This window comes from Curvibacter sp. CHRR-16, from assembly GCF_018474005.1.
In the GTDB taxonomy this organism is placed as follows: domain Bacteria; phylum Pseudomonadota; class Gammaproteobacteria; order Burkholderiales; family Burkholderiaceae_C; genus Allorhodoferax.
On sequence record NZ_JAHCSH010000007.1, the window covers coordinates 57,672 to 111,940 of the forward strand.

General features: G+C 57.1%; 50 protein-coding genes (1 of these 50 only partly in view). 21 read left to right on the top strand and 29 right to left on the bottom strand.

Annotated elements, in window-relative coordinates:
* A protein-coding gene (locus KIK84_RS16850) for a methyl-accepting chemotaxis protein (protein WP_214123952.1) crosses the window boundary here: on the top strand, positions 1-1,157 show its 3' portion. Its footprint begins 532 nt before the window's first position; the window shows 1,157 of its 1,689 coding nt (coding positions 533-1,689); the start codon falls outside the window, past its left edge; its stop codon occupies positions 1,155-1,157.
* 140 nt (positions 1,158-1,297) lie between these two features.
* A complete protein-coding gene (locus tag KIK84_RS16855; protein WP_284150500.1) occupies positions 1,298-3,082 on the top strand; it encodes a methyl-accepting chemotaxis protein in 1,785 nt (594 codons plus the stop codon).
* Here the strand turns inward: KIK84_RS16855 and KIK84_RS15160 are convergent.
* Complete coding sequence (locus tag KIK84_RS15160) at positions 3,079-4,104, bottom strand: tRNA dihydrouridine synthase (protein WP_250208018.1); 1,026 nt, start codon at positions 4,102-4,104, stop codon at positions 3,079-3,081. The two genes, KIK84_RS16855 and KIK84_RS15160, sit on opposite strands and share 4 nt — an antisense overlap.
* Before the next feature lie 36 nt (positions 4,105-4,140).
* Between KIK84_RS15160 and KIK84_RS15165 the strand changes: the two genes are divergently transcribed.
* Positions 4,141-5,187, top strand: a complete 1,047-nt coding sequence (locus KIK84_RS15165) for a collagen-binding domain-containing protein (RefSeq protein ID WP_250208019.1) — start codon at positions 4,141-4,143, stop codon at positions 5,185-5,187.
* A gap of 87 nt (positions 5,188-5,274) precedes the next feature.
* On the opposite strand, the gene ahpF is transcribed toward KIK84_RS15165, so the two are convergent.
* The 6 genes from ahpF to KIK84_RS15195 form a co-directional block, all read right to left on the bottom strand.
* A complete protein-coding gene (ahpF, locus tag KIK84_RS15170) occupies positions 5,275-6,831 on the bottom strand; it encodes an alkyl hydroperoxide reductase subunit F (protein WP_214123953.1) in 1,557 nt (518 codons plus the stop codon).
* A gap of 185 nt (positions 6,832-7,016) precedes the next feature.
* Complete coding sequence (ahpC, locus tag KIK84_RS15175) at positions 7,017-7,592, bottom strand: alkyl hydroperoxide reductase subunit C (RefSeq protein ID WP_214123954.1); 576 nt, start codon at positions 7,590-7,592, stop codon at positions 7,017-7,019.
* Positions 7,593-7,768: 176 nt separating this feature from the next.
* On the bottom strand, positions 7,769-9,070 hold the full coding sequence (locus tag KIK84_RS15180) for a DUF3422 family protein (RefSeq protein ID WP_349815946.1): 1,302 nt from the start codon (positions 9,068-9,070) through the stop codon (positions 7,769-7,771).
* A 20-nt stretch (positions 9,071-9,090) separates the two neighbouring features.
* Positions 9,091-10,857 carry a type IV pilus assembly ATPase TfpB gene (tfpB, locus tag KIK84_RS15185; RefSeq protein ID WP_214123957.1) on the bottom strand — a complete coding sequence of 589 codons (1,767 nt, stop codon included), beginning with the start codon at positions 10,855-10,857 and terminating at the stop codon, positions 9,091-9,093.
* Positions 10,854-11,642 carry a class I SAM-dependent methyltransferase gene (locus KIK84_RS15190; protein ID WP_214123959.1) on the bottom strand — a complete coding sequence of 263 codons (789 nt, stop codon included), beginning with the start codon at positions 11,640-11,642 and terminating at the stop codon, positions 10,854-10,856. The genes tfpB and KIK84_RS15190 overlap by 4 nt, the downstream gene beginning before the upstream one ends.
* Before the next feature lie 7 nt (positions 11,643-11,649).
* Positions 11,650-12,573, bottom strand: a complete 924-nt coding sequence (locus KIK84_RS15195; protein ID WP_214123960.1) for a TatD family hydrolase — start codon at positions 12,571-12,573, stop codon at positions 11,650-11,652.
* On the opposite strand from KIK84_RS15195, the gene KIK84_RS15200 reads away from it, so the two are divergent.
* Positions 12,572-14,308, top strand: a complete 1,737-nt coding sequence (locus tag KIK84_RS15200) for a Na/Pi cotransporter family protein (RefSeq protein WP_250208020.1) — start codon at positions 12,572-12,574, stop codon at positions 14,306-14,308. The two genes, KIK84_RS15195 and KIK84_RS15200, sit on opposite strands and share 2 nt — an antisense overlap.
* Here the strand turns inward: KIK84_RS15200 and lolD are convergent.
* From lolD to KIK84_RS15215, 3 genes are read right to left on the bottom strand one after another with little or no spacing between them, the layout of a single operon-like run.
* A complete protein-coding gene (gene lolD, locus KIK84_RS15205) occupies positions 14,238-14,930 on the bottom strand; it encodes a lipoprotein-releasing ABC transporter ATP-binding protein LolD (RefSeq protein ID WP_214123961.1) in 693 nt (230 codons plus the stop codon). The genes KIK84_RS15200 and lolD overlap by 71 nt on opposite strands.
* A gap of 7 nt (positions 14,931-14,937) precedes the next feature.
* Positions 14,938-16,194: a lipoprotein-releasing ABC transporter permease subunit gene (locus KIK84_RS15210; RefSeq protein WP_214123962.1), complete on the bottom strand. Its 1,257-nt coding sequence runs from the start codon at positions 16,192-16,194 to the stop codon at positions 14,938-14,940.
* Between the two features lie 7 nt (positions 16,195-16,201).
* On the bottom strand, positions 16,202-16,381 hold the full coding sequence (locus KIK84_RS15215; protein WP_214123963.1) for a hypothetical protein: 180 nt from the start codon (positions 16,379-16,381) through the stop codon (positions 16,202-16,204).
* 210 nt (positions 16,382-16,591) lie between these two features.
* On the opposite strand from KIK84_RS15215, the gene KIK84_RS16695 reads away from it, so the two are divergent.
* The 3 genes from KIK84_RS16695 (at position 16,592) to KIK84_RS15225 (ending at position 18,802) form a co-directional block, all read left to right on the top strand.
* Complete coding sequence (locus KIK84_RS16695) at positions 16,592-17,443, top strand: cobalamin-dependent protein (protein ID WP_250208021.1); 852 nt, start codon at positions 16,592-16,594, stop codon at positions 17,441-17,443.
* Between the two features lie 142 nt (positions 17,444-17,585).
* Positions 17,586-18,191 (top strand): radical SAM protein, encoded by a 606-nt coding sequence (locus KIK84_RS16700; RefSeq protein ID WP_250208022.1) that lies wholly within the window; start codon positions 17,586-17,588, stop codon positions 18,189-18,191.
* On the top strand, positions 18,191-18,802 hold the full coding sequence (locus tag KIK84_RS15225) for a LysE family translocator (protein WP_214123964.1): 612 nt from the start codon (positions 18,191-18,193) through the stop codon (positions 18,800-18,802). The genes KIK84_RS16700 and KIK84_RS15225 overlap by 1 nt, the downstream gene beginning before the upstream one ends.
* A gap of 98 nt (positions 18,803-18,900) precedes the next feature.
* Here the strand turns inward: KIK84_RS15225 and KIK84_RS15230 are convergent, their stop codons facing one another.
* The 5 genes from KIK84_RS15230 to KIK84_RS15250 are packed head-to-tail and all read right to left on the bottom strand — an operon-like array spanning position 18,901 to position 23,925.
* A complete protein-coding gene (locus tag KIK84_RS15230; protein ID WP_214123965.1) occupies positions 18,901-19,269 on the bottom strand; it encodes a response regulator in 369 nt (122 codons plus the stop codon).
* 20 nt (positions 19,270-19,289) lie between these two features.
* A complete protein-coding gene (locus KIK84_RS15235; protein ID WP_250208023.1) occupies positions 19,290-20,264 on the bottom strand; it encodes a chemotaxis protein CheX in 975 nt (324 codons plus the stop codon).
* 20 nt (positions 20,265-20,284) lie between these two features.
* Positions 20,285-20,839 carry a hypothetical protein gene (locus KIK84_RS15240; RefSeq protein ID WP_214123966.1) on the bottom strand — a complete coding sequence of 185 codons (555 nt, stop codon included), beginning with the start codon at positions 20,837-20,839 and terminating at the stop codon, positions 20,285-20,287.
* Positions 20,836-21,570, bottom strand: a complete 735-nt coding sequence (locus KIK84_RS15245) for a methyl-accepting chemotaxis protein (protein WP_250208024.1) — start codon at positions 21,568-21,570, stop codon at positions 20,836-20,838. The genes KIK84_RS15240 and KIK84_RS15245 overlap by 4 nt, the downstream gene beginning before the upstream one ends.
* 15 nt (positions 21,571-21,585) lie before the next feature.
* On the bottom strand, positions 21,586-23,925 hold the full coding sequence (locus tag KIK84_RS15250; protein WP_214123967.1) for an ATP-binding protein: 2,340 nt from the start codon (positions 23,923-23,925) through the stop codon (positions 21,586-21,588).
* 174 nt (positions 23,926-24,099) lie between these two features.
* Between KIK84_RS15250 and fosX the strand changes: the two genes are divergently transcribed.
* The 5 genes from fosX to bktB all read left to right on the top strand — a co-directional run bounded on the left by fosX (position 24,100) and on the right by bktB (position 29,448).
* Complete coding sequence (gene fosX / locus KIK84_RS15255; RefSeq protein WP_250208025.1) at positions 24,100-24,501, top strand: FosX/FosE/FosI family fosfomycin resistance hydrolase; 402 nt, start codon at positions 24,100-24,102, stop codon at positions 24,499-24,501.
* A gap of 44 nt (positions 24,502-24,545) precedes the next feature.
* Positions 24,546-25,580 carry a hypothetical protein gene (locus KIK84_RS15260; RefSeq protein ID WP_214123968.1) on the top strand — a complete coding sequence of 345 codons (1,035 nt, stop codon included), beginning with the start codon at positions 24,546-24,548 and terminating at the stop codon, positions 25,578-25,580.
* A 21-nt stretch (positions 25,581-25,601) separates the two neighbouring features.
* Positions 25,602-27,332 (top strand): single-stranded-DNA-specific exonuclease RecJ, encoded by a 1,731-nt coding sequence (recJ, locus tag KIK84_RS15265; protein ID WP_214123969.1) that lies wholly within the window; start codon positions 25,602-25,604, stop codon positions 27,330-27,332.
* Entirely contained in the window at positions 27,325-28,158 is an 834-nt protein-coding gene (locus KIK84_RS15270; RefSeq protein WP_214123970.1) for an SDR family NAD(P)-dependent oxidoreductase, read from the top strand. Before recJ ends, KIK84_RS15270 begins: the two co-directional genes overlap by 8 nt.
* Before the next feature lie 105 nt (positions 28,159-28,263).
* A complete protein-coding gene (gene bktB, locus KIK84_RS15275) occupies positions 28,264-29,448 on the top strand; it encodes a beta-ketothiolase BktB (protein WP_214123971.1) in 1,185 nt (394 codons plus the stop codon).
* A gap of 29 nt (positions 29,449-29,477) precedes the next feature.
* Here bktB and KIK84_RS15280 read toward each other — a convergent pair whose 3' ends face one another.
* Positions 29,478-30,482, bottom strand: a complete 1,005-nt coding sequence (locus tag KIK84_RS15280) for a GGDEF domain-containing protein (protein ID WP_250208026.1) — start codon at positions 30,480-30,482, stop codon at positions 29,478-29,480.
* Positions 30,483-30,533: 51 nt separating this feature from the next.
* A complete protein-coding gene (locus KIK84_RS15285; RefSeq protein ID WP_214123973.1) occupies positions 30,534-31,268 on the bottom strand; it encodes a 2OG-Fe dioxygenase family protein in 735 nt (244 codons plus the stop codon).
* Between the two features lie 81 nt (positions 31,269-31,349).
* On the opposite strand from KIK84_RS15285, the gene KIK84_RS15290 reads away from it, so the two are divergent.
* The 6 genes from KIK84_RS15290 (at position 31,350) to KIK84_RS15315 (ending at position 37,377) form a co-directional block, all read left to right on the top strand.
* The gene (locus tag KIK84_RS15290; protein ID WP_214123974.1) at positions 31,350-31,844 is read left to right on the top strand and encodes a bacteriohemerythrin; all 495 of its coding nucleotides are present in this window, start codon (positions 31,350-31,352) and stop codon (positions 31,842-31,844) included.
* Between the two features lie 120 nt (positions 31,845-31,964).
* A complete protein-coding gene (locus tag KIK84_RS15295; RefSeq protein ID WP_502757566.1) occupies positions 31,965-32,975 on the top strand; it encodes an amino acid ABC transporter substrate-binding protein in 1,011 nt (336 codons plus the stop codon).
* Between the two features lie 217 nt (positions 32,976-33,192).
* Entirely contained in the window at positions 33,193-34,221 is a 1,029-nt protein-coding gene (locus KIK84_RS15300; RefSeq protein ID WP_214123976.1) for an amino acid ABC transporter substrate-binding protein, read from the top strand.
* A gap of 117 nt (positions 34,222-34,338) precedes the next feature.
* The gene (locus tag KIK84_RS15305; protein ID WP_214123977.1) at positions 34,339-35,514 is read left to right on the top strand and encodes an amino acid ABC transporter permease; all 1,176 of its coding nucleotides are present in this window, start codon (positions 34,339-34,341) and stop codon (positions 35,512-35,514) included.
* 4 nt (positions 35,515-35,518) lie between these two features.
* Positions 35,519-36,622 (top strand): amino acid ABC transporter permease, encoded by a 1,104-nt coding sequence (locus KIK84_RS15310; RefSeq protein ID WP_214123979.1) that lies wholly within the window; start codon positions 35,519-35,521, stop codon positions 36,620-36,622.
* 11 nt (positions 36,623-36,633) lie between these two features.
* Positions 36,634-37,377 (top strand): amino acid ABC transporter ATP-binding protein, encoded by a 744-nt coding sequence (locus KIK84_RS15315; protein ID WP_214123980.1) that lies wholly within the window; start codon positions 36,634-36,636, stop codon positions 37,375-37,377.
* Between the two features lie 87 nt (positions 37,378-37,464).
* Here KIK84_RS15315 and KIK84_RS15320 read toward each other — a convergent pair whose 3' ends face one another.
* Together KIK84_RS15320 and KIK84_RS15325 are read right to left on the bottom strand one after the other, a co-directional pair.
* Positions 37,465-38,013 carry a glutathione peroxidase gene (locus KIK84_RS15320; protein WP_214123981.1) on the bottom strand — a complete coding sequence of 183 codons (549 nt, stop codon included), beginning with the start codon at positions 38,011-38,013 and terminating at the stop codon, positions 37,465-37,467.
* Positions 38,014-38,033: 20 nt separating this feature from the next.
* Entirely contained in the window at positions 38,034-38,732 is a 699-nt protein-coding gene (locus KIK84_RS15325) for a M14 family zinc carboxypeptidase (protein ID WP_349815945.1), read from the bottom strand.
* Positions 38,733-38,925: 193 nt separating this feature from the next.
* On the opposite strand from KIK84_RS15325, the gene KIK84_RS15330 reads away from it, so the two are divergent.
* Positions 38,926-40,251 (top strand): TAXI family TRAP transporter solute-binding subunit, encoded by a 1,326-nt coding sequence (locus tag KIK84_RS15330; RefSeq protein WP_214123983.1) that lies wholly within the window; start codon positions 38,926-38,928, stop codon positions 40,249-40,251.
* Between the two features lies 1 nt (position 40,252).
* On the opposite strand, the gene KIK84_RS15335 is transcribed toward KIK84_RS15330, so the two are convergent.
* Genes KIK84_RS15335 through KIK84_RS15345 form a run of 3 tightly spaced genes read right to left on the bottom strand, consistent with a single transcriptional unit; the run spans position 40,253 to position 46,667 of the window.
* Positions 40,253-42,634 carry a DUF1631 family protein gene (locus KIK84_RS15335; RefSeq protein ID WP_214123984.1) on the bottom strand — a complete coding sequence of 794 codons (2,382 nt, stop codon included), beginning with the start codon at positions 42,632-42,634 and terminating at the stop codon, positions 40,253-40,255.
* A 32-nt stretch (positions 42,635-42,666) separates the two neighbouring features.
* Positions 42,667-44,328, bottom strand: a complete 1,662-nt coding sequence (gene ettA / locus KIK84_RS15340; RefSeq protein ID WP_214123986.1) for an energy-dependent translational throttle protein EttA — start codon at positions 44,326-44,328, stop codon at positions 42,667-42,669.
* A 53-nt stretch (positions 44,329-44,381) separates the two neighbouring features.
* Positions 44,382-46,667 carry a DUF1631 family protein gene (locus KIK84_RS15345; RefSeq protein ID WP_214123987.1) on the bottom strand — a complete coding sequence of 762 codons (2,286 nt, stop codon included), beginning with the start codon at positions 46,665-46,667 and terminating at the stop codon, positions 44,382-44,384.
* 304 nt (positions 46,668-46,971) lie between these two features.
* Here KIK84_RS15345 and KIK84_RS15350 point away from each other — a divergent pair, with 304 nt between their 5' ends.
* The gene (locus KIK84_RS15350; RefSeq protein WP_214123988.1) at positions 46,972-48,747 is read left to right on the top strand and encodes a DEAD/DEAH box helicase; all 1,776 of its coding nucleotides are present in this window, start codon (positions 46,972-46,974) and stop codon (positions 48,745-48,747) included.
* 15 nt (positions 48,748-48,762) lie between these two features.
* On the opposite strand, the gene KIK84_RS15355 is transcribed toward KIK84_RS15350, so the two are convergent.
* Entirely contained in the window at positions 48,763-49,143 is a 381-nt protein-coding gene (locus KIK84_RS15355) for a cupin domain-containing protein (protein WP_214123989.1), read from the bottom strand.
* Positions 49,144-49,214: 71 nt separating this feature from the next.
* On the opposite strand from KIK84_RS15355, the gene KIK84_RS15360 reads away from it, so the two are divergent.
* A complete protein-coding gene (locus tag KIK84_RS15360) occupies positions 49,215-50,786 on the top strand; it encodes a methyl-accepting chemotaxis protein (protein WP_214123990.1) in 1,572 nt (523 codons plus the stop codon).
* A 20-nt stretch (positions 50,787-50,806) separates the two neighbouring features.
* Here the strand turns inward: KIK84_RS15360 and KIK84_RS15365 are convergent, their stop codons facing one another.
* The 6 genes from KIK84_RS15365 to KIK84_RS15390 form a co-directional block, all read right to left on the bottom strand.
* Positions 50,807-51,436, bottom strand: a complete 630-nt coding sequence (locus tag KIK84_RS15365) for a DUF2238 domain-containing protein (RefSeq protein ID WP_214123991.1) — start codon at positions 51,434-51,436, stop codon at positions 50,807-50,809.
* 37 nt (positions 51,437-51,473) lie between these two features.
* Entirely contained in the window at positions 51,474-51,893 is a 420-nt protein-coding gene (locus tag KIK84_RS15370; protein ID WP_214123992.1) for a hypothetical protein, read from the bottom strand.
* A gap of 72 nt (positions 51,894-51,965) precedes the next feature.
* Positions 51,966-52,412, bottom strand: a complete 447-nt coding sequence (locus KIK84_RS15375) for a GlpM family protein (protein WP_250208027.1) — start codon at positions 52,410-52,412, stop codon at positions 51,966-51,968.
* A 171-nt stretch (positions 52,413-52,583) separates the two neighbouring features.
* Positions 52,584-53,102 carry a GNAT family N-acetyltransferase gene (locus KIK84_RS15380; RefSeq protein ID WP_214123994.1) on the bottom strand — a complete coding sequence of 173 codons (519 nt, stop codon included), beginning with the start codon at positions 53,100-53,102 and terminating at the stop codon, positions 52,584-52,586.
* Between the two features lie 99 nt (positions 53,103-53,201).
* On the bottom strand, positions 53,202-53,507 hold the full coding sequence (locus KIK84_RS15385) for a hypothetical protein (protein ID WP_214123995.1): 306 nt from the start codon (positions 53,505-53,507) through the stop codon (positions 53,202-53,204).
* Between the two features lie 143 nt (positions 53,508-53,650).
* Entirely contained in the window at positions 53,651-54,100 is a 450-nt protein-coding gene (locus KIK84_RS15390) for a hypothetical protein (RefSeq protein ID WP_214123996.1), read from the bottom strand.
* Positions 54,101-54,269: the final 169 nt, after the last annotated feature.

Here is a 54,269-nt window from a genome sequence, read left to right on the forward strand (position 1 = left end):
AGGAACTGCAGCAGCAACGCAGTTTGGCAATCAGCGTCGCCCTTGCATGCCTGCTGCTCAGTTCAGTACTGAGCCTAGTATTCGCTTGGCTATTTGCCAAAGGCTTACTGCGCCCGCTGTATGCATCACAAGCCTTTGTGGAAAAAATTGAGCAAGGCGACCTGACCGCCTCCATCCATATCCAATCGGGTGATGAAATTGGCAAATTAACCCAATCCATGCAGCGCATGCAAAAGGCGCTGATTGGTCTGATCAGCACTGTACGCACAGGCTCAGAAAACGTGGCGGGCGCGAGTGCCGAAATCGCACAAGGCAATCAAGACTTGAGCATCCGTACTGAAAAGCAAGCCACATCGCTGCAAAGCACCGCCAGTGCTATGGAGCAACTGTCCTCTACCGTGCAATTGAACGCCGACAATGCCCAGCAAGCCAACCAACTGGCAGTGAGTGCGTCCAACATCGCAACCGAGGGGGGTGATGTGGTGCATGAAGTGGTGCAAACCATGCGCGGCATCCACGAAGCCAGTCAAAAGATAGCGGACATCATTGGTGTTATCGATGGCATTGCGTTCCAAACCAATATCCTGGCCCTCAATGCAGCAGTAGAAGCCGCCCGCGCTGGCGAACAAGGCCGTGGCTTTGCGGTGGTTGCCAGTGAGGTTCGCAGCTTGGCGCAACGCAGTGCCGATGCGGCCAAAGAAATCAAACAACTCATCCAAACCAGCGTAGACCGCGTTGAGCAAGGCACCGCACTGGTCGACAAAGCGGGGCAAACCATGGATGAGGTGGTCAGCAGTATCCGCCGCGTAACCGATATCGTGGGAGAAATCAGTGCTGCCAGCAAAGAGCAAAGCACTGGGGTCAACATGGTGGGCGATGCGGTGGTGCAAATGGATCAAACCACCCAACAAAATGCCGCTTTGGTGGAGGAAATGGCTGCGGCTGCTTCCAGCCTGAAAAACCAAGCCTTGGAGTTGGTGCAAGCTGCGGGTAGCTTCAAATTGCCCAACCAATTGGCCCACAGCACAACCCAAACCCAATGGGATAAACCGAAAATCATTCCATCGGCTCAAACTAGCAAGCGATCTGCAATCACCCCATCTGCCCGACCAGTTGCCATGCAACACGCAACAGAAGGCTCATGGGAAACTTTCTAAGCCCCTCTATTAACCGGAAGTTACTGATCTTTATCGCTAAAGGAATTGAATTTGCCTCACAATAGTTTCCGCATATAGGTTGTCGTTTGGATTCAAGGATTCCTTGGACAAGCCGATAGATTCCAAGAAGGAGACTAGAGATGGGTAACTTGAAAATCAAGACGCGCCTTTTTGGCGGTTTTATTTTTGTGTTGTTGTTGGGCCTAATTCTCAGCACTTACAGCGTTGTACAAATGAAAGGTCTCTCCAAAGACCTCAACGCGCTGGCCAGTGATGGAATGATCAAAAACAAGCAGTTCAACGAGATCAAAAACCACATGCAAGATGTGGCGCGGTGGTCGCGTGAGTACATGATGTACGAAGAGCCCGCCGTGATTGAGGCGTTGAAAAAGCAAATTGCCACAGCGCGGGCTGAAAACAGCAAACTCATCAAAGAGTTGGAAAGTAGCGTCACCAATCCAGAGATTCAGGCACTGCTAGAAAAAATCAAAGACAGCAGTAAAAAGTACGACGATGGCTTGGATTCATTGCTTTTGGCTGCTGACAACTCCTTCCGAGCAGGTGCCATTGCCATCATGGCTACCACGCAAAAGCAGATGCAAGATGCGATGTTCAAAGCCATCGATGAAGCCATCTCGCTGCAAAACAACATTGCCAACGACTTGGCTACTGGCGGTGAAAACACGGCCAACATTTCCACAGGCATCATTGGTGTGGGCGTTGCTGTGATGCTGATTGCAGGCCTTTTGATGGCCTACACCACCACACAAGCCATCGTATCCGCCCTCAAACAAGCGGCAGAAGCAGCCAGCCACATTGCCAAAGGCGACTTGAGCCACCAAATTGTGAACAACCGCCGCGATGAACTGGGTGAATTGTTAGATGCCATGGCGGCTATGCAAGCGTCCTTGACGAGCTTGGTCACCGCTGTGCGTACTGGCGCGGACTCGGTAGCCACTGCCAGTAGTGAAATTGCCCAAGGCAACCACGATTTGTCTGCCCGCACCGAACAACAGGCCAGCGCATTGGAGAAAACTTCCTCCAACATGCAAAACCTCAACTCCACTGTGCAGCAAAACGCCGACAACGCACGCCAAGCTAACCAGTTGGCACAAAACGCCAGCTCTGTTGCGGTAAACGGTGGCGATGTGGTGTCCCAAGTAATTGAGACCATGAAGGGCATCAACGAGGCCAGCCGCAAGATTGCTGACATCATCAGTGTGATTGATGGCATTGCGTTCCAAACCAACATCTTGGCTCTGAACGCCGCGGTAGAGGCCGCCCGTGCTGGCGAACAAGGCCGCGGCTTTGCGGTCGTAGCCAGTGAAGTGCGCAGTTTGGCAGGGCGATCGGCCGAGGCAGCCAAAGAAATCAAAACACTGATTGGCAACAGCGTTGAGCGGGTAGAAAAAGGCTCGACCCAAGTCGATCAGGCGGGACAGATCATGCAAGATGTGGTTGCCAGCATCCGCCGCGTCACCGATATCATGGGCGAAATCAGTGCTGCCAGTATTGAACAAAGCACTGGCGTATCGCAAATTGGGCAAACCATCAGCAGCATGGATTTGACCACCCAACAAAATGCCGCCTTGGTGGAAGAAATGGCTGCGGCAGCATCCAGCCTCAAAAGCCAATCGGGTGAGTTGGTCAATGCGGTGAGTGTCTTCAAAATCAGTGGTCACCACACGCCCGTCCAGATCAGTAGCCCCAGCAAGCCAGCAACCAGCGCTGCTGGCCCCAGCAGTGCAGCCAAAGCCCCCCCAGCAGTGGCAAGCAAAACCAGCTCAAGTTCTATTAGCAGCAAGCTGCCTATTCGACCTGTGACAACCAGCCGCATTAGCAAGCCAGCTCCTGCTCCTGCCCCTGCGAGCTTGCCCAAACCATTGGCTACCACTGCCTCCGAAGATGACTGGGAAACGTTTTAAGGTTTGATATGGGTTTGCAGCCACGCGTCCATGTCACTGGGACGCGTGAGTGTGCGAACCGCATCAAAAGCCGTTTGGGCTTCGGGGTAGTGGCGGCGCAAATACAACAGCCATTGCTTCACACGCCCCGCTTGTTGACGCTGCTCCAATCGCGTCGTGGCCACTGTCCAAAAAGCATGCATCAATGGTGCCAAATCCTGCCACGACCAATCAGGCCCAGGCTGCCCCAAGTTGCCGCTAGCACTGCCTAGCTCGGCCAATATATTGCGCGCCAGTGCAGGTCTGGCCACCATGCCACGCCCCAACATCAAGGTATAGCAACCACTTTCTTGCACTGCTTGGCAGGCGTCATGGGGTGTCCACATCTCCCCATTGACCACAACAGGTATGCGTACCGCTTGACGCACATCTGCCACCCTATGCCAGTAAGCCGGCGGTTTGTACCCTTGGGCTTTGGTACGGGCATGCACCACCAATTCAGCAGCGCCTCCCGCTTCCAGAGCCTGTGCACAATCCAACGCCAACGCATCATCCATGTAACCCAAACGCATCTTGGCCGTTACAGGAATGCTCCTAGGCACCGCCTGCCGCACGGCATCTACGATGCGCTGCAACTGGTCTGGAAACTGCAGCAACATGGCCCCACCACCGTGGCGATTGACCACTTTGGCGGGGCAACCGAAATTCAAATCGATGCCCGGTGCCCCCATCTGGGCCAAGCGCGCCGCATTGTCGGCCATGCAAATGGGGTCAGAACCCAATAATTGGGGCCACACAGGAACCCCAGCGGGCGTGCACGCACCAAACTCCAGTTCAGGCACGGTACGCAGCAAGGATTTTTCAGGTTGCAGGCAATTGGTGATGCGAATGAATTCCGATACACACTTTTCCACCCCACCGACGCGGGTCAAGATGTCGCGCAACACAAAGTCCAGCAAACCCTCCATTGGGGCCAGATAAATGCGAACCGGTAACCCTAGTCCGATTGGACTATTGGGTTTGCTTTCGGATACAGCTACCATGGAGTCCATTCATAAAATTTCTGTAAGGGAAACGGCATGCGCCACAACATTTTGCGCACTATGACAGTGGCTGCTATGGCAGCGATTGTTCCATGGGGAGTCCATGCCGCTGGATTGTCCTTCAGCGAAGGGTTGAGCCAATTCAACGTGATTGTCCTCGGCGATGCACAGGTCAACTCCCACGTGGATGGTCGTACTTATGTAGGAGGTAACCTGACGGGTACCGGTGACTTTGTACAACACCCCAACGGCTTGGCATCCTCCAGCTACTCTGGCCTGACGGTCATGGGCAATGCCAAGTTCAACAGCGTCAATGGTTTGGGAACCTATGTTGGTGGTAATTTAACGGGTGGAAACGTCAACAGTGGTGCTGCTCGCATTAAAGGCAATGTGAGCAACTCCAACATCAATGGCAGCAGCAAAGCGGCTATTGGTGGAACCATCAAATCCAGCAACATCAACGCAGGCCAACTCTCCGGCAGCAACAAGACCTCTGCGCTCAATAGCGCTGCTGCCGTCGCCAGTTCAACCGACTTCAGCACAGTGTTCAATCAAGGTTCCAGCTTCTTGAGTGGACTCAAAGACACGGGTGGCAGCGTTGTGTTTAGCAACAACAACTCCAAAGTCACCTTCAACGCCAAAGCGGGGGCTGATGGCTTGGCAGTTTTCAACTTGAGCAGCATTGATGACAAAGTTTTCGCAGCTGGCGAGTTTTCCTTCAATCTGAATGGTGCTAAGGGCATCATCTTCAACAGCGACAACGCGAAAATCACCATTTCTGCGAACTTTTTGAATGGCTCGGCTAGTTTGGGCAACCAAATGCTGTGGAATTTCTACAAAGCCACTGATGTGACGCTGAACAACCAATTTGGTGGCAGCATCGTGGCTACCAATGCCAAGTTGACCAACAACAACAACATCGAAGGTACCGTGGTCGTCAAAACCTTGTACCAGAATGGAGAGATCCACTCCGATCCTTTCTGCGAACCCATTCCCTCGATTCCAGAACCTTCCACTTACGCCCTCATGGCTTTGGGCGTAGCGATGGTTTCTTTGGTCGCAGCCAAGCGCCGTTCTGCATAAAAACATCGTCAGCGCTACAAAAAAAAGCCACCGCAAGGTGGCTTTTTTACTGGAACAAGCGAATGCCCTAGCGCCATCGCGTCGCCATCAGTGGCGAATCAGGTGATCAAAGGCAGACAGCGCAGCCTTGGCTCCATCACCTGCAGCGATGATGATTTGCTTGTAAGGCACAGTGGTGCAGTCACCCGCCGCAAACACGCCTGGCAGATTGGTCTGGCCCTTGGCATCGACCACGATTTCGCCAAACTTGCTCAACTCCACCGTGCCTTTGAGGAACTCGGTGTTGGGCACCAAACCAATTTGCACAAACACGCCCGCCAGTGGCACGGTGTGCTCGGTGCCATCGGCACGGCTCTTGTACTTCAGACCATTGACCTTGCCATCGGCACCCGTGATTTCGGTCGTCTGCGCATTGGTATGGATGGTCACATTGGGCAAACTCTGGAGCTTGTTGACCAACACGGCATCGGCCTTGAGCTGGTCATTGAACTCGATCAATGTCACGTGCTTGACCACACCTGCCAAGTCAATAGCCGCTTCCACCCCCGAGTTACCGCCACCAATCACCGCCGTGTCCTTGCCCTTGAAGAGCGGGCCATCACAGTGCGGGCAATAGGCTACACCCTTGGTTTTGTACTCGGCTTCGCCGGGCACGTTCACATTGCGCCAGCGGGCACCGGTGGACAAAATGACGGTCTTGCTCTTGAGCACACCACCGCCAGTGAGCTGCACCTCGATCAAACCACCGGGCTGGTTGGCTGGAATCAGCTTGGCCACGGTTTGCAGCGTCATCACATCCACGCCATATTGACGGGTATGGGCTTCCAACGCGGTGGACAGTTTGGGGCCATCAGTCTCCAAGATGGAGATGTAATTCTCAATCGACAGGGTGTCGTTCACCTGTCCGCCAAAGCGCTCGGCCACCACGCCAACGCGGATGCCTTTGCGCGCTGCATACACCGCAGCGGCTGCCCCAGCAGGGCCACCACCGACCACCAGCACGTCATACGGTGCTTTGGCGCTGAGCTTTTCGGCTTCGCGTTGGGCGGCACCGGTGTCGAGCTTGGCGACGATTTCTTCCACGCTCATGCGGCCAGAGCCAAACACTTGGCCGTTGAGGTAGACCATGGGCACCGCCATGACTTCACGCTCGGTCACTTCCTGCTGGAAGGTGCCGCCTTCGATCACCGTGGTTTTGATCGCGGGGTTCAAAATCGCCATGAGAGAGAGCGCTTGCACCACGTCGGGGCAGTTGTGGCAGGTCAGGCTCATGTACATCTCAAAGTGGAAGTCCCCCTGCAGCGCCTTGATCTGCTCGATCGTCTCGGCTTCCACCTTGGGTGGGTGGCCGCCCGTCCACAGCAAGGCCAACACCAGCGAGGTGAACTCGTGACCCAAAGGCAAGCCAGCGAAACGCAGGCTGCTACTCGATCCAATGCGCTGCAGCGAGAACGAGGGCTTACGGGCGTCCATGCCATCGGTGCGCAAGGTGATCTTGTCGGCACGCAGGCTGGCAATGGTTTGTAAGAGAGACAGGGTGTCGCGGCTGGCCTCGCTATCGTCCAAAGACGCCACCAGCTCGAACGGTTGGGTGACACGTTCCAGGTAGGCAGCTAACTGGTCTTTGAGGGCTTGATCGAGCATGGCAGATATCCTTTCAACGGGCACTAATTACTATCATTTTTATAGCGCTTTAAGCTTATTAGACGGGCGCTACAGGTCAATTTGGGCACAAAAAAGCCGGACGGCAAAACGCAAGGCGTTTTGACGCTGTCCGGCTGGTGGATGCCCTCGTGAGGGCACCTTGGTAGCCGTGTTACAGGCGTGGTTTAGATCTTGCCGACCAGATCCAAAGAAGGAGTCAAAGTCTTGGCGCCTTCTTTCCACTTGGCGGGGCACACTTGGCCGGGATTGGCGGCGGTGAACTGAGCAGCCTTGAGCTTGCGCAGGGTTTCGGACACGTCACGGGCGATTTCATTGCTGTGGATTTCAGCGGTCTTGATCACGCCTTCGGGGTTGATGATGAAGGTACCGCGCAGTGCCAAGCCTTCTTCAGGGATGTGCACACCAAACGCGTTGGTCAGTTGGTGGGTTGGGTCACCAACCAGTGGGAACTGGGCCTTGCCCACAGCGGCAGACGTTTCGTGCCACACCTTGTGGGAGAAGTGGGTGTCGGTAGTCACGATGTAGACCTCGGCACCGGCCTTTTGGAATTCAGCGTAGTTGTCAGCAGCGTCTTCGATTTCTGTGGGGCAGTTGAAAGTGAACGCTGCAGGCATGAAGATCAGCACAGACCACTTGCCTTTGAGGGATTCATCGCTCACGGTGATGAAGTCGGCTTTGCCATTGCGGCTCAGGAACGCTTGGGTTTTGAACGGTTGAACTTGTGTGTTGATCAAAGACATGGGGTTTTCCTCTTCTCTGTTGGGTTAGACGAAGTTCGTTTTGCGAACAAGACGAAGTTTAAAACAGCTATCGATTTTTAGCAGTTGATTAACCTGATCAATCGGATTGGTAAAAACTATGGCCTCGCACAGGAGGCCATAGCCGAGACCTATCAGACGGGATGGCAGGGCTGGTGTCAGAGCGCTTTGCCCTCGAACAGCTTGTGGTGCAAGCGGCGCAGTGACCACCACACCCCCCCCACCACCACCGGAATAGCCAGCGCAGCGGTGCCCTCGGCACTCCACGGCCAACCCAGGTAGTGCGCCCCCTTGGCCAGGTAACTCACCAGCCCCACGATGTAGTAGCTAATGGCCGCCACCGACAGCCCCTCCACCGTGCTTTGCAGACGCAACTGCAGGTCGCCACGCTTGTCCATGGCGGCCAGCAGTTGCTGGCTGCTTTGCTGCTGCTCAATCTCCACCCGCGTGCGCAACAAATTGCTCATGCGCGAAATGCGGCCCGATAACGCCTCCTGTCGGCGTGCCGTGGATTCGCAGGTTTTGCGCGCTGGCGTCAGGCGGCGTTGCATGAACTCGGCAATGGTTTGCACGCCACCCAAGCGGGTTTCGGCAATGTCGTGAATGCGGCTATCGACCAGCTCGAAATACGCCGCACTGGCCGAAAAGCGCGAGTAGGTAGCCGCATGCTGGCTCTCCACCTGCCCGGCCAAACGGGTCAGCTTGTCCAGCAATTCGGGCTCACTCTGGCGGGTGGCATCGCGAATGGAACCCGCCAACTCAGCCAGCTCGCGCTCGGCACTGGCCAGCACACCGCCTGCCGCACGCGCCGCAGGCAGCCCCAAGAGCGCCGCCATGCGGTAGGTTTCAATCTCCAGCAAACGCTGCACCAAACGGCCCAAGCGGCGCGATGCCGCCGCCTCGGCCAACACCACCATGCGCGAGAAACCATCGGCATGCACCGCAAAGTCGGTATAGACCTGCGCGAAACCGTTGTCCACCTGCGAAGCCACTAGGCTGTCTTCGTGCAGCATGCTCTTGAGCAAATGACCCTGCTCAAAGGCCTGCTGCGTCAGCGTCCACACATGCATGGCGCACAAGCACGTCCCAGGCAATGCGGCCAGCCACTCCTGTGGCACGCGGTCGGTGGCCGCTTCGGGGCTACGCCCATCCAACTCAGGATGGCTGGGCGCGGCCATGAAGGTCCAGCTCACAAATTCGCTGTGCAATTCCCAGCGCAAGCGGTAGCGCCCCAAATCAAGCCGCAGGTGGATGCTGGACGCATCGGGTGCGCTCTGGTGGTGGTCGTGCGCCAAACGCGCCAAGTGCGCCCGACTGGCTTCGCGCTGACTGGCATCGCACACCATGACGATGTGCGAGATCAGCTGCGGCACCTCCATCATTTCGGGCGGACGGGCGTGCACCTCGTTGTGCAGCGCCATGCGCTCAGCATGCTGGGGAATCAGGGGGCTCTCTTTCACAGTACTCACCATCACAACTCCTAGACCTGCAACGGTGGCGTGGCGCTAAGCACCTCGTCCAACACCGTCAGGCCCTCTGCCACACGCAAGGCCCCTGCCAGCCGCAGCGGGCGCATACCATCGCTGATGCCTTGGCGACGCAGGTTGTCTATGCTCGGTTCGGCGTTGACCTTGAGCTTGAAATCCTCGGTCACTGTCAACAACTCGTACAAGCCCATGCGGCCCATAAAGCCCGTCATGCGGCAATCCACGCAACCCACCGCCTTGTAGGGGCGGTAGTTGCCATTCAAATTCCACGGCTTGATGACAGCGGACAAATCTTCCAGCCTCGCCTCGCCGTCCACCTGCTTGCAACTGGGGCACAGCGTGCGCACCAAGCGCTGGGCCAGCACACCCAGCAGTGTGGCGTTGATGAGGTAGGACGGAATCCCCAATTCCATGAGCCGCGTGATGGCGCTGGGCGCATCGTTGGTGTGCAAGGTCGAGAACACCAAGTGGCCCGTCAGTGCCGCTTGAACCGCCATTTCGGCCGTTTCCAAGTCGCGGATTTCCCCCACCATGATGATGTCCGGGTCTTGCCGCATGAGCGAGCGCAAGCCCTGCGCAAAGCCAAAATCCAACTGCGGCTGCACCTGGGTTTGGTTGAAACTGGGCTCAATCATCTCGATCGGGTCTTCCACCGTGCTCACGTTCACCTCTTCGGTGGCCACGCGCTTGAGGGTGGAATACAGCGTGGTTGTCTTGCCCGAACCGGTAGGGCCGGTGACCAAAATAATGCCGTGCGGGCGGGTTACCAGTTGCTCCCAGCGCGTCGCATCGTGTGGGGTAAAACCCAACTCGTCCAACCCTTTAACGGCGTTGTCGGGGTCAAAAATCCGCATCACCATCTTCTCGCCAAAGGCTGTGGGCAAGGTGGAGATACGCATTTCCACCTCATCGCCACGCGGGTTGCGGGTTTTGATACGACCATCTTGTGGGCGGCGTTTTTCGATCACATCCATGCGGCCCAAAAGCTTGATACGCGCCGTCATGGCGTTCATCACGCCCAGCGGCAATTGGTACACAGGATGCAGCACGCCATCGATGCGAAAGCGGATCACGCCCTGCTCGCGCCGCGGCTCCAAGTGGATGTCACTGGCGCGCTGGTCAAAAGCGTACTGCCACAGCCAGTCCACCACCTGCACCACGCCTTGGTCGTTGGCGTCTAGCTGCTTGTTGCTCTTGCCCAGTTCCACCAGCTGTTCAAAGCTGGCATTGCTGCTGGTATTGCCTGTGCGGTTGGCAGCGCGCACCGATTTGGCCAGCGCATAAAACTCCGCCGTGTAGCGCACGATCTCCTGCGGGTTGGACACCACACAGCGCACGCTGCGGCGCGTTTGTCGCTCCACCTCGGCCATCCAGTCGGTGATGAAAGGCTCGCCCGTGGCCACCACAATCTCGCTGGGGGTCACGCTCACAGGCAATATGCGGTGGCGCTCGGCATAGGCTGCACTCATGGCATCGGCCACCTTGCCCACATCCACCCGCAGCGGGTCTATGCGCAGATAGTCCAGCTTGGCACGCACAGCCAGCCATTGGGTGAGCAACTCCACATCCAGTGCTTTGCCGTCACTGGCGCGGCGCATGGCCACGCTGGCCAAGCGCACCAGCGGGTGCTGGGCGCTCTCGGCCACCGAGCAACGGGTGATGGTGCGTTGCGCCTCATCGCTGCTGATAACCTTGTCTTGCTCCAACCAATTGACCAGCAAACGCCAGTTCAAAGGGCCGTTGTAATAGGTAGTGCTCATGGCTGTACAGGCTTGAAGCCGCGAACCCACTTCACGGCGGGCAAACCCCAGCGTGCGGTGATGGTTTCGGCGCGTTGCATCAAAAGTTGGCGTTTCGGACGACTGGGGGTGCGCTGCGCTAGCACCACGGTATTGCCTTCGCGCGTGGCTTTGAAAGCCCACACCGCATCGGCACCGAAAGCACTGGCTATGTGCTCCACACTGCGATCGAAGCTGGAGCTGCGGCCAAACAAATTGACCGTCATGCAGCCCTCATCGGTCAGCATAGCGCGGCAATCGGTATAAAAATCGGAGCTATCAAGAACAGGCGCTGCCGCCTCTTGGTCATACAGATCCACATGCAGTGCATCGACCACGCCGTGCCAGTGTGGCTGGCGAATTTCCTCTGCAGCATCGGCTATCAGCACCTGCATGCGGGTGTTGTTGGCAGGCAACTGGAACCACCCACGGCAGGCATGCAACACCCTTGGGTTGAGCTCAATGGCCGTGGTCTGTCGCATGTGCAGCACCTTGCTGCAGTGTTTGGTGAGCGATGCCGCTCCCAGCCCCAGTTGCACTGCTTGGCGCTGGGCCACGGTGTCGGGCTCCACGAACAACAACCACGACTGCATGCGTTGCACGTATTCGTGCACCAGCCGGTAAGGCTCGTCTTGGTCCATAGAGCCTTGGATCCAGATGCTCTCTAGGTGCAGGTGGCGGATATTGCCTTCGTCGGAAAAAAAGACTTCCGGCAAATCAGCAGTCGAGGTGATTTGGGGGGAACTTGTGCGGGGGGAACGTGCCATGCGCGGTTTATAGCAGGGCGCGCAAGCGCGGCAGGGCCTCAAGTGCGTTCTGTGTCGTGGCATGCGCCAGTTCGTCTAGCGGCATGTTGCGCAACTGCGCCAGTACCTGCGCAATGCGCGGCAACTCGGCGGGTTCATTGCGCCCCTGTGCTTGGCCCGCAGCACGTTGCTCGGCCGTGGCATACAGCCAGTGCGGCGGAATATCGGGCGCATCGGTCTCCAGCACCAAAGCGTCGAGCGGCAGATCAGTGGCCAAGCGGCGCAAATTGAGCGCCCGCTCGTAGGTGAGCGCGCCCCCAAAGCCGAGCTTGAAACCCAGCTCAACAAACGCCTGCGCCTGCTGCACGCTGCCACTGAAAGCATGGGCAATACCGCGCCAACGGCGGGCTGTGCCAGCGGTGTTGAGCGATGGTTTTCCCATGCGCGCTACCGCCCGCAGGTGCTTGAGCACCGCATCGACCGAGCGGCGGCTGTGCACGATGACGGGCAGTCCCCGCTGCCATGCCAGCTCCAACTGGGCCCGGTACAACTGCTCTTGGCAGTCGCGCCACGGGCTTTGCTGCAGCAGGGGTTCAAAGTAATCCAACCCAATTTCACCCACCGCCACCAAGCGGGCATCGGCAGCGTGCGCATCAAGCAGCGCTGCCATCTGCTGCACTACGGCAGGCATGCCCTGCTCAGGTGTGGTCGTGTCACCCAGTGCTTGCAAGGCCTGTGGCACAAACAAGGGGTGCAACCCCAGGGCATAGGCGTGGTCACCCGTATGGGCCAGATGCAGCACGGCGTTGGTGTGCTCGGCCAACACAGCAGGTATCACGCACAGCCGCACCCCCGCATCGCGCGCACGCTGCTGCACGGCTTGCACATCGGACGCGAACTCTGGAGCATCCAAATGGACGTGGGTGTCTATCCAAGGGCTGGTGGAACTCATGGGAAACGCTTATACGCTACTGGCACTGCACTTGCTTAAATGGGGCATGAAAGTTTTGTTAGACCTGTTTGGGGGTGTGGCCCTGCTGCTGTGGGGCTTGCACATGGTTCACAGCGGCATCGTGCGGGCCTTTGGCGCCAGCATACGGTCATGGATGGGGCGGCTGCTCAAAACCCGCTTACACGCCTTTGGAGCGGGCTTGGGTGTCACGGCTTTGCTGCAAAGCAGCACCGCTACCGCCCTCATGCTCAGCAGTTTTGCTGCCAGTGGTTTGGTGGCGCTCATGCCTGCACTGGGCGTCATGCTCGGGGCCAACGTAGGCACGGCGCTGATTGTGCAAGCGCTGTCGTTTGACGCCTCTGCTATCTCTCCTTTGCTGCTGCTGATCGGCGTCATGGCCTTCAAGCGCAGCCAAAGCAGCACCGGCAAAGATTTGGGCCGCGTCGCCATTGGGTTGGGGCTCATGCTGCTGTCCTTGCACATTCTGCTAGACAGCCTCGAACCAGCCGAGCATGCCCCCGTGGTGCGTGAATTGTTCGCCGCCATCACTGGCGATACGCTGCTCACCGTATTGATAGGCGCAGTGCTGGCATGGGCCGCACACTCCAGTGTGGCAACAATTTTGCTCATCATGTCCTTCAGTTATTCCCATTTTGTCACCCCACACGCCGCATTGGCACTGGTGCTGGGCGCCAACGTGGGCAGCGCTATCACCCCCTTCATGGAGAGTTTGAGCAGCAGCAACCCCGCACACCGCCGACTGCCCATGGGCAACCTCATCAACCGCGTGCTGGGCTGCCTGCTGTTCATGCCCCTGCTGGGTTTACTGCTCAAGCTGCTAGATCGGCTCGAATACAACCCGGTGCGCTTGGTGGTGGATTTTCACACCCTGTTCAATGTAGTCATGGCATTGGTGTTTTTGCCCGTACTGCCTGCTTTTGCCCGCTTGCTAGAGCGTTGGCTGCCCGATGAGCAAGCGCAAACCGACCCGGCACAGCCGCTGTATTTGGACACGGGAGTGACCTCCAACCCGGCGGTAGCACTGGCATGCGCCTCGCGTGAGACGCTGCACATGGGCGACATCGTGCACGGCATGCTGCAGCAGTCGATGAAAGCCATGATGGAAAACGACCGCAAACTGGTCATCGAAGTGTGCCAGCGTGACAACGTGGTGGACAGCCTGCACGAAGCCATCAAGCTCTATGTGGTCAAGGTGACCCAAGACAGCCTGGACGAAGCCGACAGCCGCCGGGCCATGGAAATTTTGAGTCTGGCTATCAACTTGGAGCACATTGGCGACATCATCGACAAGAGCCTGATGGAGTTGGCCACCAAAAAGATCAAGCGCCAACTGGACTTTTCCGACGAAGGTGCTGCCGAGTTGGAGGCCTTCCACAACATCATCCAAGACAACCTCAAGCTGGCGCTCAACGTGTTTTTGACGGGCGACGTGAAGTCCGCGCACCACCTGCTGGCTGAGAAAAAACGCGTGCGCCATCTCGAAATGGTGGCTGCCGAGAACCACCTCATGCGCTTGCGCCAAGGGCGGGTTGTCAGTATCGAGAGCAGCTCGCTGCACTTGGACATCCTGCGCGACCTCAAGCGCATCCACTCCCACATCTGCGCCACCGCCTACCCGGCGCTGGAAGCGGCAGGCCAGTTGCCTAAACCAACTGACCGTTTTGTAGCTGCAGCTGGCGCTGACAGCGCTGGGCCAAACTCTGGTCGTGCGTAACCAGCACAAAGGCTGTGCCTTGCTGGGCAGCCAAGTCCAGCATGAGGGCAAAAATACCGTCGGCCGTGCTGCGATCCAAATTGCCCGTGGGTTCATCGGCCAGCACACAGGCCGGCTGGGTGACCAAGGCCCGCGCTATGGCCACGCGCTGACGCTCGCCGCCCGATAGCTCCGCTGGGCGGTGCAACGCACGCTTGCCCAAGCCCACCTTTGCTAGCATTTTTGTAGCACGATCAGCAGCATCTGCCGGCTCTACACGCCGAATAAGCCATGGCATGGCCACATTTTCCAGCGCCGTGAACTCGGGCAACAAGTGGTGAAACTGGTACACAAAGCCCAGGTTCTGGTTGCGCCAGTCGCCCAGTGCTTTGGCATTGAGGGCCGACAAATCCTGCCCGCGCCACAGCACACGACCCGTGCTGGGCGCATCCAAGCCCCCCAGCACGTGCAAGAGCGTACTCTTGCCCGAACCCGATGCACCCACAATGGCCAGCGTCTGCCCCGCCTGCACCTGCAAGTCCACCCCCTGCAACACTTGCACATCCAGTGCGCCTTGGGTAAAGCGCTTGCCAACACCTTGGGCTTGCAGCAATGGGGTCTCGGGTGGTGTGGAATCTCTCATGGGGGTATTACTCATAGCGCAAAGCCTCTGCAGGGTGCACGCGGCTGGCGCGCCAACTGGGATACAACGTGGCCGCAAAGGCCAGCACGATGGAAATGACCGTGATGGGCACGATGTCGCCCGCCTGCGGTTCGCTGGGCATTTGGCTGATCAGGTAAATGTCTTTGGGTAAAAAGCTGGTGTGTAAAGCGTGCTCAATGGCAGGCACGATGACGTCGATGTTGAATGCAACCAACAGGCCAAAACCCAAGCCCAGCAGCGTGCCAATGACGCCCACCAGCGAGCCTTGCACCACAAAAATGGCCATGATGCTGCGCGGGCTGGCGCCCAGTGTGCGCAGAATGGCGATGTCCGAGCGCTTGTCGGTCACGGTCATCACCAAGGTGCTCACCAAATTGAACGCTGCCACCGCCACGATGAGGGTGAGGATGATGAACATCATGCGTTTTTCCACCTGCACAGCGGCAAACCAGGTGCGGTTCTGGCGCGTCCAGTCACGCAGGTACAGGTCACCGCTGAGCATGCGGCTGAGTTCCTGCGTCACGCGCGGGGCATCTTGCAAGTCGGTCAGCTTCAGGCGCACGCCAGTGGGGCCTTCCAGCTGAAAAATGCGTGCCGCATCTTGCCAGTGCAACAACACCAGCGCCGAGTCGTATTCGTAGTGGCCCGATTCAAAAGTACCCAGCACCTCCATTTGCTTGAGGCGCGGCACCACGCCCGCTGGCGTTACTTGCCCGCTGGGAGCAATAAGGGTTACCTTGTCGCCCTCGCGCACACCCAGTGCACGTGCCAGCTCCAGCCCCAGCACCACGCCAAAGCGGCCCGGCTGCAAGCGCTGCAGCACGGTTGCTTGCTCGCCCGTAGCCACATCGGACACTTGGCCTTCTTGGGCAGGGTCTATGCCGCGCACCATGGCACCTTTCATGTCCTCACCACGGGCCAACAGGGCTTGGGCGGCCACAAAAGGCGCAGCGCCCACCACCTCGGGGTGCTTGCGCACTTCTTGCAGCGTCAAGGCCACATCGGGTAAAGCTTGTCCGTTGGGGGCAAACACCTCGATGTGCGAGACCACGCTGAGCATGCGGTCGCGCACTTCTTTTTGGAAGCCATTCATCACGCTGAGCACGATGATGAGCGCTGCCACCCCCAAGCAAATTCCCAGCATGGACACACCGGAAATAAAGGAAATAAAGCCATTGCGCCGCGTAGCGCGGCCTGCGCGGGTGTATCGCCACCCGATCTGCCATTCGTAAGGGAGTTGCATGGGGCGATTATGCTTTTTGCAGTTTCATGTTGATGCGGATGAACGCTCCGCTTTTGTCTTTGATGGTCAAAAACTCTTTGAACGCCGAGGCTTGCACCGACGTTGGTGAGCGCACAAAGGCGTTGTCCTGCACCACGTTGTCACCCTGAAGCAGTGACCAAGGAGATAGGTCAGGTTTTTCGACCAAACCAAAAGCAGTCTATTCGACCACAACAGGCATCTATAGCAGGAGAGGTTCAAAATACTCAAAAAACGTTATGTATACCAAAAAAATAAAGTAATACGAAAACGGAATTAAAGTTTTTGCTACATTTGGCAACAAGGGACTTCAACGGGAGGAACGTTGTACCGCAACCGTTGCAGCTAGGTAAGACTCAAACACTGAAAGGGCCGCATCATGAAAGAACCGAGAACCATTGTTTTTTTCATCAACCCACCCAACAGCAACGATCTGGATACCGATGCTGTACTAAAGTCTAACGACATTGTCGTATCTAAGGGAGTTCAACATACTGACTGGGCCAATTTCCCCCATCTAGGCATCCTGTCCCTAGCCTCTTATATTGATGCATCGCCGGGCTTCGAAGGTCATTACATTGACGGTGTGATTCACCCGCTCGACAACATCATCGCAGTCATTCGCAAAAGGACAAGCAGCACACTAGCCGTCTGCCTCAGCGCGATTACGGCCAATTACGAAGCGGCGATTCAGATCGCGCGTGCAGTCAGAAACCTAGATCCAGAGATCGCGATTATTTTCGGTAACGACCATTTCACGGCATTAAGCCGAGAGATACTCACCCGTCACCGCGACCTGATCGATTGTGGATTCGTCGGCAACGAAGTGTATGCCGGCCTATTTGATTACCTAAAAGATCGGCAACAATCGCAAGATAACGGCATCTACCCCAGTTCAGTTCGATTCGAATCTGAAAGAATAGTCGCTGATCCTACGCTTCAAGAAGCCGTGAACCGCATTATCGACTACAACTTAATTGATAGGACTTTGCCGCATACTGCCGTCTACACGGAGAATTTCACACGACGCTTGGGTAAAAGAATCCAAAGCCTGACAGGGAGACGGGTACGCAAAGGTGTTCCCATCGAAATCGGGCGGGGCTGCATCAAATTCAGTGGCGACGATGCCTGTTCATTCTGCTCAATCCAGTACGGAAGCATGTGGAAAAATGAACTGCCCGCGAATCATGCATGGGCGGCAATCCACAAAGCATGTGGTTGCCGGATATGATTATTTATATGTCACAGCAGACGAGTTGCCACTCACGTTTGCACGGTTGATGCTTGACATGGCGATGTCTCCACCAGCCTGGTGGTGTTCATTGTCGTCGGATGAGCGTCCAGTGTTAGTCGGCTACGCGCGAGCAGATGGCATGGAGAAAGAGCAAGTGCTGAAAGCAATGCAGGAGATCGGCTTTCGCATTCTGTTCGTTGGTGTCGACGCGGGTGCTTCACGCTCTCTGCAGGCACTTAACAAACCGTTACGAAACAAGGACCCTGTGGCTGCTGCACAGCGGATGGTCGACGCCAATCTACGAGCGCTACACAATGCGCGTGCGCATGGCGTGGCGATTAAAGCGGGATTCGTACTGGGGCATTTGGGAATGAACAAGGCATTGCTGGATGAGAATATTGAAACATATATCGATTTTCTGAAGGCTGGACGGGATGTGATCATCAGTGCGGACATCGAATTATTGTCACCAGAGCCGGGTTCAAAGGATTTTCGCTATCTGACTAATCCAGATGAGGCCGAGACAAGGGCAGCTCAATTAGGGCTTGCGATAGGAAGCCGCGCTTTGCGACAAAATGTAGCTGAACGTTACCGGAATATTGATATCTTTGATCGAGAGACTGCCATCGACGATTATGTCAGTGTGTTAATGCCCGAACTATCTAAGGAGCAGCTCGCAATTGCACGCGACCAAGTGCGCAGTGAATGTAACCGACTCGGCATAGTGATCGGAGACGATCTCTGATGCCACTCGAACAAGCCTTGTTTTTTACTTTGACCTGCATAGGCTTCGGTTTCATTCCGGGGCCCGCACTGCTACAAACCGTGTCGCTAACACTTCAACACGGGCGACGGGCCGGATTCCTTTCCGCACTTGGTATCCACATTGGAGCCTTTTTCCAGATCTGCATCATGGCACTCGGTGCGGTTACTGTACTAAAGACATCTCCGATGTTGTATCAAGTGCTCAAGGCAGTTGGTGGTGTTTATCTGATCTGGCTTGGTATCCAGCGCATGTGCACTCCCAGCGAACATGACAAGGCGATCAACATGCCACAGAACGTCGTATCGTCAAGCGCATTCATCGAAGCATCGAACCCTAAATCGGCGCTGTTCTATTTTTCGTTCCTACTGCAATTCACCGCGCCAAGTACGTCGCTTGAACTCGGCTGGCAACTATTTTTGCTCGGTTCTTGCGCAAACCTTTTGTTTTCAGTCGCTGACGTGTGCTGTATTTTGCTCGCCCATCCATTGCATTCCCGCGTCACTTCTGGCAGCAGGACTCTGCGCATCTGTCAGTTATTCGCCGGAATGCTGTTTATAGTGCTTGGGGCGATTGCGATAGTTGGTGATTAGCACGGGTGTATCGCCACCCGATCTGCCATTCGTAAGGGAGTTGCATGGCGGGATTATGCGGGAGGCCTGCGATACAACGCTTGCTCAGTGCAGGGAGCTTACACACCAACCAGCTTCTTGAAAGAACCCAATACGGCGTCACCATTAAAAGGCTTGACGATCCAGCCTTTGATACCGGCCGCTTTGCCGCGCTCTTTCATAGCGGGGGAGTTTTCGGTGGTGAGCATCACAATGTTGACGCTTGCATTGCCCAATTCAGTACGCACTTTCTCGGCCATGGTCAGGCCGTCCATATTGGGCATGTTGACGTCACAGACGATGAGCTTGATAGCTGCATCGGCCTTGAGCTTGGTCAGACCATCACGACCATCGACTGCGTAGCTCACATCAAAGCCATTTTTTTTCAAGAAATCACCCACTTCATTGCGAACGGTGCTGGAGTCATCCACTACAAGAATGTGTGCCATGGTTAGATCCTTTCAAAATGTCAGAAAAATTCGAGTTCCCCGGCTGCCACCAGGTGATTCAAGGATTGGTCGTTTTCATGAAAATCCTCGGGCGACCAGTTGAGGTTGAAAGCAAAGCGCTGGTAAATCACCAAAGGCGCTAGCGCCGCGTTGCCTGGGTCGGTCAATACACACTTGAAGCACAACTGCGGGTTGACCGAACCAAAGGAGATGTACCGGTGCATGTGGTTGATGACGATGGGCACCTGCGCCAGATGCGCCTCGATTGGCTTGATGGCGCTGTAGCGGTTTTTGAAAGCCCCCCAAATCAGGTTCGTAATCTCACCCAATATGCCGTTGAGGTTGCGAAAGTCGTCGCCTTCGTCCTGCGCAATGTGCGTTTTATCGCTTTTGACCAGCGCGAGCAAAGGGGCTTCTTCGGCTTGCAAAGTCATGTAGCCGCGGCACCAATTAGTCTCAACGGGAATCAGGGTGAAAATTTCACCAAAAATCAACCGATCGCGCACGATGCAGGGCGTCTCTATGCGCACCTGCAGCCCCTTGAACTGGCTTTGTAGCGAGGTCAGCGTCATCTCTGCAATGCCGGACACCAATTTGGCGGGGTACACCAAGCTGAAGATAGAGGTCTCTATCACATCTTTGAGTGCATCGATGTTCTCCAAGGTGTAGGTACAGGCAAACGGTTCGCGTTGTGCCCCAGAGAGAGCAGCCAGACTCTGGGCAGATTCACAGCGCAGAAATAGCGGCAGTTCTGGCCTGATTTTGTGAATCTGGTGGCCCAGTTCTATCCCCTCTCGGGGTTTGCCAACCAAATCTTCGGCCATCATGATGCCGCCCAGATCCACATTGGAGCGCAGCACGGCCAGCAAATTTTCCTCGCGCACCTTCAGCGGTTGGAGATTGTTTTCCGTGCAGAAATGGTTGATGTGTTCGAGGGCTGGCGGGCTGTTATCGAGTACCAGCACTTTACTGATCAGCGTGTTGTGACTTGTCATAGCAGTGGTTTCCAGTGCAGTTAAAAAAATTCCAGCTCTCCAGTGCTCTGCGGCGCTTCGACCGTTGGCAGTTCGAAGTCAATATCCTGGTACTCGGTGACGCACAAGCTGGCCCGCAGTCGCACGCCCGACTGCAGGTGCAACACAAAGTGCTGCAAATGCCCGTAATGCAACAAAGAAAAATGCTCGGCACAGCGGCTATCCATCATGTTGGGTGTAGACATACCAATGTGCTCAAACACACGGCCCAATTCGCGGTTCAAAGTGCCACAGCACAGGTTGCCCCGCTCGGCAATGGCATCGTGGAACATCTGCGCATCCATGTGCTCAGACTGCACACGGGTGAGCGCTGCATAGTGGTTGCGGGTGACGGCATCGCGGTTGAAGTAAATCAGCACCATTAGCCGGAACTGGTAGGTGGACACCGACAACATCACCACTTCCTGCTCGCTCACCGGGGCAATGTCTGGCACAGGTTCAAGGCTCAGCACGGTGTCCTGCGACCCGACCAAGGCACTGCGCATGCTCAACAAAACCATGTCGTTGAGCGCCTGTTTGGCACGTTCGCTAATCATGGTTGACCTTGTGATTGCAGCACCACCAAGGTCTTGCGGTTGATCAGCTCCAGCCCCGTGACAGCACCGATGATCATCTTGCCGCCCGCCTGCATGTCCTGAAAGGTTGCGGTAGTTATCAGATCGTTCGCATACAAGGCACGCCGATAGTCTTTGGACAGCGCCTCTGCGCGGCCCGCTAGGCTGCGCATTTCTTCAGCCACGATCGCAAAACCACGCCCCATATCTCCAGCGCGAGCCGCCTCGATGGACGCATTGAGCGTCACGATGATCATCTGCTGCACGATGCGCGCGAAATCATCGTTTTTGGAGTGCATACCCTTGTTGTGGGTCAGCAAGATATTCATGTCGGCATGCCAGCGCTCAAACGTCTTGCTCACATCCAGCAACTCACTGATAGCGGTAGCCAGCTGCTCACAGTGCCCGCCCGCATGGCTTTGCATGTGCTGCGCCTGTTTCATCACTTGCTGCAAGGCGTTGTTGCGGTCGTGTTCCAGTGCGCAATATTCCAACTGCAGTCGATCATTGACTGCACGCAATTGCTGGTGCATGCCAGCCAATTCATCTTCAAGCGCATTGATCGTTTCTTGCAATTGGGCACTTTCGGCTCGCGATTCGCCCAGATACACGGTGTTTTTAGCCGTCTGTTGCCGGAGTTGTCGATAGAACCAAGCCCACACACCTGCGCTCAAGACAATACCCGCCATGAAGGCGATCAGCATTTCTGTCATGTTGTGCCCCTGTATTCAGAGGGTTCGGGTCAGCACTGCGAACTTCGCAGGCAGTGTGATAACCGTCTCAAAAGGACAGTACTGGGCCTGCGCATCACGGCTGGCCAGCTCCAAGGTGATATCCCCACCCAGCTCTTGAATAAACCCCCGCACAGCATCCATGCCCACACCCCGGCCAGACACTTCGGTGACTTCGTTGGCTGTTGAAAAACCTGAGGCAAAAATCAGCTGTGCGATGTCGTGTGCTGAAGTCTGCGCATCAGCGTCCAACAGGCCTTGCTCGATGGCTTTGCCTTTGATGCGTTGCAAAGCCAGCCCACGGCCATCGTCCTTGAGGCGCAAGGTCAATGCGTGCGCATCAAGATGGGCACTCAAGGTGATCTCACCTGCTTGCGGCTTGCCCATCGCCACGCGCTCCGCAGGCAACTCCAGCCCATGGTCCAAGGCGTTGCGGTACAGGTGCATGAACACATTGCCCAAGGTATTGGCCAACTGGGTGCGAACCAAGATGCCCGCTTCCTGCACGACTACCTGGGGCGCATCCTTGCCCAGCTCCTTGGCCAATGAGGGCAAGGATTGGATCACGCCACTGAGCATGCGGGACAAAGGCTCTGCCCCCAGTTGCTTGAGTACATCCCGCGCCTCTTGCAGCGTAGTGCTTTGTTGTGCGGCATCTTGCATACCCGCTTTTTCCAGGCGTTCAATCAGGCTGTTCACCACCTCTTGGGGAACCTGCACAAATGGGGTGCTACTCGCGTGACGTCCCCCGACCTTGCGACCCAGTGTCACATCGTTGATACGCGCATAGTGCGCCACCATCTCGGCAACCTGTTTGAGCTCGGTTTGCAGCAATGGCGTGTCCCACGCCTGTTGGCCGTGGCGGATGCGGTCATAGCGCTCCTCCGCCTGGTGCACCAGATCGGTCAACTGCAGTAGTCCATAAGTGCGGGCATTGCCTTTGATCGTGTGCATATTGCGAAACAACACAGCCACAGCATCTTGACGTGCGCTTTCCGAAGCAGCCTCAACGGAGTCAATGAGTGCGCCGTTTTCTGTCAAGAATCGATTGGCACTGTCAATGAACTCCTCAAACTTCTCTTGGTGCACGCCCAGTATCTCGCCTATGAGTGCCAACTCTTTCTTCTGGGCATCTGCCGCTTGGGTCAGCGCACGCAGATCGGTAACGTCACGCAGGCACAGCAGCAAGCGCAGCGTGGTTCCCGACTCATCGGTGATGGGAGACCAATTCAAATCCAAAATCTTGGTGCGCCCATCGGGCATGGGCTTGACGATTTCGTGGGGCAGCAGGTGAACGTTGAACTCGAAGTTCATCACATCCTCACCAATACAGGCGCTGATGGCTGTCTCCATCTGGTTGAGCGCATCCAGCCCCAAGCCACTGCCATCAAACACCACGTGCATCACGTTGCGGCCAGCAATGTCATTGGTTTCCAGCACCGTCTTGAGGTGCTCAGAAAACTCAGGGTGGATGATGCCGCCGCCCTCTATGGTCAAAATGCCCTGCGGGATGTAGTGCAGCATGGCGTGGATATCCGCTGTCTTCTGCCGGATTTTTTCGTTGCTTTGCTGGATTTTTTCGATCATGGCGTTGAAGGCCACAACCGATTTACCGATTTCATCCATGCGTGCCACGGGTACCCGGTGCGTAAAGTCTTGGCTGGTGGCAATCTCGGTCATCTTGGTTTCCATGTCGCCAATGGGGTGGATCACCTGGCGATAGAGCAGCAAGCCCATGACCCCCAAAGCCACAATGGCCAACAAGGTCACCACAGAGAGTGTGCTGGTCGTGGCGCGCAAGTTGCCGTTGACTGCAGCAATGGCGTCGTCTTTGCTACGGCGTTTTTCTACCTGCACGGTTTCAATCACGCTTATCTGCTCGCGCAGGTACTGATCCACCGTGGCCGCCATGGTGGCTTGTGCCAACTCCTTTTGACCTTGCAGCATAAAGTTAGCAGTGTCATCAATGGAGGCGAAGTAGTTTTGCAAACTCTCTTGGGCCTGTTTGATCAAGCCGCGCTGGATGTCGTTGTCGGCAGAGACCATCTGGTCGTCTAAGGCACGCTGTAGATCGGCTTTTTTCTTTTTGAGTTCTTCGTGCATTTGAAGGATCGCCGCCTTGTCAGGCGCATCCACCATGCCCATGGTGGCGATCTGCACATCCTTCAACTGCCCCATCAGTTCCACCGATTTCAGGCTGCTGGGCACCACCCCCTCTGTCACTGACTGAACCTCTTTGCTGCTTCTGGTGTTTTGCAAGACTGCAAATCCACCCGTAAAGAGCAGGGCTAAAAAGCTCAAGCCGATGAGCAAAAGAATGCGTTGACGAATATTCATGGCAACAGTTCGCCTGAGGCGATAAATTGGAATGTGAATCAGCTCTCTACCAAGGCCAGAGCGGAAACGAAAGAACGACTAACTTTCGGACTCCATGATTCAGATTTCTTGTGGCATCCATATTTCAGTCTTGCGAAAATTGGATGTCCAAAGCTCCACGCAGAAAGCAGCCCCATGCCCATCCACGCACTCAGCCACCTGACCTTTGTCGTGCGCGATTTAGTGCGCACGGCCCAGTTACTGACAGACGGTTTGGGGGCCCAGGAGGTTTACGACAGCGCTGCGCACCAGTTCTCGCTCTCGCACGAGAAGTTTTTTCTGCTGGGTGGCGTGTGGCTGGCCTTTATGCAAGGTGAACCCACCGAGCGCAGCTATCGCCATGTGGCGTTTAGCGTGCCCGAAGACGAGTTGCCAGAGTACGAACGCCGTTTGCGCGCTGCAGGTGCCGAAATCAAACCACCCCGCCCACGGGTAGAGGGCGAAGGCCAGTCGCTGTACTTTTACGACTTCGACAACAACCTGTTTGAGCTGCATACGGGCACACTGGCGCAACGGCTGGCGCGCTACCAGCGCTGAAAAACAGCGGTGCACGGCACCCGCCATGGCCGACAATACGCCCCATGTCCGCCCAGCCAAGCCCACTCATCATTGCCCACGCAGCGCCCAGCAGTGACGCGTGCCAAGAGGCGCTGCCACTGCTGCGCCTGCCCCACTTGGAACACCTGCTGCCGCTGCTGCACCACACCCCCTGCCCCCGCTTACCCGCGCTGTGCCACAACAGCCCGGCCGAGCACCTGCTGGCGCAGGCGTGGGGCTGGAATAGCGCCTTCACCGCCGATGGCTTGCTGCCCTTTGCCGCCCATGTGGCACAGCAGCGGGGTTTACCCACCCCGGCGGGGCAAGGCTGGGCCTTCATCACCCCCTGCCACTGGGACATACAGACCAGCCACCTGACCATGGCCGCCCCCGAACTGCTGCAACTGAGCGACGACGAGGGCGAAGCCCTGCGCCAAGCGATGCTGCCCTACTTTGTGGAAGACGGCCTGAGCCTGCACGCCCTGCCCCGCAGCGATGCCAGCGCCCCCTTGCAATGGCTGGCCTGCGGCGCTGCGTTGCACCAACTGCCCACCGCCTCGCTGGCGGTGGCCGTGGGCAACACCATTGACGACTACCTGCCACGCCAGCCCCAAACCCGCAGCCTGCGCCGCCTGCAAAACGAGATGCAGATGCTGCTCTACAGCCACCCGGTGAACGACACCCGCGCCATGCAGCAACACCGGGTGGTGAACTCCTTCTGGATCAGTGGCACAGGCGAGTGGCCTGCCAGTAGCGGCGCGCCGATCGACGTGTCCCCAACAAGCCCCCCCGTTGCATTGCACACCGCGCTCCAAAACGCCAGCCAGCAGCACGACCCCCGTGCTTGGCACGATGCCTGGCTGGGACTCGATGCAGAACTGATTGCCCCGCTGGTGGAGCGTTGCCGCGCAGGCCAAGCCGTAGACTTGTACCTGTGCGGCCCGCACAAAGCCCTGCACCTGCACCGCACGGCGGGCGAATCCGGCCCCCACCAGCCACTGGCCCAGCGCCTGCTGCGTTCCCTGCCCTGGCACACCCCCCAACCGCAGGCTGTGGCCTTGCTGCAAAGCCTGCTCTGAACACCCCATGCACCTGAATTAATGCACCTGATCCCACGCTCCGCCCCTGCCCAGACCGCCCAAACACTGGAACAACAAGGCATACACCCCCTGCTGGCGCGCCTGTACGCCGCCCGCGGCGTGCGCCACCCCGACGAGCTGGACGACGCACTGACCAAACTGCTGCCCCCAGACACCATGAAAGGCGCTGCCGCCGCCGCCCGCCTACTGGCCGACGCCATGGCGGCCAATCTGCGCTTGTGCATCGTGGCCGACTACGACTGCGACGGTGCCACCGCCTGCGCCGTGGGCGTGCGTGGCCTGCGCCTGTTGGGCGCACAGCAGGTCAGCTACCTCGTACCCGACCGCGTGGTGGACGGCTACGGTCTGACCCCCACCATTGCCGAGCGGGTACATGCCCAAGGGGCGGACGTGCTCATCACCGTGGACAACGGCATTGCCAGCATTGCTGGCGTGCAGCGCGCCAAAGAGTTGGGCCTGCAGGTGCTGGTGACCGACCACCACTTGGTCGCTACCGACGAAGACGGCCACGCCCTGCTGCCTGCAGCGGACGTGATCGTCAACCCCAACCAGCCCGGTTGCGACTTCGCCAGCAAAAACCTGGCGGGCGTGGGCGTCATCTTTTACGTGCTGCTGGCGCTGCGCGCCGAGCTGCGCCAGCGCGGTGCCTGGCCCACTGGCCAGCAACCCAAGCTGGACACCCTGTTGCCACTGGTGGCACTGGGCACGGTGGCCGATGTGGTCAAGCTCGACGCCAACAACCGCCGCCTGGTATCCCAAGGCCTCAAACGCGTGCAAAGCCTTGCTATGCCTGCTGGTCTAGCTAGCCTTTTTGTAGCAGCCGGACGCATCCCCGAGCGCGCCAGCGCCATGGACTTTGGCTTCGCACTGGGGCCGCGCATCAACGCAGCAGGCCGATTGGCCGACATGACGCTGGGCATCGAATGCCTGCTGACGGACGATGCCGCCCGCGCCACCGAATTGGCGCAGACGCTCGACGGCATCAACCGCGAACGCCGCGAGGTGGAAGGCCAGATGCGCGAGCAAGCGCTGGAAATGGCCGAGATGCTGTTCGACGAAGACGAGGAGCCGCCCCCGGCCATTTGCGTGTTCGACCCCGACTTTCATGAAGGCGTGGTGGGCATCGTGGCGGCGCGTATCAAAGACAAGCTGCACCGCCCCACCTTTGTGCTGGCACCCAGCAGCGCACCGGGCAAGGAGCACGAGCTCAAGGGCTCGGGCCGCTCCATTCCAGGCTTTCATTTGCGCGATGCGCTGGACTTGGTGGCCAAGCGCTACCCCCAAGCCATCTTGCGCTTTGGCGGCCACGCCATGGCTGCGGGTTGCACCGTGCACGAGGACTACCTGCACGAATTCGACCAAGGCCTGCAAGAAGTGGCCGCCGAGTGGCTGGACGCCGCAACGCTGCAGCGCCGCCTAGAAACCGACGGCCCCCTGCCCGCCCAATGGCGCACGCCCGACATGGCCAGCACCCTGCAACGCCAAGTCTGGGGCCAGGGCTTTGCGCCCCCCACCTTCAGCGAGGAGTTGGAGGTGGTGAACCAACGCATCGTGGGCGAGAAGCACCTGCAGCTCAAACTGCGCCACCACGGCGAGGTGGTCGATGGCATTTGGTTCAACCACACCGCCAGCCTGCCCAGCCGCGCCCTACTGGCCTACCGGCTCGATGTGGACGAATGGCAAGGCGTGCAGCGCACGCGCTTCATGATCGAGGGCATGCACAGTGAGTGACACCAACACGGACGTTCACATCACGGTGCTCAGTGGTGCATCGCGTGGCTTGGGCTTGGCCATGGCGCGCCAGCTCTTGTTGCCCGGCCAGCACCTGCTGTGCTTGGCTCGCCGCCCTGCTGGCGAACTGTCCCCCATGGCGCAAGCCCAAGGCTGCGTGCTGGAACAATGGGCGGTGGACTTGGCCGAACCCACCATGGCCGCCGAGCGCCTGCACGACTGGCTGCTGCGCCAGCGCGCACAACTGCACGCTGCTGGCAAAACGGTGGCCAGCGTCACCCTCATCAACAACGCGGCATGGCTGCCGCCTGCACTGCCCCTGTCCCTGGTGGCCCATGCCGACGTGCAGCAAGCCCTGCGCGTGGGCTTGGAAGCCCCCATGCTGCTGACTGCCAGCCTGCTGCACGCCACACGTTCTTGGTCAAATGATGGGCCCCATGACGGCGCAAGCCCGCTCAGCACCGCGCCTGTGGTGCGCAAGGTGCTCAATATTTCCTCCGGCTTGGGGCGCAGGCCCATGGCATCGCAAGCCACTTACTGCGCCCTCAAAGCCGGGCTGGACCACTACACCCGCTGCTTGGCGTTGGAAGAAGCCCTGCAGCCGCATGGTGCCAAGGTGTGCTCCCTCGCCCCCGGCGTGGTGGACACCGACATGCAGGTGCAACTGCGCAGCAGCGCCACCAGCACCTTCCCCGACCAACCGCGCTTTGCCCAACTGCACACCCAAGGCCAACTGACCACCCCCGACGAAGCCGCCCGCCAAGTGCTGGCCTATTTGGCACGCACCGATTTTGGTGACCAACCTGTTGCCGATGTGCGGGGTTAAGTAGGCAGCCTGGAGTGCTGCCACTAAAACCGGGCGCCTCTACGACTCTTTTGCAGCGCACAATGGGCTTTTGCTCACCAACCGATTGCAAGAGGAGACAAGTACATGAGCCGTGAAGTCGTCGTCGTCAGTGCCGTGCGTACCGCCATTGGCACTTTTGGAGGTAGCCTCAAAGACGTGCCCCCCACCGAACTGGGCGCGCTGGTAGTGCGCGAGTCACTGGCGCGGGCGCAGGTCGACGGCAAGGATGTCGGCCATGTGGTGTTTGGCCATGTGGTCAACACCGAACCCAAAGACATGTACCTGAGCCGGGTGGCTGCCATCCACGGCGGCTGTGCCGAGGGCACCCCCGCCTTCAACGTAAATCGCCTGTGCGGGTCGGGCTTGCAAGCCATTGTGTCGGCCTCGCAGTCCATTTTGCTGGGCGATGCCGACATTGCGATTGGCGCTGGGGCCGAGAACATGAGCCGCGCGCCGTTTGCCAGCCTGAACATGCGCTGGGGTGCCCGCATGGGTGACACCAAGATGGTGGACATGATGATGGGTGCGTTGCACGACCCGTTCCACACCATCCACATGGGCGTGACAGCCGAGAACATTGCCGCCAAGTGGGGCATTAGCCGGGCCGAGCAAGACGCGCTGGCCGTGGAAAGCCACCGCCGCGCCCAAAAGGCGACCGAGGCGGGTTATTTCAAGGAGCAGATCGTTCCCGTCATGCTCAAGAGCAAAAAGGGCGAGGTGGCCTATGCCACGGACGAACACTTCCGCGCCGACTGCACCTTGGAGGACATGTCCAAGCTCAAGCCGGTCTTCATCAAGGAGAACGGCACCGTGACGGCGGGCAATGCCTCGGGCATCAATGACGCCGCCGCAGCGCTGGTGCTCATGGAAGCGGGCACCGCCAAGGCACGGGGTCTGCAGCCCATGGCGCGGCTGGTGGCATACGCCCACGCCGGGGTAGATCCGCAGTACATGGGCATTGGGCCGGTTCCGGCCTCGCAACTGGCGCTGCAAAAGGCCGGCCTGAGCGTGAACGACCTGGACGTAATCGAAGCCAACGAAGCCTTTGCCGCCCAGGCCTGCGCGGTGAGCAAAGACTTGGGGCTAGACCCGGCCAAGGTCAACCCCAATGGCTCGGGTATTTCGCTGGGCCACCCCATCGGCGCTACGGGTGCTCTCATCACCGTGAAGGCTTTGCACGAGCTGCAGCGCATCCAAGGCCGCTATGCACTGGTGACCATGTGCATCGGCGGTGGGCAAGGCATTGCAGCGATTTTTGAGCGCCTGTAAATGCCAGCCTGAAGGGCTATTGGCTCCCGTCAGAACAAGTCCACGTCCATGCCTTCGTTGACTTGTTCGACGATCTCCCCTTGGGCCACCAAGTCGCGGTAGCTGCAGACTTGGTTGCGCCCATGGGTTTTGGCGTAGTACACCGCCTTGTCTGCACGTCCAAAGGCTTGACTGGGGATGTCATTGGAGGTGAGATCGGACATGCCTATGCTGACCGTGATATTCCCAACCTGCGGAAAGCGATAGCCCTCAATAGTGGTACGCAGGCGCTCCAGCCCAGCCTTGGCGTCATCCGATGCATCACAGCGCAACAAGATGACAAACTCTTCGCCACCAAAGCGGTAGAGCTGGTCGTAGTAACGAAAACACGAGCGCATGATGCGCGCTACCAGCAGCAGCACTTCATCGCCAATGAGGTGACCGTAGTTGTCGTTGACGCGCTTGAAGTGGTCAATGTCCAGCACTGCCAGCCACGCACCGTCCGACGTGCTGCGGGTGCGGCGCTCTTGCCCTAAGTGCTTGTCATGGGCTTGGTCTTGTTCTTGTGCGGCCTTGAAGAAAGCCGCATCGAAGGTTTTGCGGTTCAGCAATTCGGTCAGTGCGTCTTTCTCGCCATAGTCGAGCAAGCTGAGCACATTGCAATAGAGACGGAATACGCCTTCGAGCAAATGACGGTCTATGGGGCTGAGCGCACTTTGGGTACTGATTTCCAGCAGCACCGGGGTTACGCCCAGCATGGGAAATACGGTGGTGTGGGGTAGTTCCTCACTCGTTTGCACCTCGCCACTGAGCAAGGCCAAATGCCACAGCGGGTGTACCTGCAAAAGTGGCAAAGCCGTCCATTCAGGACGGCTTTGCATGCGCTGCGGACTGGTTTGGCCGCTTTGTTGGCTCACCACTTGCAGGCAGCGGCGATCTTGGCCTTCACCCAACACCCGGTACAGCGCGATGGCATCAATTTGCTCAGGCAAACTCTCAGCAATGATGCGCAGCAGGGCCAAATCGAGTGCATCCCTGTCGCGCAACCCACTCATGGTTGCCAAATTGTGAGCCAATGATTCCATGGCCCATGGTTATAGCAAGTATCACGCCTCGAGAAAATGATCGCGTCGCAAAGTAATCACCAGTGTGTCGCGGAAACCACCCAGCTCAGCGGGTTGTATAGGTGTGGACTCGTGCACCACCTTGGCGTCATCAAGCAGCAACAAAGACCAAGGTTCGCTGAGCGTGAACCGCAGGCCTGCCGGTTGCAGGCTGTCAAACACCCGGGTTTCCCCTCCCTTGATACCGTGGCGCTGCAACAAAAACACCGCCACCATGTCTACGCCATCGCGGTGCGCACCTTCGGGGGTGGGTCGGCCTATGCCATCGGTGGTGTCGATGCGAAATTGGTGCGCCTCGACGTACCAAGTGCGTGCACCATAGAGCTGATCGGCAGCCTGCGTGAGCGACACCAGCAAGCGACTCCACTCAGGGTGCTGTACCAAATCGGCTTGCAGCGGTGCGAAATGGCGCGAAATGCCGCCATGCAAAGCGTTGTACTCCACAGGCTGCCAGTGCGGACGGTGGGGAACAGGCTGCACCTGCTGCTGCGCCACCACAAAGCTGCCATGGCGTCGACGCCGATAACGTCCTCCATCGCGCAGGTAGTCATCGGGCGGCAAGTCGTCCCAGTAGGGTAGCCATGCTTGCAAGGTCGCAGGTTCTACGCCGCTGAGCGCACTGACTTGAGTGGCCGACAACACAGCATAGCCTTGCTGCTGCATGGTAGGAACCAAAAGATCAATGCTGGGCAGAAGGGGGGGAGCAAAAGTTTTCATGGTTAATCACATTATTCCGCACGTACTGAGCAGGCCGACTGGATCAAATCAAGCAATAGCAAAAACAGCTATTCTTGGCGCATGAGTTCCGCTACAGCCATCCCCCCCACATCCATGCCATCCACCGATCGCTTTCCCATCGCCCCGTGGGATGAAGCCTCCTTGGTGCAATGGCCCGATATGGATGCCCATCACCTGCACTTGGTCTCGCTGCTAGAACGGGTGCCACACACGGCCGACGACGATTTGATGCCCTTGTGGGCCCATATCCTGCATTCAACGATCGAACACTTTGGCGACGAAGACCGCTGGATGCAAGAAACCGATTTCCCCGCCCAGCACTGCCATATGGGGCAACATGCCTTGGTATTGGACATGCTGCGCGAAGTGGAGGCCCGTGGTCATGGTGGTGACTTAGAGATCGTGCGCCACATGGCCCACGAGTTGAGCAACTGGTTACCCCAGCACATCGACATGATGGACGCTGGCTTAGCACTGCACCTGCAACGTCTGCAAGCAGGCCACGCACCGGATGTCGATGCACACACCTGCGGTAGCGAATCCTCATGCGGATAAAGCATTTGCATAGCTGAAAAAACTCTGCATCGCACCCTTTCGGTGCTTCTACAGTTCGAACCCGTTACAGCATTCCCATTGAGAACGGAGTTCGACCGCATGTTGCATTACAAAACCACTATGGCTATCGCTATCGCAGCCTTGGGCACCCTGAGCGCCCAACCAGCACTGGCGGGCAAAACACTGGAATCCATCAAAAGCAAAGGCCACATTAGCTGCGGCGTCACCAACGGGGTACCTGGCTTCAGCGCGCCAGACTCGGCAGGCAAATGGGGCGGACTGGATGTAGACATCTGTCGCGCAGTGGCGGCAGCCACGCTGGGCGATGCAGACAAGGTGAAATACGTTCCCCTGAGTTCGCAGGCACGCTTTACGGCACTGCAATCGGGCGAGATTGACATCCTGTCGCGCAACACCACCGTGACACTGAGCCGCGATGCTTCGCTGGGACTGACTGCCACTGCCATTGTTTACTACGACGGCCAAGGCTTCTTGGTGTCGGGGACAAGCAAGATCAAGAGCGCCAAGCAACTCAAAGGCCAGACCGTGTGCGTGCAATCGGGCACCACCAACGAGAAAAACTTGTCCGACTATTCGAGGGCAAACAATCTCAACACCAAGCCGGTCGTTTTCGAAAAATTCGACGCGGCAGTTGATGCCTACTTTGCTGGCCGCTGCGTGGCATTCAGTACCGATGCATCGGGCTTGGCCTCCATCCGCGACAAGTTCGCCAAAAACCCAGCCGACCACCAAATCTTGCCCGAACTGATCTCCAAAGAGCCTTTAGGCCCCTTCGTGCGCCGAGGTGATGAGGACTGGGCTGCGATTGTCAAATGGACCATTTACGGCCTGCTGGAAGCCGAGGAATATGGCATCACTGCAAGCAATGCAGACAAACTCAAGAACGAGTCCAAAGACCCCACCATAGGTCGCATCTTGGGCAGCACAGAAGACACTGGCAAATTGCTGGGACTGGACAAAGAATGGCTGTACCGTGCAATCAAAGCTACAGGCAACTATGGCGAAATTTTTGACCATAACGTAGGCCCCAACTCGCGACTGCAACTGCCCCGCGGTCTGAACAAGTTGTGGAACCAAGGTGGCTTGCACTATGCAGCACCCATTCGGTAATACCTCACGCAACCGAATTTGCACCAAAATAATGCAAAAAAACTGGCATTACTTTTGCGTGCAAAAACGTTGCCGGGTATTTGTTTATGCATTATTTGCATCAAACACCCTAGGAAACCCGCATAACTAGGGGCCCGACCGGGCATTAGAGTACGCCCCCGATACGTCTGCTAAGGGCACAAGCCTTGGTAGCTGTTTTTTACATGGAGAACTGAGCATGATGAAACTGAAAAACTTGGTAGCTGCAGCCGCAGCTTTAGGCGCTGTCGTAGCAACACCCGCTTTCGCAGGCAAAACTGTGGACGCAATCAAAGCACGTGGCCAAGTGGTTTGCGGTGTCAACACTGGTCTGGCTGGCTTTAGCGCTGCCGATTCCAACGGCAAATGGGCTGGTTTGGACGTGGACGTGTGCCGCGCCGTAGCTGCCGCCGTATTGGGTGATGGCGAGAAGGTCAAGTACGTTCCCCTGCAAGCACAAGCTCGCTTCACGGCTTTGCAATCCGGCGAAATCGACATCCTGTCGCGTAACACCACTTTCACACTGACACGCGACGCCTCTTTGGGCCTGTCCACTACGGCTGTGACTTACTACGACGGCCAAGGTTTCTTGGTTCCCGTCAAGAGCAAGATCAAGAGCGCCAAGCAGCTCAAAGGCCAAACCGTGTGCGTGCAATCAGGCACCACCACCGAAAAGAACCTGACTGACTTCTCCAAGGCCAACGGTCTGGGTATCAAGCCTGTTGTGTTTGAAAAGTTGGAAGCCGCTGAAGGTGCTTACTTCTCTGGCCGCTGCGTGGCTTACACCACCGACGCATCTGGCTTGGCTTCTACCCGCAACAAGGTTGCCAAGAATCCCGATGACCACATCATCTTGCCTGAGCTGATCTCCAAAGAGCCTCTGGGCCCCATGGTGCGCCGTGGTGATGACGACTGGACAGCCATCGTCAAGTGGACTGTGTACGGTCTGTTGGAAGCCGAAGAATACGGTATCACTTCCGAAAACGTGGACAAGCTCAAGGCTGAATCCAAAGACCCCTCCGTTGGCCGTATTCTGGGTACAACCGAAGACAGCGGTAAGCTGCTGGGTTTGGACAAGGAATGGATGTACCGCGCTATCAAGACAACCGGTAACTACGGTGAAATGTTCGAGCGCAACGTCGGCCCCAAATCGCCTCTGAAGCTGCCACGCGGCTTGAACAATCTGTGGAACAAGGGTGGCATCCAGTACGCCGCACCAATCCGCTAAGCATTGACAACTTTCTGGGCTCACAAGGCCCAGCTTTCAAGGGCAGCTGAACCATCGGCTGCCCTTTTTCGGTATGAATAGCCTGTGTTTTTTATTTACTAAGCAAGGGGTTTTGGCATGACGTCCCCCTCCTCATCTCCCAAACGCAAGTGGTCTTGGCGCAGCCAAGCCTTCCGTGGCTTGGTCTACCAAATTATTGCGATCCTAGCCATCGTGGCTGTGGTGTGGGCTTTGGCCCATAACACCTTGGTCAATATGCAGGTGCGCGGCATCCAGAGTGGCTTTGACTTTCTAGCCAGCTCGGCAGGGTTCGATATTGGCGAAACCCTGTTTCCGTATGATTCCGCTGAACCTTACTGGCGCGCCTTTGTGGTGGGGCTCTTTAACACCCTGCGTGTGGCGGTGGTGGGCATCATCCTCACCACCATTTTGGGCACGCTCATTGGTGTGGGCCGTTTCTCGCGCAACCCGCTGATCCGCGGCCTGTGCTCCGCCTATGTGGAGTTCTTCCGCAACATTCCCGTGCTGCTGCAGCTGTTGATGTGGTACTTATTGTTCACGGAAATTTTGCCCGACTCCACCGAACCACTGCAGCTAGGTCCTGTTTTTATCAGCAAAGGGGGGATTAACTACCCCGTTCCAGTGTGGTCTCTGGGCCAAGGCTTAGCAGTGCTGGGCTTGGTGCTGGGTGTCGTTCTGGCTTGGATTTACCGCAAGCGTGCTATGCGCCGCTTTGAACAAACCGGTAAGTTGCCTAGCATGGTGCTGGTGCCCTTGGCCATTGTGCTGGTGGCCGCTTTGGCCGGCTGGCTCGTTGGTGGTGCGCCCACTGCTTGGAATGTTCCGATCAAAGGTGAATTTGCCATTGAGAACGGCTCTGCCCTGACACCTGAGTACATGGCGCTGCTGCTGGGTCTGACGATTTACACCGCTTCCTTCGTATCGGAAGTAGTGCGGGGCGGCATCCAATCGGTCTCCCAAGGCCAAGCGGAAGCGGCTGCCGCTTTGGGCCTGAGCCGTGGTCAGACCATGCGTCTGGTCATGCTGCCCCAAGCGCTGCGGGTGATCATTCCCCCACTGACCAATCAGTACCTGAACCTGACCAAGAACTCTTCACTGGCCGTGGCCATTGGTTATCCCGATGTGGTGGCGATCGCCAACACCTCCATCAACCAGTCTGGTCGCGCTGTGGAATGCATTGCCATCATCATGCTGATTTACCTGACCACCTCATTGAGCACCTCAACGCTGATGAACTGGTACAACAGCCGCGCTGCTATCAAGGAGCGCTAAGCGTATGAACACATCCACTTTTACTCCTATTGCACCGCGCCCCGCACCGAACCGCAGCACCGGGCCTGTAGCTTGGGTGCGCAAGAACCTGTTTGCCAGCCCATCTGCAGCCATTGGAACCATATTGGTTGCATTGACTTTGGCATTGGTATTGCCCCATTTGCTGCGCTGGGGCATTGTTGGTGCCACATGGGTTCCCAACTTTGACAGCTGCCAAGCCAACCGCGATGGCGCATGCTGGGGCGTCATCGCGGAAAAGTACCGCATCATCATCTTTGGTCGCTTCCCGCTTGAAGAAGTCTGGCGCCCCCTGGTTGCGACACTGCTGCTGTTCACCTTGCTGGTGGCCAGTTGCATGCGCCGCTTCTGGAAGCCCGCCTTGGGCGTGGCTTGGATCCTGGTCTGGGCAGTTTTCTTCACGCTGATGCACGGCAACGTCTTGGGCATGAGCTTGGTGGAAACCGACCGCTGGGGCGGCTTGCCATTGACGCTGATGCTCTCCTCGCTGTCCATGGCCTTGGCTTTCCCCTTGGCCTTGCTGATCGCTTTGGGTCGCCGCTCCAATCTGCCTGCCATCAAGACCTTTTGCACCATTTACGTGGAGCTGATTCGTGGCGTGCCCCTGATTTCGGTCTTGTTCATGGCCTCGTTCATGTTCCCCTTGTTCATGCCGCAAGGCTTCAACATTGATGTGCTGGTCCGCGTGGTTGCTGGTATCACCCTGTTTGCCGCCGCCTACATGGCTGAGGTTATTCGCGGTGGTTTGCAAGCCATCCCCAAAGGCCAGATCGAAGCGGCCGCCACCTTGGGTCTGTCCTACTGGCAAACCCAGCGCAAGATCGTGCTGCCGCAAGCCTTGTCCATGGTGGTGCCCGGCATCATGAACAACTTCATCTCGACCTTCAAGGACACCTCTCTGGTCACCATCGTGAGCTTGTATGAACTCACGGGCTCTATGAGTATTGCGCTCAACGCCGATGCCGACTGGCGTCCCTTCAAGATTGAAGGCTACATCTTCATCGCCCTGATTTATTTCGGCTTCTGCTTTGCCATGTCCCGCTACAGCCTGTGGATTGAAAAACAGGTCAACAAGAGCAAACTGCGTTAAGGATTCATCCCATGTCTGAACCCATCATTACCTTCAACAAAGTCAACAAGTGGTATGGCAACGATTACCACGTGCTGCGCGACATCGACCTGACCATCACCAAGGGCGAGCGCGTGGTGGTCTGCGGCCCCTCTGGCTCTGGCAAGTCCACCCTGATCCGCTGCATCAACCGCTTGGAAGAACACCAACAAGGCCAAATCATCGTCGACGGCACCGAGCTGACCGACGACATCAAGGCCATTGACCAGGTGCGCAAAGAAGTTGGCATGGTGTTCCAACAGTTCAACCTGTTCCCCCACCTGACCGTGCTGGAAAACCTAACCCTCTCGCCCATGTGGGTGGGCAAGGTACCCAAGAAAGAGGCTGAAGAAAAAGCCATGCAACAGCTTGAGCGTGTACGCATTGCCAGCCAAGCCAACAAGTACCCACTGCAACTCTCCGGTGGCCAGCAACAGCGCGTGGCCATTGCCCGTGCACTGTGCCTCAAGCCCAAGATCATGCTGTTTGACGAGCCCACTTCGGCGCTCGATCCCGAAATGATCAAGGAAGTGCTGGACGTGATGATCGAGTTGGCCAACCAAGGCATCACCATGGTGTGTGTGACACACGAAATGGGATTTGCCAAGGCCGTGGCCGACCGCGTGATCTTCATGGATCAAGGCCAGATCGTGGAACAAAACACGCCGCACGAGTTCTTCAACAACCCGCAGAACGAGCGCAGCAAAGACTTTTTGTCCAAGATTCTGGGCCACTGACGCCAGTCGGGCCTCGGTTCACCTTGGTTGGGCCCACGCACAAAAAAACCCGCCTCGGCGGGTTTTTTTATGGGGTCAACACCCGCATCAGGCCTTGGCCAATTCTGCTTCGATAGCCTGCACCAAGCGCGGATCGTCACCAGCCACATCGGGCGAGAAGCGGGCCACCACTTGGCCCGAACGACCGATCAGGAACTTCTCAAAGTTCCACAGCACATCTGTGGGGCCACCGACGATGAGGTTTTTACCAGCCAGACGCTCGCGGAATGGACCTTCGCCCGTGGACTGGGGCACCAGCGTGGTCAGCTCTGCATACAGCGGATGCTGGTCTGCACCGACCACCGAAATCTTGGAAAACAGGGGGAACTGCACTTGGTAATTGAGTTGGCAGAACTCCGAAATTTCTGCCTCAGTGCCTGGCTCTTGGCCCAAAAAGTTATTGGCCGGAAAGCCCAAAATCTCCAGTCCTTGGGCTTGCTTGGCAGCGTAGAGCTTTTGCAAACCTTCGTACTGGGGGGTCAGACCGCACTTGGAGGCCACGTTGACCACCAGCAGTACTTTGCCAGCGTAGGCTTGCAAGGTGGTGGCGCTGCCATCGATGCGTTTGAGGGGGATTTGGGATAGCGTATTGCTCATGTTTCACTCCTATTGAAAAACTATTTGGCCATTTTCTCGTTGATCCAACGCTGCAAATCGAGCCACATCTGCCGCACCTCGGCAGCCTGGGGCATGCGACTGGCGCTGGACAACTCAATCGTGACCACGGGGATACGGCGGTGAATACCGCCGTAGTTGCCCAACGAACCGGGAAAGATGCCAATTTGATCCAAATACAAACGGCCCAAACGGCTGGGGGGAACAAAGGGGCCATCAAAATCCAGCACCGCATAGGGGGCGTGGACGCTGACAATCAAATCGGGCTTGAAACTGTCCATTTGCGACAGCACAAACTGGGTTTCTGGCTCGGATGCCGCTTGGTTGCCGGGCCAGCGACGTGGATCTTTCTTGGTACGCTTTTCCCAGTAAAGCTTGGCATCACGCTCCCAATTAGGGGTGGGAAAGTTGCGATTCAAATCCACACCATGGGCATTGGTGCGACGCGAAGGCTTTGCAAACAAACCGTCAGGGTTGATGACAGGAATAAAGCGCCAATAAATGCGCATGGGGGCTTCAGCAGGCGGCGTACGGGCTTGCTCCAACCAGTCGTACACCAAGCCCCCCGCTGTCATTTCATCCCCATGGATGCCACCAATGACCAATACCCGCAAATCGGGCTTATCCACCGCCACATCGGTACCCCAAATACTGCGTCCCTGCACGGTGCGCGCTTTCATGTCTTGCAGTCCAGCGGCCACGCACTGGGCTTCTGTCAGGCCAGGTATCTTGGAGGAATAATCGTGGCAAACTCTCGCTGCCTGTGCGCTAACTGCTATAAAAAATGTAGCTAAAAGCGCAATAACGGTGTGTTGCAGAGGCATATTTGTCATTGTAGATGCCTGTACCTCTTGCCCGGCAATTGGCTCCCATTACCCCCACAGCAAGCACGTTATGCCGCATTCTCTCCGCCGAATCCTGCTCTCCCTGCGTGAATGGATTGCCTCCTCCATTCCTTTGGTTGTTGCCGCTATTGCTTTACTGTGGCTGGCCTACTGGTGGCTAGACCCAGTACCCCCGAAAACACTGCGACTGGCCACAGGCCCCGCGCAAAGCGCGTATGCCGAATTTGGTCAGCGCTACACACAAGCCCTGCGCGCCAACGGCATTGAAGTGGAATTGGTGAGCAGTGAGGGTGCTGCCGACAACTGGGCCAAACTGCAAGCAGGTGATGTGGATGCCGCTTTCATACAAGGGGGTAGCAACCAGCGTAGCGAGGACGATAGCGCACTGCTAAGTTTGGGTAATTTGTTCAACGAGCCCATCTGGGTCTTTTACCGCCAAAGCGCGGTACGAGATGCCCAAGGACAAACTGTGCGTTTGCAACAAGTCGCACAGTTGCGCAAACTGCACATCAACATTCCGCCCCAAGGCAGTGGGGCTCCCTACCTACTGGGTCAATTGCTGGATCTCAACCGCATGGATCCAGCACACCTGCACATCAGCCATTTGGATCAAACCCCCGCCACCGTAGAGCTGCTCAACCAAAGACTGGATGCTGTGGTCTTTGTATCTGCCCCCGAGGCACCCATTGTGCAAATGCTGCTGCAAACTCCTGGCATTGGTCTGATGGACTTCCCCCAGCAAGAAGCCTATGCACGGCGCTTGGGCTTCATCACCCCTGCGACCTTGCCCAACGGGGTGGTAGACATCGCCAAACGCATGCCACGCCAAGACGTACGCCTGCTGGCAACGACCACCAGCCTGTTGGTGCGCGAAGACGTTCACCCTGCTCTGCGCCAACTGCTAGCCCAAGCGGCCGTAGGCATACACGGTCAATCGGGATGGTTCAACCGCGCGCACGAATTTCCCAACGGTAACACCAGTGAATACCCACTGGCCTCCGAGGCCGAACGCACCTACAAAAATGGCACGCCATGGTTACAGCGCTACCTGCCCTTTGGGGTGGCCAACTTGATTGAGCGCATGTGGTTGGCACTGGGCATCATCGTGGCGGTACTGATCCCCTTGGGCAAGATCGCCCCACCGTTGTACGCATTCCGGGTGCGTTCCCGGGTATTTCGCTGGTATGCACAACTGCGCCACATCGAAGAACAACTGAGCAGCGCCTCTGCCGAGCAACGCCAAGCACTGCTCGCAGAACTCGATGCACTGGAGCGGCGGGTAGAGAAAATCATCCTACCGCTGTCTTACACCGACGAACTCTACAACCTGCGCCACCACATGGAGCTGGTGCGCCAACGTCTGCTCAAGGCTTAGTCTATAGGCTATTGCGCATGGCCTGCTGGGCCACAGCGTCCAAAGCCCCATCCACCAAAGAATGGTCCGCTACGACCATCAGTTGACCATTGCTGACCAACTTGTCGTGGGTGCGGCGTGTCATGGACTGGGTCTTTCCTTGGGCCGAAGTGAACAAGAAGAGCGTGCCGTGGGGGCTAGCCCATGTAAGCTGGGTTCGTATCCATTGCCCCCCCACAAACAACTCAATCCAAGTACCCAAGGGCATCATGGCGATTCCGCCTTCAATAGCCCGGGCAGCATCCATATCGGCGATCTCATCACCATCGTCATCGGCAATCTCTACTGACTCGACTTCGCTGATCTCCACGAAATTGGACTGCTTGGCCTCTGCAGGCGCCAACCATGGTTCCGCTTGATCCAGCGAGGCAATATCCACTTTCTCAATCGGCTTGCTCGCGGTGGTAACAGCCTTAATCCCCTTCAAGCTGGAGAACACTTTCTGGTGTAAACCCATCAGTGCTTCTAAAAACTCGCCCGTTTTGTCAGCAGGGTAGTCAATGCTCTCCAAACCATCGCGCAGGGTGCCCAAGAGCACCGGCACCAAACGGGTCAACTTGCTCACATTGCGCAACGGCAATTCTGGGTGCGAACTCCACAACAAGGCTGAAATGAGTGCTTGGTATTTGTTGGCAGGCTCCGAGCGCTGACCATGCACCAAGCGGGCTTGGGCCACCACTTGGGCCCATGGCCCTAGCAAAAATCGCGTCACCACACTGGGTACTTTGTGGATATCGGGCAGGCGCTGCACATCTTCAGCAATCTTTTGGGCCAGTACATGGCGTTGCTCCGCTTGCTGCAATGCCCTGACTGCGCGCTCTTTGGCCTGCGCTTGGGCTTGTTCACGGGCCTGCCAACGGGCCAACAACCCCGTCAGCACACGCTCAAACGACTGGGCGTTGTAGGAAGCATCGGTATTGAGCAAGGAAACTGCTGCCTCAATACCTGACAAAAACTCCGTATAGCCCTCCGCCTTTTCAGAACCAAAGGCCAAACTGCGTTGAGACACCTCGTTGAGCAGCTGACGGGCCGGGTGGTTGCGATCCGTGAATAAACGTGGCTCGGCCATGGCCAGCCGCATGAGAGGGGGCTCCAGTTGGCGCACCACGCGCTGCACGCGCGGCAACAGACGTCCGTCTTGGGCCATGGTTTCCACCATCATCTGCACCACTTCCAAGCTCAAACGCTGGGCCACATTGCTGGCAGTGGCACGAATCCCCTCCTTCTCGAAGGCCAAAATGCGTTCTTCTTCTTCAAATGGAAATTCATCCACCACCTGCTTGCTGCGTTGCTCTAAGCGCTCGAGCATGGCTTCGGTCTGCTGCATTTCTTGCAACGCCTCCAAAGCTGCAGGCACCGTGCTTTGGAACTCGGTGATGACGGGGTAATCGTTGCTGCCCGAAGCCTCAAATTGGCGGGCAAAATTTTGCGCAAAAGCCTGTACCCGACTCGTAGGGCGTGGCACATCCTCCATATCGCCCGCCAACAAGCTACGCAAACGCTCAAGCGTCAGCAATGGATCGGCTGCCACACGGGAACCACTGCTAGTGCGAGGGGCACTGCCAGCACTGCGGCCCGCAGCCTGTGGCGCAGAAGCAGCCATACGGGAGGCCACCACCTGTTGGGTCAGCCCCCCCATGGGCTGAGGAACCACTTGACGCCCCACTGCTCGTTCGTAAACGCCAGCAGATGACACCACCTCAAAACCTGCAGGCTCTACACCCTTGTCCTTGAGCAGTTGAATCCATTCGGTATACAAAACCCGCAACTCTTGCGCCAAAGTCAGCCCCATCGAGTTGAGCCACTCCAGCCGGGTCGGCAACGGCATTTCGGTGCCGTTGATAGCCCCCTTCAAAGCCTGCAAATAAATCTCAGGGCGAAAAGGATTGGCGTCTTGGCGAACAGCCGTCAGACCTTGCAAGGGGGGTACCAAGGTGTTGAGCTCAGAGAGCAAGACTTCCAGCACCGCCAAGGCGTTTTGCTGAACGCGGGCGTTGACCACGCTTTCTTGCACCTGCTCTTCATCCATGAGTTCGAGCTGCTCGAACGACATGTCCGACAAAGAAAGCTTGGGAGCTGCAACCGCACTGGGCTTGTTTTGCACAAAAGCTTGTCTGAGCTGCTGTGGAAACTGCACGGTCAATTGCTCTTCATTGCGCTGCAACTGCAGCAAGGCGTCATTCACGATGTTGCGTTCGCGAATATCACGCCCCGTATCGAGTCGGTTTTGAAACTCCCGCTTGGCTACGATAACCATACGCCCCATGAGTGGCCCGGCAGACTGTACCGCTTGCTCTAACAAAGACTGGTAGAGCTGCGGATATTCAGGTTTCGGAGCCACCATGGAACACCCTCCTACGGGAGAAAAACAGACGATTACTTCAATGCCTTGTAGCGTACACGCTTGGGCGCAGCGCCTTCTTCACCCAAGCGTTTTTTCTTGTCAGCTTCGTACTCTTGGTAGTTACCATCGAAGAAAGTCCATTGGCTGTCGCCTTCAGCAGCCAGAATGTGAGTCGCAATACGGTCCAAGAACCAGCGGTCGTGGCTGATGACCATCACGGTACCCGCGTACTCGAGCAAGGCATCTTCCAAGGCACGCAGGGTTTCCACATCCAAGTCGTTGGAGGGTTCGTCCAGCAGCAACACGTTGCCCCCTTGGATCAAGGTCTTGGCCAAGTGCAAGCGCCCACGCTCACCACCGGAGAGCATGCCCACTTTTTTCTGCTGGTCGCCACCGTTGAAGTTGAAACGGCCGCAGTAGGCGCGCGAAGCCATTTGGAACTTGCCGATGTTGAGCATGTCCAGCCCGCCAGAGACGTCTTCCCACACAGTCTTGTCGTCGGACAAAGCATCGCGGGACTGGTCTACATAGGCCATCTTGACGGTAGAGCCCACCACCACCTTGCCCGCATCGGGCTGCTCGCGGCCCGCGATCAGCTTGAACAGCGTGGACTTACCGGCACCGTTGGGGCCGATGATGCCAACGATGGCACCCGCAGGAATGGTGAAGCTCAGGTTGTCGATCAGCACGCGGTCGCCAAAGGACTTGGTGACGTTGTGGAACTCGAACACCTGGGTACCCAAGCGGTCGGCCACAGGAATGAAGATTTCCTGTGTTTCGTTGCGCTTTTGGTATTCGTAATCGCTCAATTCCTCGAAGCGGGCAATACGTGCCTTGCTCTTGGCTTGGCGGCCCTTGGCGTTTTGGCGCACCCAGTCCAGTTCCTTCTTCAAGGCCTTGGCGCGGGCTTCTTCGCCCTTTTGTTCGGCTTCCAAGCGGCTTTGCTTTTGCGTCAACCAGTCGGAGTAATTGCCCTTGTAGGGAATGCCATGACCACGGTCGAGTTCCAAAATCCACTCAGCCGCATTGTCCAAGAAGTAGCGATCGTGGGTAATAGCCACCACAGTGCCAGGGAAACGTTGCAGGAACTGCTCCAGCCAGTCCACCGATTCGGCGTCCAAGTGGTTGGTCGGTTCGTCCAGCAGCAGCATGTCGGGCTTGGATAAGAGCAAACGGCACAGGGCGATACGGCGCTTTTCACCACCGGAAAGCACGCCCACTTTGGCGTCCCATGGAGGCAAGCGCAGCGCGTCAGCAGCGATTTCCAGCTGGTGCTCAGAATCGGTGCCAGCGGTAGCGATGATGGCTTCCAAGCGCGCTTGCTCGGCAGCCAAGGCGTCAAAGTCGGCATCGGGCTCGGCATAGGCGGCGTACACCTCTTCCAGTTTGGCCTTGGCAGCAAATACTTCGCCCATGGCCTCTTCGACGCTCTCGCGCACCGTGTGCTCGGCATTGAGTTGCGGCTCCTGCGGCAGGTAACCGATCTTGATGCCGGGCATGGGGATCGCTTCACCCTCGATCTCCTTGTCCACACCGGCCATGATCTTGAGCAAAGTGGACTTACCGGAGCCGTTCAGACCCAGCACGCCAATCTTGGCTCCGGGGAAAAAACTAAGCGAAATGTCCTTCAAGATCTGGCGCTTGGGCGGCACCGTCTTGCTGACACGGTTCATGGAATAAACGTACTGAGCCATGGTGTTTTAGTCTGTTGAATGTAGGTAAACCTCGCATTATCCGGGTTAGCGCCTTAGCGCCGCCCGCGATGGGCCTGAATATCGTTTTGCAACGCCACTTGGGCCACCGCATCGAGAGCGTTGTCCATCACATGCCCATCGGACACCAAACGCAGCAAACCCAGTCCGCGCAAGCGCGACATGGTGCGACGCGACATGGTGTGCGACAAACCGCCAGAAGACACAAACATGAACAGCGTCCGGTGCGGGCTGGCCCAGTTGAGCTGGGCACGCAGCCACTGCCCATTCCATGCCAAATCGACCCATGCACCGGGCATGAGTTGGTCGGCAGACCAAGCCGCTTGCAGCGCAGGATCAGGCTTGGACAGTACGTGCACACCTACAGGCGGCACGTACATGGAATGGTCGGAATCGGAATCCGACTCGCCATCCAACGGCGCAGAAGCTGAAGCTCTCCACATATCCTCCGCATTGACAGGGGCCAATAACTCTTCTGGCAAATCGACCACTGGACTGCTTGACTCAATCGACCTAACAGCAGAACTAGACACAGGCTGCACCACCGCCGTCAGTGTTGGTAAAGGTTCAAAAGTGGTACGCGCTGCATCAAAAGCCTGTTCGTGCACCGCAATCATGGCATCCAGAAACTCTTTGCTTTGCTCATCGGGATACGCAATGGTCTGCAAACCTTGACGCAAGGTCATGAGCATGCGCGGCACCATGCGCATCAGCCGACCCGGATGCTTTTGCACCTTGGCTAGCTGTGTACTCCAAATCAGTTTGCGCACCAGTTCTTGGTAGCTTTCGAGCTCAGCGATCGCATCGCTGCCCCGCATCTCAGCCATCGCTACCACCTGGGCCCAAGGGCCACGCAGGAACTGCTGCACAAACTCAGGAACGGGTCGCGCACCAATCAACTCTGCATGCGACTGAGACCACTTGGCCGCCAGCAAGTTGCGCTGCTCCTGCAACACCAGTTCTTTGGCTTGGGCTTCGGCACGGGCGCGCACCGAAGCTTCTTCCACCGACCAACGCTCCTCCAACAACTGCAAATGGTGGGCAAAGGCCGCTGCATCGGCAGGCCCATTGCACAGCGACTGAACCGTAGACTCCAACATCGACTGAAAAGCCACATAGCCCAAATCGTTGCTATTGCGAAAACCCAAGCTGCGGTGGGTGATACGCTCCAAAAACAAGCGCGCTGGGTGTTTGCGATCACTGAAAAAACGCGGGTCTTGGTCTGACAAAGTGTTGAGCACCCCCTCCAAATCGGCCAAGCTCAAACGCACATGCAGCGGAATACGGCCATCTTGGGCCAAGTGATCCAACATGAGGTGTACTACCTCTTGCCCCAATTGCTTGCCCAACTGCCGCCCTAGCATGCGCTGATTGCGCTCTTGCGCCTCTTCCAAAGACTGGGGTATATCGTGCTGCCCAGCCTGTTGCGCGCGCTGGCTCAAGCGCTGCATCATGGCATCCACCAGCTTGAGGTCTTCCAACGCCTCAACCGAACTGGGCACCGTGTGCGTAAAGTCTTGCTGCACTGGCCAGAGGTGGATTTCTTGCGTCAACAAGCGGCGCAGCTTGTCCATGGTGAGCAAAGTACGCTGCACTTTGGTGGGGGTGGTATCAGGCTTGCCAAACGCATTACCAGCTTGCAATGGCTCCACACCCATGGATCGGAGCCACTCCACCAACTCAGCATAGAGCTGCGACAGCGACGCCCCCAGCAAATTGGCCAGCATGACTTGCAAGCTGCTGTTGTGGGCATCTTCTGCTGACATCGAGTCATGCAACGCTTGGCGCAGGGCATAAGCATAATTTTCTGGCCGTACAGGGTTGAATTGCCCTTGCACCGTGGCCCACCCCATCATGCTACTCATCAAGGAGTGCACCTGCCCTACGCGGTCTTGCACACACTGGCATACCGTTTGCTCTGTCAGGGCCTGCTCAATGTTGGCATCAATCTGATCATCTTCCAGCAGCATGAAATCGTCGAACCGCACAGCCGCTGCTGGAGTAGTTTTTTTGCTCCCACCATGGCGCACTTGCTCTTGCAAGTGCATCTGAAAGCACGCCCGAAACACTGGTCGTTGCGCCAAAAATCGGTGCAACACGTCCACCGCCACAGTGGACGATGCCACAAAGTAAGCCAGTGGTTCAGCGTTGGCCTGTTTGCCCGAGGTGAAATGGTTTAGCTGCGTCTGCACCCCAGCGTACAAGTCGTCCAAAAGTACCGGCGTTTGCTCCAGCACCATGTCCAAGCAAGTAGAGAGACTGAGCTTCTCTACTGCCATGTCTTTGGCAACGCCCAAACGACGCAACTGGTATTTCTTCATAAAGCGTTGAGGGATGTGAATCAGTACTTTTCAAGTGTAGCCACAAGCGTTACACAGTGGTATACGCCACGCAACAGTGCTTCGTGCGACAATCGACCCCGTTGCAGCCCTTCAGTTAGCTGCAACCCGGCCCGCTCAGTCATTCACCATGTCAGCATGACTGCTTGCCAACGGGTCGATGGCTGGCAAGCCCTTACGCTTGCACCAGCGTTTTGTTAATCCATCTGCCTTTGAACTGAGCGCACCACCCGGTGTGCACTGGCCGGTAAACCCAAGCACCCGGGACGGGCGCATCCTTACATTTATGACATTTGAAGAACTGCAATTGGCGCCAGCCATTGTCAAAGCCGTACGCGAACAAGGCTACGAGAATCCCACCCCAATTCAGGCCCAAGCCATTCCTTTGGTTTTGGCTGGCCACGACCTGTTGGGCGGAGCCCAAACAGGGACTGGTAAAACAGCCGCATTCACACTGCCCATGCTGCACCGCTTGGCCATGAGCCGCAGTGCCAACAACCAATGGGGCGGCATCGGCATACGTGCGCTGGTACTCACCCCCACCCGCGAGCTGGCTGCCCAAGTGGAAGAGTCCGTTCGCACTTACGGCAAGTACCTACAACTGCAATCCACTGTGGTGTTTGGCGGTGTGGGCATGAACCCACAAATTGACCGCATTCGCCGGGGCGTGGACGTGTTGGTAGCCACCCCAGGGCGTCTGCTGGATTTGCAGCAACAAGGCATGCTGGATTTGTCCACCGTGCAAATCTTGGTGCTGGACGAAGCTGACCGCATGCTGGACATGGGCTTCATCCACGATGTGAAGAAGGTACTGAGCCTGCTGCCCAAAGACAAGCAAAGCCTGCTGTTCTCGGCCACCTTCAGCGACGAGATTCGTGCACTGGCCAATGGCTTGCTCAAAGAGCCACAAAGCGTACAAGTGACACCGCGCAACACCACCGTGCAGCGCATTCGCCAAGTCATCCATCCCGTGGGCCGTAGCAAGAAAAAAGACCTGTTGCTGCACATCATCCAAAGCAACAACTGGAACCAAGTGCTGGTGTTCACCCGCACCAAATTTGGTGCCAACCACGTGGCTGACTTTTTGGCCAAAAACGGCGTGACCGCCATGGCCCTGCACGGCAATAAGAGCCAATCGGCCCGCACCCAAGCGCTGGCAGGCTTTAAGAGCGGTGAACTGCGCGCCTTGGTCGCCACCGACATTGCTGCACGCGGTATCGATATCGACGAACTGCCGCACGTGGTGAACTACGAAATCCCCAACGTGTGCGAAGACTACGTGCACCGCATTGGCCGTACAGGTCGCGCTGGCGCCGAAGGCCAAGCGCTGAACTTCGTCTGCTTGGACGAAGAAGGTTTTATGCAAGAGATCGAGCGCTTTACCAAGCAAACTATCTCCGTCGAGGTGGTGGAAGGCTTTGGCCCCGAACCCGATGAGCGTGCCGAACCCATTGCCATGGGCCGCCAAACCTTGTGGGGTGGCGCTGGTAAACCGCCTAGCCGCGATGTGATGCAGGCTGCTGCCAAAGCTGCACGCCAAGACATGATGCAGCGCATCCGCGAAAAGCGTGGCGACAAGCCTGCAGGCCACGGCAAACCCAAACCACAGGGCAGCGCACCGCGCCAGCAGGTGCCCGAGTTTGCCGATGATGGAACGCCCGTGACAGGCCATGCAGGCCAACGCCCACCCCGCCAAAACCACGGTGACAAGCGCCGCAACGGTGGTGGCGGACAGCAGCCCTATGCCAACAACGGCAATGGAAACGGCACCGGCCAAGGCAAACCACGCCAGCGCAACAATTTGGAATACCAACCACCCGCCAACTACACCCACGAAGGTCGCACCCAGCGCCCCAACGCCAACGGCCAACCTGACCCCATGCGCACCAGCGTGGACAGCATGGCCCGCAGCGGACGCCGTGGCAATGGCAAACCAACCTACGGCGCTTATGCTGGCGGCCCTGGTTACACCGGTGGTTTGGGTGGTGGAGGTGACCGACCACGCCGTCCCGGCGGCCCCGGTCGTGGTGGCAACAAACCACGCGGCCCAGCGGGTTACTGAGCCACAGCTTGCCGATTACGCGCGCACAAACAGTGTAATCAACGGGTCTGGGCCTACCTGACGGCTCCAGTGCCCGTGCACGGCGGGGTCAAACGTCGCGCCTTCAGGCAATAGGTCAGCCGAATAAAAGTGCTGACCGGGCGAGAAGATGCGCGACTCACCGTGTACCCCAATTTCCATTTGCCCTTGCAAGATAAAGCACCACTGCGTGTGGCCAGAGCAATGCCATTGGCTGCGAAAGCCCACCGGACTCATGCGCAGCTGGTAGCCGCCGCTTGCAAACACCTCTGACAACATGGACTGGGGCGTGCCCTGTGCCAGCGCTATGGACTCTTCGCGGAATTTCGCAAAGCCGTCATGGTCGGTATACAAAATAGTTTGGGTAAATGTAGTCATACAACTTATAAACAGACAGTTACAAAAAATAGGCACACGATGCATTGTGTGCACATCGTTGGAGAAATTTCATGAATCGTATCGGTATTGGTAGCCGTTTGGCACTGGGCTTTGCTATGGTTTTGCTACTCACCAGTGTGATTGCGGGTATCAGTTTATGGCGACTGCGGGATACAACGCAGACCACCTTGCAAATGCTGCAAGTACCCCTGAACAAAGAGCGTTTGGTCAGCGACTGGTACGCCAACGTCAACTCCGGCGTGCGCCGCACGGCAGCCATTGCCCGCAGCAGCGATGCATCGCTGGCTACCTTTTTCGCCGAGGATGCCGCCGAAGCCTCCAAGCTGTCGAGCAAATACCAAAAAGAAATTGAAACCCTGCTCAACAGTGATGAGGAGAAAGCCGTTTTTGGCCGCATTGGCGAAGCACGCAAAAAATTCGTGACAACGCGCGACGCCATCAGCGAACTGAAAAAGCAAGGCAATGAGGCCGAAGCCCTGCGACTACTGGAAGCAGACTTTCAACCTGCCGCCAAAGCATATTTGTCAGGCATGCAAGACTTCCAGGCCCTGCAACGCAAGCAACTCGATAGCCAAGCACAAGACATCCAGTCAATCAACGGCACCAGCTCAGCTATTTTGTTGGTACTGAGTTTATCGGTGCTGGGCTTGGGGGCCGTGGTCTCATGGGTGATCACGCGCAGCATCACCAAACCCTTGCACGAAGCGGTACAAGCAGCCCAACGGGTGGCAGCAGGTGATTTGAGTGGCAATCTCAACACCGACCGCACCGACGAAACCGGCACCCTGCTACACAGCCTGCAAGACATGCAAAACCGCCTGACCGACTTGGTGCACAACGTGCGGGGCAACGCGCAAAGCGTGTCGCTGGCCAGCACCGAAATTGCCCACGGCAATTTGGATCTGAGCCAACGCACCGAAAACCAAGCCAGCGCCGTGCAAGAGACCAATGCCACCGTAGGCCAGCTCAACCAAGCCATCCGCGCCAATGCCGACAGTGCCCAGCACGCCAAGCAACTGGCCTCCGAAGCCACCACCGTGGCCAACAAAGGCGGTCAAGTGGTAGAGCACGTGGTGAAAACCATGCGCGCCATCCACCAAAGCTCCAACAAGATTGGCGACATCATCAGCGTGATCGACGGTATTGCCTTCCAAACCAACATCTTGGCCCTGAACGCCGCCGTGGAAGCGGCCCGCGCCGGCGAGCAAGGCCGTGGCTTTGCCGTCGTGGCCAGCGAAGTGCGCAGCTTGGCTGGACGCAGCGCTGAGGCCGCCAAAGAGATCAAGACCTTGATCACCCACAGCATGGAACAAGTAGAAAACGGCTCCAACCAAGTAGACCAAGCCGGGCAGACCATGCAAGAAATCGTCAGCGCCATCCAAAAAGTGAGCAGCATCATCACCGAAATCAGCGCAGCCAGCGCCGTGCAAAGTGAAGGCGTGAGCCAAGTAGAAGCCATGCTGACGCAGATGGATCAGGCCACGCAGCAAAACGCTGCTTTGGTGGAAGAAAGCGCCGCCGCTGCAGACAGTCTTAAAACCCAAGCCCAGCAGTTGGTAGAAGCCACTTCCGTGTTCCAACTCCCTGTCCACACAAGCCGCCAACTGGCGTTGGCCGCTTAGGCAATCAGCAGCGCTTTGGGTCAACCTTGGAGTAAGCCATTGGACTCCAAGGCATTGATTTGCCGATCATGCATGCGTGTTAACAGCAACAACGAGGCCATGGCCCCGATGAATGCAAAAAACATGTCTGACTGGGTATCCCAAGGGTCGCCTTGGGTACCCAAAAACTCATCAGCCCCCTGCCCCAGTGCCAGCGCAGCCCCCCACTCAATGAACTCGTAAGAAGCGCTAATGGCCAGCGCCACGCACACCACCAGAAAAGCCAGCATCTTGCCGCGCGCCACATGCTGGCCACGCACCAGTATTTCACGCACCACCAAGGCAGGCACAAAGCCTTGGGCAAAGTGGCCTATCTTGTCATAGGGGTTGCGCGACAAGCCCAACCAGTGCTGCAAGTCAAAGCCCAGCGGTACTCTGGCGTAGGAATACGCACCACCCACCAACAAAATGACCGCATGCACAAAGATCAGCGCATACAGCAGTGTCGTCAGTGGAAAGCGCTTGTAGGTCACCCACATCAATGGCACGGCGATGAAAATAGGGCACACCTCCATGAACCAAGTCGCTTGGTCATAAGGGCGCACACCAGACCACACCAACAAGGCAGCCAATACCACCAGCGCAGCCAATAAAAACGGAGAACGGGTCATGAATCAAGCTCCTTTATGCCAAGTGGGCTGCCCTTGCCTATTTGCTACGAGCACCAGCCAAAGCCAAGGACGTGGTGGAACCCACAATGGCACCCGCAAAGATTTTGGCAATATCCAAAAAGCCACCGGATGCAGCGGCCAGCTTTGATGTGCCTGAAGGGTCTTCGTGCAAAGCCACCAAGCCCAATACCGCAAAAGCCAAACACAGCAGCGCGCACACCAACGTGAAGGGCGGGAAGTAATCCAAAAAACTTCTTTTCAGGGTGGCAGAACCTGCAGCGCCGCGCACCACTTCGTCCATGGCTTGGTTCAGGTTCTGCAAAGTCACTGGTGTGGTGCTGGCCAACTCTGCGGCTCGGGCGGTGATTTGATCGCGCAGCGCATTGAGTTCATCGTCCAAACAAGTGCTCAGGCTTGGGGGAATAGTGGCAGTGGTCGGTGTGCTGCTGTCTGTCATGGTTACTCCTAGAGTGTGTGAATTTTTGTAGGGCGATGAAATGCTTATCCACAGGTAGTTAGCTGCAACGACTCACCCTGCAGAGGGGTAAAGCTTTAACCAAAACAATAACAAAAGCGCTGCACTAACTGCCCAAGCGCATGTTGCCCCAAGCAAAGTGGCAATCAAACTAACACGGATGCTCAAAAAATAGACCGCTAGCAAATAGATGGCATACGGAAACAAAGAAAAAAGCCCAAAAAGGGCTGTCAGCCTCAAATCCCCCGCACTGCGCTCGCTACCCACTATGTAATGCGCAATAAGCGCAAAAGTAGGAAAAAGAGGAACCAATCCAGCGATAAAAAAAACCTTGGATTTGGAGAGCAATGCAATCACCAAAACAGCCATTGCACCTAGAAGAGATTTCAGAAAAAGTGCCATGCTCAATTCTTTGTCATTCAAAAAAATACTTGGATCAATAACCTGACTGTGCGCTGCATGGTACAGACGCCGATAACTCTTGCTGCTCAACGAACGCATGTTCAGCAGCCGCTTGTAAAGATTGGCGCGTCAGTGACGCAGATTCCATGTCGGCACGGGACATTCACGATCCCACTTTAGATGCCGGATATATTGAGCAGCAGGCGCTTCCCCCAAAGCTAAACTATCGATCAGTTTCTTGCGCTTGTGGGGGAGTCCATATACGAGCGGTTAGGCCGCATTCGCGGTACCTTTGACAATGGCCCAGCGTTCGTGATCTCGCCAGCGACCGCCGATCTTGAGGTATGCGGGAGAGAAGCCTTCCTTCTGGAAGCCGCACTTGCGCACTAGCGCGATGGAAGAGGCATTGCCAGGCTGGATGTTCGCTTCTAAGCGATGCAGTTTGAGGTCGCGGAAAGCGTGCTGCACTACAGCTCGGAGACCCTGCTGCATGAAGCCTCGTCCCGCGAAGCCCGAGAACGCGAAGTAGCCCAGATATCCGCTCCGAAACGCGCCGAGCACGATATTGGTCAAGTTGATGGCCCCAACAAGTTCGCCGGAGCTAGCGATGTGTACGACGAAGCCGTGATTCAGCTTTCCGTCAAAGCGCGCAACATACCTATTGAACGCATCTTCGTCACACGGTGCCGTTACCCACGGCTTGTGAAGGTCACGACTTGCGCGGCTGGCAGCCACGAAGAGCTTCGTGTCGGAAATCGCTATGGGACGAGTGGTGATGCGGGTGGTCATGCGGCCTAGCGTTAGCCGTGAGTGGACCGCAACGGCGCACTCAGAATTGAAGAATGGCGACCAAGCAGGCAGCCGTTGTGGGTCCAATCGACGAACCTGTTAAACCGCATCGCCATTTTCTTTCCTCTTTCGATACTCAGATATTTCAATGTCCCCATCAATCAACGCCTGTACATCAGCGTCAGGATGCCTAGGAGCGATAGCCTCGCGAGCTAGTGATCGGACAGTGCGCCAATCCCGAAGTGCAAAGTAGCCGCCCACGACGCCGACCAGCAGCACTGACCAAAATGGCGCGCCTACAAAGATGAGAGTGATGCCGCAGCACCAGAGCAATATATAGATGATGCTGTTGAGGCGGATACGCTTGCCTGCCTTTGCATCAGTTTCGTGAGCTAAGGAAACCATTCTTGCGGTTTAACGTTTGACGTGAGGGGCTGCCGTAGCGGCGAAGCCGCGAAGGGAACCCACAAGCGCAGCTTGTGGGCGGTCCCTCTCGACGGAATTGTTAGAGCGCAATGGCAAACGCATCGCAATTGCGGGGTGAAAAATCATGGGGTTGCAAAGCACGCATATAAATTCTGGGCACGCGCAGGACCTGGCAGATGACCTGTCATGATGTTTCCCGGTAGCGTAGAAATGTAGTTCAGTAAAACCCCAATCTGCTGTGGATTCGAAATTATTCCAATATTCCTGATCGCCTTTATCGCGTAGCAGTCTGCATTGACCTCCGAGTTTTGCATTGGATGAAGGGCATGGTGCGCGCACTCATGGGCGTACCAAAATTGACGTACATACTCCGGCAAAGGGCCGACTACATTCGGGTTTATAACGATAATCGGTTGGCCGTTTTGCATGGTGTGGGCGACTCCAACATTATTTAACGTCGGATCTGGAATGTAGGGCACGGGAATCCCTGAGAATGATGAACACGGCAATGGCTGGGCGAATGCTGGAATTACCGCGAAAAGCAATAAAACAGTAAGCACTAAATTTTTCATATCAGCCCCCTAAGTGTTTGCTAATTGTGGATAGTTTGCGCTCTAACGAATGAAAGGGACTTCCCCGTCCCAAGCGAGCCGCGTGCCCATAGGGTTGCGGTTTACGGCAACAAAGTGCCACGATGGAGAGGCAAAACTGTTCATCAACTCACTTTAATGGAAGGGGAAG

Coding starts and splice junctions, on each gene's coding strand:
- KIK84_RS16855 (WP_284150500.1), top strand. CDS start 1,298: ATGGGTAACTTGAAAATCAAGACGCGCCTTTTTGGCGGTTTTATTTTT.
- KIK84_RS15160 (WP_250208018.1), bottom strand. CDS start 4,104: ATGGTAGCTGTATCCGAAAGCAAACCCAATAGTCCAATCGGACTAGGG.
- KIK84_RS15165 (WP_250208019.1), top strand. CDS start 4,141: ATGCGCCACAACATTTTGCGCACTATGACAGTGGCTGCTATGGCAGCG.
- ahpF (WP_214123953.1), bottom strand. CDS start 6,831: ATGCTCGATCAAGCCCTCAAAGACCAGTTAGCTGCCTACCTGGAACGT.
- ahpC (WP_214123954.1), bottom strand. CDS start 7,592: ATGTCTTTGATCAACACACAAGTTCAACCGTTCAAAACCCAAGCGTTC.
- tfpB (WP_214123957.1), bottom strand. CDS start 10,857: ATGAGCACTACCTATTACAACGGCCCTTTGAACTGGCGTTTGCTGGTC.
- KIK84_RS15190 (WP_214123959.1), bottom strand. CDS start 11,642: ATGGCACGTTCCCCCCGCACAAGTTCCCCCCAAATCACCTCGACTGCT.
- KIK84_RS15200 (WP_250208020.1), top strand. CDS start 12,572: ATGGGAAACGCTTATACGCTACTGGCACTGCACTTGCTTAAATGGGGC.
- KIK84_RS15195 (WP_214123960.1), bottom strand. CDS start 12,573: ATGAGTTCCACCAGCCCTTGGATAGACACCCACGTCCATTTGGATGCT.
- lolD (WP_214123961.1), bottom strand. CDS start 14,930: ATGAGAGATTCCACACCACCCGAGACCCCATTGCTGCAAGCCCAAGGT.
- KIK84_RS15210 (WP_214123962.1), bottom strand. CDS start 16,194: ATGCAACTCCCTTACGAATGGCAGATCGGGTGGCGATACACCCGCGCA.
- KIK84_RS16695 (WP_250208021.1), top strand. CDS start 16,592: ATGAAAGAACCGAGAACCATTGTTTTTTTCATCAACCCACCCAACAGC.
- KIK84_RS16700 (WP_250208022.1), top strand. CDS start 17,586: ATGGAGAAAGAGCAAGTGCTGAAAGCAATGCAGGAGATCGGCTTTCGC.
- KIK84_RS15225 (WP_214123964.1), top strand. CDS start 18,191: ATGCCACTCGAACAAGCCTTGTTTTTTACTTTGACCTGCATAGGCTTC.
- KIK84_RS15230 (WP_214123965.1), bottom strand. CDS start 19,269: ATGGCACACATTCTTGTAGTGGATGACTCCAGCACCGTTCGCAATGAA.
- KIK84_RS15235 (WP_250208023.1), bottom strand. CDS start 20,264: ATGACAAGTCACAACACGCTGATCAGTAAAGTGCTGGTACTCGATAAC.
- KIK84_RS15240 (WP_214123966.1), bottom strand. CDS start 20,839: ATGATTAGCGAACGTGCCAAACAGGCGCTCAACGACATGGTTTTGTTG.
- KIK84_RS15245 (WP_250208024.1), bottom strand. CDS start 21,570: ATGACAGAAATGCTGATCGCCTTCATGGCGGGTATTGTCTTGAGCGCA.
- KIK84_RS15250 (WP_214123967.1), bottom strand. CDS start 23,925: ATGAATATTCGTCAACGCATTCTTTTGCTCATCGGCTTGAGCTTTTTA.
- fosX (WP_250208025.1), top strand. CDS start 24,100: ATGCCCATCCACGCACTCAGCCACCTGACCTTTGTCGTGCGCGATTTA.
- KIK84_RS15260 (WP_214123968.1), top strand. CDS start 24,546: ATGTCCGCCCAGCCAAGCCCACTCATCATTGCCCACGCAGCGCCCAGC.
- recJ (WP_214123969.1), top strand. CDS start 25,602: ATGCACCTGATCCCACGCTCCGCCCCTGCCCAGACCGCCCAAACACTG.
- bktB (WP_214123971.1), top strand. CDS start 28,264: ATGAGCCGTGAAGTCGTCGTCGTCAGTGCCGTGCGTACCGCCATTGGC.
- KIK84_RS15280 (WP_250208026.1), bottom strand. CDS start 30,482: ATGAGTGGGTTGCGCGACAGGGATGCACTCGATTTGGCCCTGCTGCGC.
- KIK84_RS15285 (WP_214123973.1), bottom strand. CDS start 31,268: ATGAAAACTTTTGCTCCCCCCCTTCTGCCCAGCATTGATCTTTTGGTT.
- KIK84_RS15290 (WP_214123974.1), top strand. CDS start 31,350: ATGAGTTCCGCTACAGCCATCCCCCCCACATCCATGCCATCCACCGAT.
- KIK84_RS15295 (WP_502757566.1), top strand. CDS start 31,965: ATGGCTATCGCTATCGCAGCCTTGGGCACCCTGAGCGCCCAACCAGCA.
- KIK84_RS15300 (WP_214123976.1), top strand. CDS start 33,193: ATGATGAAACTGAAAAACTTGGTAGCTGCAGCCGCAGCTTTAGGCGCT.
- KIK84_RS15305 (WP_214123977.1), top strand. CDS start 34,339: ATGACGTCCCCCTCCTCATCTCCCAAACGCAAGTGGTCTTGGCGCAGC.
- KIK84_RS15310 (WP_214123979.1), top strand. CDS start 35,519: ATGAACACATCCACTTTTACTCCTATTGCACCGCGCCCCGCACCGAAC.
- KIK84_RS15315 (WP_214123980.1), top strand. CDS start 36,634: ATGTCTGAACCCATCATTACCTTCAACAAAGTCAACAAGTGGTATGGC.
- KIK84_RS15320 (WP_214123981.1), bottom strand. CDS start 38,013: ATGAGCAATACGCTATCCCAAATCCCCCTCAAACGCATCGATGGCAGC.
- KIK84_RS15330 (WP_214123983.1), top strand. CDS start 38,926: ATGCCGCATTCTCTCCGCCGAATCCTGCTCTCCCTGCGTGAATGGATT.
- KIK84_RS15335 (WP_214123984.1), bottom strand. CDS start 42,634: ATGGTGGCTCCGAAACCTGAATATCCGCAGCTCTACCAGTCTTTGTTA.
- ettA (WP_214123986.1), bottom strand. CDS start 44,328: ATGGCTCAGTACGTTTATTCCATGAACCGTGTCAGCAAGACGGTGCCG.
- KIK84_RS15345 (WP_214123987.1), bottom strand. CDS start 46,667: ATGAAGAAATACCAGTTGCGTCGTTTGGGCGTTGCCAAAGACATGGCA.
- KIK84_RS15350 (WP_214123988.1), top strand. CDS start 46,972: ATGACATTTGAAGAACTGCAATTGGCGCCAGCCATTGTCAAAGCCGTA.
- KIK84_RS15355 (WP_214123989.1), bottom strand. CDS start 49,143: ATGACTACATTTACCCAAACTATTTTGTATACCGACCATGACGGCTTT.
- KIK84_RS15360 (WP_214123990.1), top strand. CDS start 49,215: ATGAATCGTATCGGTATTGGTAGCCGTTTGGCACTGGGCTTTGCTATG.
- KIK84_RS15365 (WP_214123991.1), bottom strand. CDS start 51,436: ATGACCCGTTCTCCGTTTTTATTGGCTGCGCTGGTGGTATTGGCTGCC.
- KIK84_RS15370 (WP_214123992.1), bottom strand. CDS start 51,893: ATGACAGACAGCAGCACACCGACCACTGCCACTATTCCCCCAAGCCTG.
- KIK84_RS15375 (WP_250208027.1), bottom strand. CDS start 52,412: ATGCGTTCGTTGAGCAGCAAGAGTTATCGGCGTCTGTACCATGCAGCG.
- KIK84_RS15380 (WP_214123994.1), bottom strand. CDS start 53,102: ATGACCACCCGCATCACCACTCGTCCCATAGCGATTTCCGACACGAAG.
- KIK84_RS15385 (WP_214123995.1), bottom strand. CDS start 53,507: ATGGTTTCCTTAGCTCACGAAACTGATGCAAAGGCAGGCAAGCGTATC.
- KIK84_RS15390 (WP_214123996.1), bottom strand. CDS start 54,100: ATGAAAAATTTAGTGCTTACTGTTTTATTGCTTTTCGCGGTAATTCCA.